This window comes from Kitasatospora sp. NPDC034023, from assembly GCF_055575795.1.
This window is the reverse complement of record NZ_JBVIRY010000040.1, coordinates 26,349-74,182: the sequence shown is the minus strand read 5'-3', so window position 1 is coordinate 74,182 and position 47,834 is coordinate 26,349. Positions and strand designations below refer to the sequence as shown.

The 47,834-nt window shown below is 73.0% G+C and carries 41 protein-coding genes; 25 read left to right on the top strand and 16 right to left on the bottom strand.

What is annotated here, in order from left to right; all coding sequences use genetic code 11:
- The first annotated feature begins 180 nt into the window (after window positions 1-180).
- A complete protein-coding gene (locus ACZ52R_RS36750) occupies window positions 181-1,362 on the top strand; it encodes an alpha/beta hydrolase family protein (RefSeq protein ID WP_465754984.1) in 1,182 nt (393 codons plus the stop codon).
- 76 nt (window positions 1,363-1,438) lie between these two features.
- On the opposite strand, the gene ACZ52R_RS36745 is transcribed toward ACZ52R_RS36750, so the two are convergent.
- Window positions 1,439-1,981: a winged helix-turn-helix transcriptional regulator gene (locus tag ACZ52R_RS36745; RefSeq protein ID WP_465662024.1), complete on the bottom strand. Its 543-nt coding sequence runs from the start codon at window positions 1,979-1,981 to the stop codon at window positions 1,439-1,441.
- A 140-nt stretch (window positions 1,982-2,121) separates the two neighbouring features.
- On the opposite strand from ACZ52R_RS36745, the gene ACZ52R_RS36740 reads away from it, so the two are divergent.
- Together ACZ52R_RS36740 and ACZ52R_RS36735 are read left to right on the top strand one after the other, a co-directional pair.
- Window positions 2,122-3,618 (top strand): MFS transporter, encoded by a 1,497-nt coding sequence (locus tag ACZ52R_RS36740; RefSeq protein WP_465662022.1) that lies wholly within the window; start codon window positions 2,122-2,124, stop codon window positions 3,616-3,618.
- A 422-nt stretch (window positions 3,619-4,040) separates the two neighbouring features.
- Window positions 4,041-7,766, top strand: coding sequence for a SpoIIE family protein phosphatase (locus ACZ52R_RS36735; RefSeq protein ID WP_465624874.1), 3,726 nt, complete (start codon window positions 4,041-4,043; stop codon window positions 7,764-7,766).
- Window positions 7,767-7,861: 95 nt separating this feature from the next.
- Here ACZ52R_RS36735 and ACZ52R_RS36730 read toward each other — a convergent pair whose 3' ends face one another.
- From ACZ52R_RS36730 to ACZ52R_RS36720, 3 genes are all read right to left on the bottom strand, one after another.
- Entirely contained in the window at window positions 7,862-8,953 is a 1,092-nt protein-coding gene (locus ACZ52R_RS36730; protein WP_465662020.1) for an S-adenosylmethionine:tRNA ribosyltransferase-isomerase, read from the bottom strand.
- Window positions 8,950-9,735: an SDR family NAD(P)-dependent oxidoreductase gene (locus tag ACZ52R_RS36725; protein WP_465624870.1), complete on the bottom strand. Its 786-nt coding sequence runs from the start codon at window positions 9,733-9,735 to the stop codon at window positions 8,950-8,952. Before ACZ52R_RS36725 ends, ACZ52R_RS36730 begins: the two co-directional genes overlap by 4 nt.
- 71 nt (window positions 9,736-9,806) lie before the next feature.
- The gene (locus ACZ52R_RS36720) at window positions 9,807-10,829 is read right to left on the bottom strand and encodes a pseudouridine synthase (protein WP_465624868.1); all 1,023 of its coding nucleotides are present in this window, start codon (window positions 10,827-10,829) and stop codon (window positions 9,807-9,809) included.
- A gap of 206 nt (window positions 10,830-11,035) precedes the next feature.
- Between ACZ52R_RS36720 and ACZ52R_RS36715 the strand changes: the two genes are divergently transcribed.
- The 3 genes from ACZ52R_RS36715 (at window position 11,036) to ACZ52R_RS36705 (ending at window position 13,763) form a co-directional block, all read left to right on the top strand.
- Complete coding sequence (locus ACZ52R_RS36715; RefSeq protein WP_465624867.1) at window positions 11,036-12,124, top strand: PP2C family protein-serine/threonine phosphatase; 1,089 nt, start codon at window positions 11,036-11,038, stop codon at window positions 12,122-12,124.
- A 156-nt stretch (window positions 12,125-12,280) separates the two neighbouring features.
- The gene (locus tag ACZ52R_RS36710; RefSeq protein ID WP_465624865.1) at window positions 12,281-12,685 is read left to right on the top strand and encodes a DUF3224 domain-containing protein; all 405 of its coding nucleotides are present in this window, start codon (window positions 12,281-12,283) and stop codon (window positions 12,683-12,685) included.
- Between the two features lie 148 nt (window positions 12,686-12,833).
- Complete coding sequence (locus ACZ52R_RS36705; protein WP_465754983.1) at window positions 12,834-13,763, top strand: DUF5995 family protein; 930 nt, start codon at window positions 12,834-12,836, stop codon at window positions 13,761-13,763.
- On the opposite strand, the gene ACZ52R_RS36700 is transcribed toward ACZ52R_RS36705, so the two are convergent.
- Window positions 13,724-15,163: a GuaB1 family IMP dehydrogenase-related protein gene (locus ACZ52R_RS36700; RefSeq protein WP_465624861.1), complete on the bottom strand. Its 1,440-nt coding sequence runs from the start codon at window positions 15,161-15,163 to the stop codon at window positions 13,724-13,726. The two genes, ACZ52R_RS36705 and ACZ52R_RS36700, sit on opposite strands and share 40 nt — an antisense overlap.
- A gap of 297 nt (window positions 15,164-15,460) precedes the next feature.
- Between ACZ52R_RS36700 and ACZ52R_RS36695 the strand changes: the two genes are divergently transcribed.
- The 3 genes from ACZ52R_RS36695 (at window position 15,461) to ACZ52R_RS36685 (ending at window position 18,527) form a co-directional block, all read left to right on the top strand.
- Window positions 15,461-16,963, top strand: coding sequence for an SDR family NAD(P)-dependent oxidoreductase (locus tag ACZ52R_RS36695; RefSeq protein WP_360492317.1), 1,503 nt, complete (start codon window positions 15,461-15,463; stop codon window positions 16,961-16,963).
- Between the two features lie 34 nt (window positions 16,964-16,997).
- Window positions 16,998-17,450 carry a nucleotide triphosphate diphosphatase NUDT15 gene (locus ACZ52R_RS36690; protein ID WP_360491813.1) on the top strand — a complete coding sequence of 151 codons (453 nt, stop codon included), beginning with the start codon at window positions 16,998-17,000 and terminating at the stop codon, window positions 17,448-17,450.
- A 420-nt stretch (window positions 17,451-17,870) separates the two neighbouring features.
- On the top strand, window positions 17,871-18,527 hold the full coding sequence (locus ACZ52R_RS36685; protein WP_465662016.1) for an Rv1733c family protein: 657 nt from the start codon (window positions 17,871-17,873) through the stop codon (window positions 18,525-18,527).
- A 13-nt stretch (window positions 18,528-18,540) separates the two neighbouring features.
- Here ACZ52R_RS36685 and ACZ52R_RS36680 read toward each other — a convergent pair whose 3' ends face one another.
- The 3 genes from ACZ52R_RS36680 to ACZ52R_RS36670 all read right to left on the bottom strand — a co-directional run bounded on the left by ACZ52R_RS36680 (window position 18,541) and on the right by ACZ52R_RS36670 (window position 21,727).
- Window positions 18,541-19,218, bottom strand: a complete 678-nt coding sequence (locus ACZ52R_RS36680) for a YoaK family protein (protein WP_465662014.1) — start codon at window positions 19,216-19,218, stop codon at window positions 18,541-18,543.
- A 79-nt stretch (window positions 19,219-19,297) separates the two neighbouring features.
- Entirely contained in the window at window positions 19,298-20,032 is a 735-nt protein-coding gene (locus ACZ52R_RS36675) for an MgtC/SapB family protein (protein WP_465624858.1), read from the bottom strand.
- Between the two features lie 39 nt (window positions 20,033-20,071).
- The gene (locus ACZ52R_RS36670; RefSeq protein ID WP_465624856.1) at window positions 20,072-21,727 is read right to left on the bottom strand and encodes an NRAMP family divalent metal transporter; all 1,656 of its coding nucleotides are present in this window, start codon (window positions 21,725-21,727) and stop codon (window positions 20,072-20,074) included.
- 554 nt (window positions 21,728-22,281) lie between these two features.
- Here ACZ52R_RS36670 and ACZ52R_RS36665 point away from each other — a divergent pair.
- The 3 genes from ACZ52R_RS36665 (at window position 22,282) to ACZ52R_RS36655 (ending at window position 26,464) form a co-directional block, all read left to right on the top strand.
- Window positions 22,282-23,082 (top strand): ABC transporter ATP-binding protein, encoded by an 801-nt coding sequence (locus ACZ52R_RS36665; RefSeq protein ID WP_465662012.1) that lies wholly within the window; start codon window positions 22,282-22,284, stop codon window positions 23,080-23,082.
- A complete protein-coding gene (locus ACZ52R_RS36660) occupies window positions 23,079-25,820 on the top strand; it encodes an FtsX-like permease family protein (protein WP_465754982.1) in 2,742 nt (913 codons plus the stop codon). Before ACZ52R_RS36665 ends, ACZ52R_RS36660 begins: the two co-directional genes overlap by 4 nt.
- Window positions 25,821-26,092: 272 nt before the next feature.
- A complete protein-coding gene (locus ACZ52R_RS36655; protein ID WP_465754981.1) occupies window positions 26,093-26,464 on the top strand; it encodes a BlaI/MecI/CopY family transcriptional regulator in 372 nt (123 codons plus the stop codon).
- Between the two features lie 168 nt (window positions 26,465-26,632).
- Here ACZ52R_RS36655 and ACZ52R_RS36650 read toward each other — a convergent pair whose 3' ends face one another.
- Window positions 26,633-27,733, bottom strand: a complete 1,101-nt coding sequence (locus ACZ52R_RS36650) for a C40 family peptidase (protein WP_465624850.1) — start codon at window positions 27,731-27,733, stop codon at window positions 26,633-26,635.
- A 420-nt stretch (window positions 27,734-28,153) separates the two neighbouring features.
- Here ACZ52R_RS36650 and ACZ52R_RS36645 point away from each other — a divergent pair, with 420 nt between their 5' ends.
- From ACZ52R_RS36645 to meaB, 3 genes are read left to right on the top strand one after another with little or no spacing between them, the layout of a single operon-like run.
- The gene (locus ACZ52R_RS36645) at window positions 28,154-30,049 is read left to right on the top strand and encodes a methylmalonyl-CoA mutase subunit beta (RefSeq protein WP_465754980.1); all 1,896 of its coding nucleotides are present in this window, start codon (window positions 28,154-28,156) and stop codon (window positions 30,047-30,049) included.
- Window positions 30,046-32,247, top strand: coding sequence for a methylmalonyl-CoA mutase (scpA, locus tag ACZ52R_RS36640; RefSeq protein WP_465754979.1), 2,202 nt, complete (start codon window positions 30,046-30,048; stop codon window positions 32,245-32,247). The genes ACZ52R_RS36645 and scpA overlap by 4 nt, the downstream gene beginning before the upstream one ends.
- Window positions 32,248-32,259: 12 nt before the next feature.
- Window positions 32,260-33,246, top strand: coding sequence for a methylmalonyl Co-A mutase-associated GTPase MeaB (meaB, locus tag ACZ52R_RS36635; protein WP_465624844.1), 987 nt, complete (start codon window positions 32,260-32,262; stop codon window positions 33,244-33,246).
- 31 nt (window positions 33,247-33,277) lie between these two features.
- On the opposite strand, the gene ACZ52R_RS36630 is transcribed toward meaB, so the two are convergent.
- Window positions 33,278-33,682, bottom strand: a complete 405-nt coding sequence (locus ACZ52R_RS36630; protein ID WP_465624842.1) for an ATP-binding protein — start codon at window positions 33,680-33,682, stop codon at window positions 33,278-33,280.
- A gap of 335 nt (window positions 33,683-34,017) precedes the next feature.
- Here ACZ52R_RS36630 and ACZ52R_RS36625 point away from each other — a divergent pair, with 335 nt between their 5' ends.
- The 3 genes from ACZ52R_RS36625 (at window position 34,018) to ACZ52R_RS36615 (ending at window position 36,374) form a co-directional block, all read left to right on the top strand.
- Complete coding sequence (locus ACZ52R_RS36625; RefSeq protein ID WP_465624840.1) at window positions 34,018-35,223, top strand: helix-turn-helix domain-containing protein; 1,206 nt, start codon at window positions 34,018-34,020, stop codon at window positions 35,221-35,223.
- A 12-nt stretch (window positions 35,224-35,235) separates the two neighbouring features.
- On the top strand, window positions 35,236-35,709 hold the full coding sequence (locus ACZ52R_RS36620; protein WP_465754978.1) for a hypothetical protein: 474 nt from the start codon (window positions 35,236-35,238) through the stop codon (window positions 35,707-35,709).
- A gap of 167 nt (window positions 35,710-35,876) precedes the next feature.
- Window positions 35,877-36,374, top strand: a complete 498-nt coding sequence (locus tag ACZ52R_RS36615; RefSeq protein ID WP_188305542.1) for a phosphoribosyltransferase — start codon at window positions 35,877-35,879, stop codon at window positions 36,372-36,374.
- Window positions 36,375-36,449: 75 nt separating this feature from the next.
- Here the strand turns inward: ACZ52R_RS36615 and pcp are convergent, their stop codons facing one another.
- From pcp to ACZ52R_RS36600, 3 genes are read right to left on the bottom strand one after another with little or no spacing between them, the layout of a single operon-like run.
- Window positions 36,450-37,094, bottom strand: a complete 645-nt coding sequence (gene pcp / locus ACZ52R_RS36610; RefSeq protein WP_465662005.1) for a pyroglutamyl-peptidase I — start codon at window positions 37,092-37,094, stop codon at window positions 36,450-36,452.
- 35 nt (window positions 37,095-37,129) lie between these two features.
- Window positions 37,130-38,098, bottom strand: a complete 969-nt coding sequence (locus ACZ52R_RS36605; protein WP_465754977.1) for a DUF979 domain-containing protein — start codon at window positions 38,096-38,098, stop codon at window positions 37,130-37,132.
- The gene (locus ACZ52R_RS36600) at window positions 38,095-38,814 is read right to left on the bottom strand and encodes a DUF969 domain-containing protein (protein ID WP_465754976.1); all 720 of its coding nucleotides are present in this window, start codon (window positions 38,812-38,814) and stop codon (window positions 38,095-38,097) included. Before ACZ52R_RS36600 ends, ACZ52R_RS36605 begins: the two co-directional genes overlap by 4 nt.
- 159 nt (window positions 38,815-38,973) lie before the next feature.
- Between ACZ52R_RS36600 and ACZ52R_RS36595 the strand changes: the two genes are divergently transcribed.
- The 4 genes from ACZ52R_RS36595 to ACZ52R_RS36580 all read left to right on the top strand — a co-directional run bounded on the left by ACZ52R_RS36595 (window position 38,974) and on the right by ACZ52R_RS36580 (window position 42,164).
- Window positions 38,974-39,723 carry a GntR family transcriptional regulator gene (locus tag ACZ52R_RS36595; protein WP_465754975.1) on the top strand — a complete coding sequence of 250 codons (750 nt, stop codon included), beginning with the start codon at window positions 38,974-38,976 and terminating at the stop codon, window positions 39,721-39,723.
- Window positions 39,720-40,514 (top strand): LamB/YcsF family protein, encoded by a 795-nt coding sequence (locus tag ACZ52R_RS36590; RefSeq protein ID WP_360491858.1) that lies wholly within the window; start codon window positions 39,720-39,722, stop codon window positions 40,512-40,514. The genes ACZ52R_RS36595 and ACZ52R_RS36590 overlap by 4 nt, the downstream gene beginning before the upstream one ends.
- A 71-nt stretch (window positions 40,515-40,585) precedes the next feature.
- Entirely contained in the window at window positions 40,586-41,209 is a 624-nt protein-coding gene (locus tag ACZ52R_RS36585; protein ID WP_465754985.1) for a 5-oxoprolinase subunit B family protein, read from the top strand.
- Between the two features lie 94 nt (window positions 41,210-41,303).
- Complete coding sequence (locus tag ACZ52R_RS36580; protein ID WP_465662000.1) at window positions 41,304-42,164, top strand: 5-oxoprolinase subunit C family protein; 861 nt, start codon at window positions 41,304-41,306, stop codon at window positions 42,162-42,164.
- Window positions 42,165-42,169: 5 nt separating this feature from the next.
- On the opposite strand, the gene ACZ52R_RS36575 is transcribed toward ACZ52R_RS36580, so the two are convergent.
- Window positions 42,170-42,427, bottom strand: coding sequence for a hypothetical protein (locus ACZ52R_RS36575; RefSeq protein ID WP_465626111.1), 258 nt, complete (start codon window positions 42,425-42,427; stop codon window positions 42,170-42,172).
- 122 nt (window positions 42,428-42,549) lie between these two features.
- On the opposite strand from ACZ52R_RS36575, the gene ACZ52R_RS36570 reads away from it, so the two are divergent.
- Window positions 42,550-43,146 (top strand): TetR/AcrR family transcriptional regulator, encoded by a 597-nt coding sequence (locus tag ACZ52R_RS36570; RefSeq protein WP_465754974.1) that lies wholly within the window; start codon window positions 42,550-42,552, stop codon window positions 43,144-43,146.
- 194 nt (window positions 43,147-43,340) lie between these two features.
- On the opposite strand, the gene ACZ52R_RS36565 is transcribed toward ACZ52R_RS36570, so the two are convergent.
- Window positions 43,341-43,943: a superoxide dismutase gene (locus ACZ52R_RS36565; protein WP_465626107.1), complete on the bottom strand. Its 603-nt coding sequence runs from the start codon at window positions 43,941-43,943 to the stop codon at window positions 43,341-43,343.
- Between the two features lie 208 nt (window positions 43,944-44,151).
- On the opposite strand from ACZ52R_RS36565, the gene ACZ52R_RS36560 reads away from it, so the two are divergent.
- Together ACZ52R_RS36560 and ACZ52R_RS36555 are read left to right on the top strand one after the other, a co-directional pair.
- Window positions 44,152-44,301: a hypothetical protein gene (locus ACZ52R_RS36560; protein ID WP_465754973.1), complete on the top strand. Its 150-nt coding sequence runs from the start codon at window positions 44,152-44,154 to the stop codon at window positions 44,299-44,301.
- Between the two features lie 189 nt (window positions 44,302-44,490).
- A complete protein-coding gene (locus ACZ52R_RS36555; RefSeq protein WP_465754972.1) occupies window positions 44,491-46,752 on the top strand; it encodes a M9 family metallopeptidase in 2,262 nt (753 codons plus the stop codon).
- Window positions 46,753-46,906: 154 nt separating this feature from the next.
- Here the strand turns inward: ACZ52R_RS36555 and ACZ52R_RS36550 are convergent, their stop codons facing one another.
- On the bottom strand, window positions 46,907-47,353 hold the full coding sequence (locus ACZ52R_RS36550; protein ID WP_465754971.1) for a DUF5990 family protein: 447 nt from the start codon (window positions 47,351-47,353) through the stop codon (window positions 46,907-46,909).
- Window positions 47,354-47,834: the final 481 nt, after the last annotated feature.

Genomic DNA, 47,834 nt, shown 5'->3' with positions numbered 1-47,834 from the left:
ACCAGCTACGAAGCCGGCCTGCACCTGTGCGGTGCCGTCATCTGGCTCCGCAGCCTGAGACCCGCATCATGATCCAAACTCAGAACACTCCCTAGGGGTCGCGACAGGCTCATCCCGGAAGGGACCAGTACATCTCTGAGTGGACGTCAGTTTCACTGCCTGCGGCCTACCGTCGCTGACATGAGCCGACTTCGCACCACCGCCGTCGCCGCCGCCCTGCTGCTCGCGCTGCCGTTGTCCGTCGCCGCCGCCTCGCCGGCCCTCGCCGCGCCCTCGCCCACCGGGGCCGCCGCACCCGCCGCCCAGACCGCCGTCCGCATCGAACTCCCGCGCCCGACGGGCCGGTACGCGGTCGGGCAGGAAGTCCTGCAGCTGGTGGACCAGAACCGTCCGGACCCGTGGGTGCCGTCCGCCGGACCGCGCCGGCTGATGGTCTCGATGTACTACCCCGCGCACGCCGGGACGGGCAGCCCGGCGCCGTACATGACCGAGGGGGCGGCCCGTGCACTGCTGGACGCGAAGCTGCCGGGCACCACCATCCCGACCGAGGCGTTGACCGGCACCCGGACCTGGGCGGAGTCCGGCGCGCGCCCGCAGGGCGGCCACTACCCGCTCGTGGTGCTGTCGCCCGGCTTCACCATGCAGCGGACCTCACTGACCAGCCTCGCCGTGGACCTGACCAGCCGGGGGTACGTGGTCGCCCTGGTCGATCACACCTACGAGAACTTCGGGACCACCTTCCCGGACGGGCAGACACTGCCCTGCGTGATGTGCGGGCGGCTCAGGACCCCCGAGGCCTGGGCGAGCCTGGACGAGAACCGGGCGAAGGACGTGTCCTTCGTCATCGACCAGCTGACCGACCGCCCCCACCCTGCCTGGCGCTACGCCCGCATGATCGACCGCGACCGGATCGGCATGGCCGGGCACTCGGCCGGGGGCGCGGCCACCGTCCCGGCACTGCTCGCCGACGACCGGATCCAGGCCGGGGTGGACCTCGACGGCACCATGGACGTCCCGGTCCCGGCCTCGGGGATCGGCGGCAAGCCGTTCCTGATGATGGGCCACCCGCTGGGCAACGGCGACGAGGACGGCAGCTGGGTCACGAGCTGGTCCAACCTGGACGGCTGGAAGCGGTGGCTGACCGTCGACGGCACCATCCACCCCAGCTTCACCGACTTCCCGGTGCTCATCGACGGGCTCAGCCTCCCGCAGGGGCCCGGGGCCACCATCGCGCCCCGCCGCGCCGTCGAGCTCACCCGCCAGTACGTCGGCGCCTTCTTCGACCTGCAGCTGAAGGGCATCGAGCAGCCGCTGCTCGACGGGCCGACCGCCGCCAACCCGGAGGTGCGGTTCCACTCCTGACCATCGGCCCGTGGGCGAGGCCGCCGGCACCCCGCCGACGGCCTCGTCGGCGTACGCGGGCGGACGCGCGGACAGGTCAGGCGGGCACGGCCGCCGAGGCAATCGGTTCGAGCAGCGGGTGCGGGCCGACCAAAGCGCGGGAGACCGGGTCCTCGCGGCGACTGCCCGAGCGGGCGGGGTTGGGGCGCATGGTGATCTCGGCCGGCGGGACGGGTGAACCGCCGCAGGTCGGGCAGGCGCCGACGAGGTCGAGGTCGGTGCCGCAGGCGGCGTGCGCGAAGAGGTGGTGCGGGCCGCCCTCGGTGGCGTGCCGGCCGCCCCAGCGGCTCAACTGGTAGAGCGGGCCCCAGAGTTCGAGGCCGGTCTCGGTGAGCAGATAGCCATGGCGCAGCGGCGCCTGCTGGTACGGCTCCTTGCTCAGCACCCCGGCCGCGACCAGGGCGTTGAGGCGCGTGGTGAGGACGGCGCGCGGGATGCCGAGGTGGGTGAGGAAGTCGTTGAAGCGCTGCACCCCGTAGAACGCGTCGCGCAAGATCAGCAGGCTCCAGCGCTCGCCGACCACCTCCAGGGCGCGGGCCAGTGCGCAGTCCTGCAGTTCGTAGTCGGTTCCCAGGGCCATGGGCGCCAGCCTAGTCCACGGCCCTAGCGGGTTCAATGAACAGACCAACAGTGGTAGCGTGCCACCCGAAACGAAGGTTCATTCACCAGACCTTCGGGGCGGAACGGCCGGTCCCGGGGTCCAGTCCGGAGGGAACACCCATGCCCCCCGCAGCACCCGGCTCCTCCCCGGCACCACCCACCTCCTCCCCCGCCACCCCGCCTCCGCGCGTCCGGCCCGGCGCCACGCTCGCGACCACCTCGGCGGCGACCGCGCTGACCACCGTGGCCTACACCGCCCCCACCGCCTCGCTCGCCGCCACCGCCCAAGCCGCCCACCTGGGCGCCTCCGGCCGCACCTGGATCCTCACCGGCACCCTGGTCGGCATCTCGGCGCTGCTGCTCACCGCCGGAAGCGCCGCCGACGACCACGGGCGCAAACGGGTCTTCACCTTCGGCGTGCTGCTGTTCGCGGCTGCCGAGACGCTGTCCACCCTGGCCCCCGGCGGCGCCGTCTACCTGGCCGCCCGAGTACTCCTCGGCCTCGCCTCGGCGGCCGTCCTGGCACCGGCACTCGCCCTGATCAGCCACGCCCACCCGACCGGGCCCGAACGGATCCGGGCACTGGGCGTCTGGGGTGCGGCCGTCGGCCTCGGGATCGCGATCGGCCCGGTGTACGGCGCACTGGTCCAGCAGTGGGCCGGGTGGCGCGCGGTCAGCGGCGGCATCGCGGTGGCCTCGGCCGTCGTGGCCGCCTGCGCCGTCGCCGTCCTCACCGAGTCACGGGCCGAGCGGCCGCGCGCATTCGACCCGTACGGGGTGCTCACGCTCGCCACCGGAACGTCCTGCCTGATCGCGGGGCTGGCCGAGGGGCGCAGCGGGTGGGGGCGGCCCTCGGTGGTGGCGCTGCTGGTGGGCGGGGTGCTGCTGCTGGCGGCGTTCGCCGTGGTCGAGGCGAGGGTGCGGGAGCCGATGCTGGACCTCGCGCTGTTCCGCAGCCCCGGCTTCATCGCGGCCACCGGCGGGGCGCTGTTCACCGGGCTGTCGCTGGTCGGGTTCATGAGCTACCTGCCCACCCTGCTCCAGGGCGTACTCGGCCTGTCCGGGCCGGCGGCGGGCGGCGTGCTGGCGCTGTGGTCGGGCCTGTCGGTGGTGTCCGCGCTGCAGGCCCGACGGCTGGCGGCGCACCTGTCGGCCACCGCGCAGGTCGCCCTCGGGCTGCTGGTCTGCGGGGCGGGCGAGCTGGGCCTGTACGGGCTCACGCCCGGCTCGTCCTGGCTGCGACTGGCCCCGGGGCTCGCCGTCGCGGGCATCGGCAGCGGGGTGCTCAACGCGGCCCTCGCCCGGCTGGCGGTCGGCAGCGTCCCGGCACACCGGGCGGCGATGGGCTCCGGCGCCAACAACACCTCCCGCTACCTGGGTTCGGCCCTCGGCGTGGCGGTCACGGTCGCCGTCGCCGGCTCCGCCCGCCCGGGCGCGCCCGGCCCCGAGGCGGCGGCCCGCGCCCTCGCGGCGGGCTGCGATCGGGCCGTCCTGGTCGCCGCCGCCCTCTGCCTGCTCGGCGCGCTGCTCGCCCTCGCCGCCCGCACCGCCGAAGCCCGCACGGACGCGGAGACGGACACAGCGCAGCCAGCCCGAGAACCCGCCGCCACCCGGTGACGGTCAAGAAGTCGACCCGGCCGACGTCCCACGCAGCCGCCCACACGGATACGCAGACAGATGCCACGCAACCGGCCCGAAAGCCCTCGGCCGTACGGTGGCGCACAAGAACGCACAAGAAGTCGACCCCGCCGACTTCCCGCGCACCGCACCGCACCGCGCGGCGCGGCGCGGCTGGGACGGGACCGGCTCGGGGCTGTTCGTGCTGTGCCCGGAGGCGGCCGTCGGGGGGGGGGGGGGTGGACGGCCGGGGAGGCGCTGCCTGCACCCGCCGAGGAGTATGCGGCCGCGTTCCCGGTGCCCGGGCACGGTGACGCGCCGGTACTGGGCGGGGAGCCGCTGCTCGTCGGGTGGCCGGCCCAGGAGCGCCTGCTGCCACGGTGAGCGGCCGCCCGGGGCCGCGTGCGAAGATGGCAGGGCTGGTGGGAACGATCTCCGGACGCTTCTGGGACGGTTCTCTGGCCATGGTGGACCACAACACGCAGCGCGAGGAGGAGCCGCAGCAGGACGCCCTGCTGATGGTGCCGATCGCGACGGCGCTGATCGCGGCGGACGGGCGGATCCTGCACTGGAGCAGCGACGCGGAGGCACTGCTCGGTCACCGTGCGGAGGACGCGGTCGGGGCGAAGGCGGCGAAGCTGCTGACCTCCGACGTGGAGCGGCCCGAGGTGCTCCAGTTGTTCCAGCGGATCCTCGAGGGCCGGCCCTGGACCGGCGTGTTCCCGGTGCGCCACCGTGACGGGCACCTGGTGAACCTGGAGTTCCGCACCCATCCGATCCGCGGGCCCGGCGGTGAACCGCTGGTGCTGGCGGTGGCCTCCGAGGTGACGACGCTGCGCCGGATCCAGGCGGACCTGGCGGTCCTGGACGGGTTCTTCACCCAGTCCCCGGTCGGCATGGGAGTCTTCGACACCGAGCTGCGTTTCGTCCGGTTGAACGAGGCGCTGGCCCGGGCCAACGGCCTGGCCCCCGGACAGCACCTGGGCCACCGGCTCACCGAGGTACTGCCCGGGATCAACGGCGCCGAGGCCGAAGCGGTGATGCGCCAGGTGCTGGAGAGCGGCGAGCCGGTGGTGGACACCCGCTCGCACGGCCGGACCCCGGGTGACCCGCAGCACGACCACGCCTGGTCGGCCTCCTACTTCCGGCTGGAGGACCGCAGCGGTCGGGTGCTCGGGGTGAGTTCGACCGTCATCGACATCACCGAGCGGTTCCGGGCCGATGCCCGTGCGGCCCGCGCGCAGGAGCGGCTGGCCCTGCTGGTCGATGCGACCGCCTCCATCGGCACCACGCTCGACCTGCGGCAGACCGCCCGGGAGCTGGCCGACGCGATGGTGCCCCGGGTCGCGGACATCAGCGGGGTGTTCGCGCTGGAGGCACTGGTGGCCGGCCGGAACGTCGAGCCGCCCGCCCCGGACACGCCCCAGTTGGTGCGTCGCCTGGCGCTGGCGACTGCCGACCCGCTCTACCCGTCCGAGGCGCTGCCGGTGGACGCCGTGTACGAGCTGCCGCCGGACTCCCCGTACGCCCGCGCGATGAGCACCGGGCGCACGGTGGTCACCCCGTCGTGGGAGCTGCCGGTGCTGAGCGAGGGCATCAACGAGAGCCGCCGGCAGGCCTACCTCGGCGACCGGCCGCGCTCGGTGCGGATCACCCCGCTGGTGGCGCGCGGCACCACGCTCGGCATGGTGGTGTACTCGCGGCGCGGTGAGCGCGAGTCCTTCGCGGAGGCCGACATCACGCTCGGTGACGAGCTGGCCTCGCGGGCCGCCGTCGCGATCGACAACGCCCGGCTGTACCTGCGCCAGCACCAGACCGTGCTGGCCCGCCAGCAGGCGCTGCGCGAGGCCAAGGCCGCGCAGGAGCGCCTGGCGCTGGTCAACGTGGCCTCGACCCGGATCGGCACCACGCTCGATCTCGCCCAGACCGCACAGGAGTTGGCCGAGGTGGCGACGCCCAGGCTGGCCGACACGGTGGTGGTGGAGGTGCTGGAGGAGCTGGTCCGCGGCGAGCGTGAGGCCCGCGCGCCGGCGGACGGCTCGGCGCTGCTGCGGCGGATGGCCTTCCATTCGGTGCACGGCTCGACCCTGAAGCCGATCGCCCGCACCGGCAACGTGCACCGTTTCCAACCCGGTTCGCCGTACGCGTGGAGCTTGGCGCACCGCAAGCCGGTGCTGGTGCCGCGGATGGACGAACAGGGCATGGCCTGGTTCGCCGACGACCCGGTGCGCACCGCCGCCATACGGGAGCAGAACGTGCGCTCGTTCATGGTGGTCCCGCTGATCGCGCGCGGCACCCCGGTCGGCGTGGCGGGCTTCTACCGGACCCTGGTCGAGCGCCCGTACGAGGACGACGACGTGGCGCTGGCCGGGGAGTTGGCGGTGCGGGCGGCCGTCTCCATCGACAACGCGCTGCTGTTCACCCGCGAACGCGACGCGGCGGCCGCCCGGCAGCGGGCGTTGGACGAGGCCTGGGCCGCCCAGCAGCGGCTGTCGCTGTTGAACGAGGCCAGCAACCGGATCGGCACCACGCTCGATCTGCACCGCACCGCCCAGGAGTTGGTGGAGGTGGTGCTCCCGCGCTTCGCCGACTTCGTCACCGTGGACCTGCGGGAGGCGGTGCTCAGCGGCGAGGAGCCGGGGACCGTCCCGGCGGAGGGTCGGGTGCTGATGCGGGCGGTGGCGGTCGGCGAAGTGACCTCGGACGGCACCATGACGGGGGCCGCCGACCAGGTGGGCGAGACCTCGCAGTCCGCCCAGCTGTACGCGCAGAGCCTGCGCACCCGGCGCTCGATCCTGGTGTCCGAGGTGACCGAGGAGGAGCTGCGCCGGATCGTCGCCTCCCCCGACCGGGTGCAGCCGGGGCTGGACGCCGGGGTGCACTCGTACCTGATGGTGCCGCTGATGGCGCGCGGACACGTGCTGGGCGGCGCGGAGTTCGTCCGCACCCGCAACCCGGTGCCGTTCGGCCCGGCTGACCGCTCGCTGGCCGAGGAGCTGGCCGCCCGCACCGCGCTCGCGATCGACAACGGCCGGCTCTACCGCCGGGAGCGGGACACCGCGCTCATGCTGCAGCGCAGTCTGCTGCCGCAGGAGGTGCACCGCACCCTCGGCCTGGAGATCGCCTACCGCTACCTGCCCAGCAGCGTGGTCAGCGAGGTCGGCGGCGACTGGTTCGACGTGGTGCCGCTCTCCTCCGGGCGGGTCGCGCTGATCGTCGGCGACGTCATGGGCCACGGCATCCGGGCCGCCGCCACGATGGGCCAACTCCGTACGGCGGCACGAACGTTGATCACCCTTGACCTGGACCCGGCGCGGGTCCTGTACCGGCTGGACGAGGCCACCACGGCCGTCGGCGAGGGCCAGTTCGCCACCTGCGTCTGCGTGGTGTACGACCCGGTGGACCGCCGCTGCACCGCGGCCAGCGCCGGGCACCTGCCGCCCGTGGTCTGCGACGCCGAGGGACGGGCCCACCTGGTCGAGCTGCCGACCGGCACACCCCTCGGCGTCGGCGGAGTCCCGTTCGAGAGCGCCGAGTTCACCCTCCCCGAGGAGGGCATCCTGACGCTCTACACGGACGGCCTGGTCGAGCGCCGGGGCCGCGACCTGGACGAGGGCCTGCAGTTGCTCTGCCGCACCGTCGCCGACCGGCGCCGCTCGCTGGAGCAGACCTGCGACGCCGTCCTGACCCGGCTCACCGGCCGCACCAGCGAGGACGACATCGCCGTCATCATGGCGCAGGTCCGCCCGCACGGCGCGGACCGGATCGCCACCCTGCCGCTCACCGGCGACCGCGCGATGGTCGCGCACTCGCGCCGCTTCACCCGCGAGACGCTGGCGGGCTGGGGTCTCGGCGCCCTGGCCGACTGGGCCGAACTGCTCACCAGCGAACTGATCACCAACGCCCTGGTGCACGCCGGATCCCCCACCCAGCTGAGGCTGTTCTGCAACCGGGTGCTCACCGTCGAGGTCGCCGACCAGGAGGCCGAGGCGCCCCGGATCCGCCGCGCCCGCACCGAGGACGAGGGCGGCCGGGGCATCCACCTGGTCAACGAGCTCGCGCACCGCTGGGGCAGCCGCCGCACCGCCGACGGCAAGGTGGTCTGGTTCGAGCTGGAGCTGCCCCCGGGGGTCTCGTCCACCACCTGAACAACGGACGCTGTCGGGCCGCCGCCACGGCTGTCGGCCCGGGCGGCCACCTCACCGACACCCGACCGGCCCGCCCGGCCGGGACCGGGCCGCGCTCAGTCCGGCAGGAGGAGGTTGACGTCGCCGAACTCGTGCCAGAGGTAGCGGTGTTGGACGGCGGCGCGGTAGCAGGTGGCGAGGAGGGGGCGGCCGGCGACAGCGGCGAGCATCAGGAGGTGGGAGGCGCGGGGTTCGTGCCAGCCGGTGAGGAGGCCGTCGACGGCGCGGACGCCGCGTTCGGGGGTGATGACCAACTCGGTCCAGCCGTCGGCTTCCTGGAGGGTGCCGTCCGGTGTGGCCGCGGACTCCAGGGCGCGGACCACGGTGGTGCCGACGGCGATCACCCGGCCGCCGTCGGCCCGGACGTGACCGGCCAGTCGGGCGGTGGCGGCCGGGACGCGGAAGCGCTCGGCGTACGGGGCCTCGTGCGCCTCGGGCGAAGCCACCCCGGTGTGCAGGGTGACCGGCGCGACGAGCACGCCCCGGCCGGCCAGCCGGGCCACCACCTCGGCGCTGAACGGGCGGGCCGCGCTGGGCATTTCGCTGCTACCGGGGACGGTCGCGAAGACCGTCTGGTAGGCCTCGATCGGCCACTCGCGGTCCACGTAGCCGTACCGGATCGCCCGGCCGTGCACCGCCAGGTACGGCAACAGCTCGCAGGGCAGGGCGAGTTCGGCGTACCAGAGGCGGGCGGTGAAAGCCCGGGTCAGCACCGCCGTACCGCCTGCGGGCAGGGCGACCCGCAGGCCCGCGCGGGCCGGGGACTCCGCCGGCGAGTAGTACGCCGCCGCTTGCCCGGGCACGACACGACGCAACTCGACCAGGTGGGCGCCGTACCGGTCCGGCTGGGCGGAGGAGACGTGCAGCGCGACGGGCGTGCCGTCGGGCAGCCGGCCGGGCAGCGCGGCCGGGAGGGTGGCCGAGTTGTTGACCACCACGAGGTCTCCCGGGCGCAGCACCTCGGGCAGGTCGGCGAACCGGCGGTGCTCGACGGCGCCGGTGTCGCGGCGGCCGACCAGCATCCGGACGCCGTCCCGGGCCGTGCCACGCGCCTCCGCCGGTGCACGGGCGGAGAGTTCGGGCGGGACGGCGAGGTCGAGGCCGAGGTCGAGGCCGAAGCCGAGGCCAAGGCCGGTGAATGCGGTCATCGCCCGCCCCGGTCCCCGGCCGGGACGGCCAGGTCGTCGGCCGGGGCGGCGAGGTCCTCGGCACGGTAGCGGCCGGACGGGGTGCGGTCGCGGAGCAGGCCGAGCAGGACCGGCGCCACCTGCTCGGGCAGCGGCTCGCCGGAGATGTCCTCGCCGGGGCTGGCCTCCTGGAGCATTCGGGTGCGCATGCTGCCCGGGTCGACCGCCCAGACCCTCAGCTCCGGTTCCTCCCGGGCGAGGACGGCGGTGGCCAGGTCGAGCGCGGCCTTGCTGGCGCCGTAGCCGCCCCAGCCGAGGTAGGGCACCACGGCGGCGTCGGAGCTGATGTTGAGGACGGCGCCGGCGTGACCGCGCAGTTGGGGCAGGACGAGCTGGGTGAGGGCGATCGGGGCGAGCGCGTTGACCTCGAAGGTCTCCAGCAGGTCCGGCAGCGGGTAGTCGGCCAGCCGGGGCAGCGGCTCGGATCCGGGGGCGGGGGCGCCGTTGAGCGTGCCGGCGTTGTTGACCAGCAGGCTCGCGCCGCCGAGGCGCTCGGCGGCCTCGGCGAGGTGGGCGCGGTGGTCGTCGTCGACGACGCTGCCGGGCAGCGCGACGACCTTGGTGACGGCGGACAGGTCCGCCTCGGCGGCGGCGAGTCCGGCCGCGCCCCGGGCGGTGATCACCAGCTGCCAGCCGTCGGCGGCGAGGGCGTGCGCGAGGGCCAGCCCGAGGCCCCGGGAGGCGCCGGTGACCAGGGCGACGGGGGCGGTGTGCGGTGCGGCGGTGCGCTGTGCTGCGTTCATGCCGTAACGATCCGCCGCCGGGGCGGGCGGCGGATCGGCCCTCGGAACCGGGACCGGGTCGGACCTTGGGACTAGACCGGCGGACGGACCCGGGACTCCGAGCCCGCGCCCGAGCCCTCCGAGCCCGAGCCTTCCGCCCCGCCCTCCGACCAGCCCTCGGACCAGCCCTGCGGGTCGGTCCAGGCGGCCAGGGTGCGGCGGCTCTCGAAGCGGCGTTCCCGGCCGGTCAGCGGGTCGGTGAACTCGATCGCCGAGGCGAGCAGCTGCAGCGGACGGCGGAAGTCGTCCGGGGCCGGTTCGGGCAGCACCACCGGGTACACCGGGTCGCCGAGGATCGGCAGTCCGAGGCCGCTCATGTGCAGCCGCAGCTGGTGGGTGCGTCCGCTGAGCGGGCGCAGCCGGTAGCGGGCGAGGCCGTCGCGGCGCTCCAGCAGGTCGATCCGGCTCTCGCTGTTCGGCGGCGCGTCGACCTCCTGCGCGGCGATCACCCCGCGCTCCTTGACGATGTGGCTGCGCACGGTGCGCGGCAGGCTCAGCTCCGGGTCGTACGGAGCGATCGCCCGGTACTCCTTGCGCACCAGGCGGTCGCGGAACAGCGTCTGGTAGGCACCGCGCTCCTCGGGGCGCACGACGAACATGGCGAGGCCGGCGGTGAGCCGGTCCAGGCGGTGCGCGGGGCTGAGCACGGGCAGGTCGAGGGTGTGCCGCAGCCGGGAGAGCGCAGTCTCGGTGACGTGCCTGCCGCGCGGGGTGGTGGCCAGGAAGTGCGGCTTGTCGACGACCACCAGGTGCTCGTCGCGGTACAGCACGACCAGCTCGAACGGGACCCGCGCCTCCTCCGGGAGGTCCCGGTGGAACCAGACGTGCGCGCCGGGGCGGAACGGTTCGTCCGGGGCGACCGGACCGAGCGCGCCGACGATCTCGCCGTCGCGCAGCGCCGCCTCGATCCGCTCGGCCGGGACGGTGGGCAGCCGGTCGACCAGGTGGTCCCGCAGGGTGGGCCAGGGGCCTTCGAGCGGCAGCCGGAGGTGCACCGGGTCCACGCCGTGGCGTTGCGGGAGGGGGGAGGTCGGGCGGCGGCTCTTGCGTCTCATCTCCCGGCCCAGCGTAGTGCGCGCCCCGCCCGTGCCCGCGGCCGAGGTGCTGCCGCGGCCCGCGGCCGAGGTGCCGGGCCGGGGTGGGGCGGGGAGAGTGGACCGGTGGCCCTCGCTCGGCCGGCGGCCACCGACGCTCGGTCGATCAGCTACCGGACCCCTGTCGGGCCTTCCGACGGACCACTGGACGGACCCCTGGAGGACGCGTGACCGCCGACGGCCCGGACGGGGTGCCGCCGCTGCACCTGCCCCGACGGACCCGGATGCTGCTGTACGGCTCGCTCCTGCTGCTGGTCGCCGCCGTGGTGGCCGCCCTGGCCCTCGGCCCGGGGACCACCCTGGCGCCGCTGCTCGCGGTGGCCCCCGTCCTCGCCGGGGCGACCACCCGACGGGCCCGGGTGCCGCTGCTGGTCGGCGCGGCGGCGCTGCTCGCGGTCGGGCTGCTGGAGTCGGCCAACACGCAGCTGCCGCTCTCCGTCCGGATCAGCGTGCCGGTCACGGTACTGGCCTCGACGCTGGCCAGCGCCGCCAGCGTCGTCCTGGTGGCGGCCCGCGAACGGGAGCTGTTCCAGGTCCGGACGGTGGCCGAGGCGGCGCAGCGGGCCCTGCTGCGGCCGCCGGCCGAGCGGATCGGGCCGCTGCGGGTGGCGGTGCGCTATGTCGCGGCGGCGGCCGAGGCGCGGATCGGCGGGGACCTGTACGCCGTGGTGGAGACCCGGTTCGGGGTGCGGATCCTGCTGGGCGACGTCCAGGGGCACGGGCTCCCGGCGGTGGAGACGGCGGCGGACGTCCTCGGGGTGTTCCGGGAGGCGGCGCGGACCGAGCCCGACCCCGGGCGGCTCGCGGAGCGGCTGGACGCGGCGCTCACGGCCCGCCCGGACGAGGACCGGTTCGCCACCGCGCTGCTGCTCGACGTGGCGCCGGACCGGGGGCCGGTGCAGGTCGTGAACTGCGGCCACCCGGCCCCGCTGCTGCGCCGGGCGGGCCGGGTGTGCGAGCTGGAGCCCCCGTTCCCGGCGCCGCCGCTGGGGCTGCTCGGGCTGACCGGCGACGAGTACCCGGCGCGGCGGTTCGACCCGGAGCCGGGCGACCTGCTGGTCCTGCACACCGACGGCGTGTCGGAGGCCCGGGACGCCGACGGGCATTTCTACCCGCTGGCGCAGCGACTGCCCGGCCTGCACGGCGGCAGCCCGGCGGACCTGCTGGACGCGCTGCTGGCGGACGTCGGCGGCTGGGTCGGGGACTCGGGGCTGGCCGACGACGCGGCGGTGCTGGCAGTGCGCTGGGAGCCGTGACAGGCCGGCGGGGCGGGGACGGCGGGGACGGCGGGGCTCAGGGGAGCAGGCAACGATTGTCAGTGGTGGGTGCAAGGCTCGGTGCGCGGTCGGCGGGGAGCCTGCTCGGTGCCCTGCCGCCGGACCACGACCGACGATCGACGAGGGGACGCTGCCGTGGGGTTCAAGGCTGAGGGGTTCAGGGCCGAGGGATCGTTCGAGCTGACGGCGTTCGAGCCGGTGGAGACGGAGGAGCGGGAGGGCGCGTCCTTCGGGCGGATCCGGATCGCCAAGACCTTCGCGGGCGCGCTGAGCGGGACGAGCGAGGTGCGGATGCTCTCCGTCGGGGGCCCGTCCGGCGGCCCGGCGTCGTACGTCGCGGTGGAGCACGTGACGGGTGAACTGGACGGGCGCAAGGGCTCGTTCGTGCTCCAGCACACGGCCTGGGACGCCACCGGGACGACGATCCGCGTGGTGCCGGGCACGGGGGCGGGCGAGCTGGCCGGGATCACCGGGGAGTTCCACTTGGCCGTCGACGAGTCCGGCGCCCACACCTTCGTCCTGGAGTACGAGCTGGGCTGAGCATATGAGCCGGGCTGACGTCCCGGGCTGACGAGCCGTACTGACGTCCCGCACCGCCGCGCCGCCGCCGCGCGCCGCACCCGCCGAAGGCTCGGCGGCACTGTCACGATGATGCGATCAGTGCACGATCGACATCGGAGGGTGGCACATGCCCGGCACGGCGGTGGATCGTACGACGGCAGCGGTCAGGACAGCGGTCACGACAGCGGTCACGACAGCAGCCGCAGCAACGGTCACGGAGGCGGCCACGGTCGAGGAGGTGGTCGGCCGGCTGCGGGAGATCGGGGCGGGGCTGCCCCAAGCCGACGGGGTGGCGGTCTTCAACCGGCTCTACCTCGACGTCACGGAGGCGGTCCGCGAGCGGCTCGCCGACGGGTACTTCGCCGACCCCGCGGCGATGGCCGAGCTGGACGTGGTGTTCGCCGGGCGGTACCTGCGGGCCGTGGCCGCCGACGCGGCCGGGCAGGAGCCGCCCGCCTGCTGGCGGGCCCTGTTCGCGCTGCGCGCCCACCCGGGCGTGCACCCGCTGCAGTTCGCGTTGGCCGGGATGAACGCCCACATCCAGCACGACCTGCCGCTGGCCGTCGTGGACACCTGCCGCCGCCGGGGCTGCGAACCGGCCGCCGTCGAGAAGGACTACCACCGGATCAACGGGGTGCTGGCCGAGGTGGAGGCGGCCGTCCGGGAGCGGCTGATGCCCGGGCCCGACCTGCTGGAGCACGCCGAGCCGCTCACCCACCGGCTCGGCGCGTGGTCGGTCGCCTCGGCCCGCGAGGGGGCGTGGACCGCCGTCGCGGCGCTCTGGGAGCTGCGGCACCTGCCGGGCGCGGCCCGGGCTTTCGCCGCCGCGCTGGACGGCTCGGTCGGGCTGCTCGGCCACGCCCTGCTGCTCCCGCTCGGGCGGGGAGACGGACACACCCCGACCGACACGGCACCGACCGACATCGCCCCGACCGACATCGCCCCGACCGACACGGCGCCGCTCGGCCGGCTCCCCGAGGCGAGGAACCGGCCGGCCGGCGCCGGGGATGCGGGCGATCAGGCCCAGCTGGAGTGCAGCGGCTTGCCCTCGGCGTAGCCGGCCGCGCTCTGGATGCCCACGATCGCCTTCTCCTGGAACTCCTCCAGGCTGTTGGCGCCCGCGTAGGTGCAGGAGCTGCGCACGCCGGCGATGATCGAGTCGATCAGGTCCTCGACTCCCGGGCGGGTCGGGTCGAGGAACATCCGGGAGTGCGAGATGCCCTCCTCGAACAGGGCCTTGCGGGCCCGGTCGTACGAGGAGTCCTGGGCGGTGCGGTTGCTCACCGCGCGGGCCGAGGCCATGCCGAAGCTCTCCTTGTACTGGCGGCCGTCGGCGGCGGTCTGCAGGTCGCCCGGGGACTCGTAGGTACCGGCGAACCAGGAGCCGATCATCACGTTGGAGGCGCCGGCGGCCAACGCCATCGCGACGTCGCGCGGGTGCCGCACGCCGCCGTCGGCCCACACGTGCTTGCCGAGTCGGCGCGCCTCGGCGGCGCACTCCAGGACGGCGGAGAACTGCGGGCGGCCGACGCCGGTCATCATCCGGGTGGTGCACATGGCGCCCGGGCCGACACCGACCTTGAGGATGTCGGCGCCCGCCTCGACGAGGTCGCGGACACCGGCGGCGGAGACCACGTTGCCGGCCACGATCGGGATCTGCGGGTCCAGGCCGCGCACCGCGCGCAGCGCGCTGATCATGGATTCCTGGTGGCCGTGCGCGGTGTCCACCACCAGCACGTCGGCGCCGGCCTCGATGAGGGCCTTGGCCTTGCCCGCGACGTCGCCGTTGATGCCGACCGTGGCGGCGATCCGCAGCTTGCCGGCCGCGTCCACGGCCGGGGTGTAGAGGGTGGCGCGCAGCGCACCCTTGCGGGTGAGGATGCCGACCAGACGGCCCTCGCCGTCGACCACCGGGGCGAGCTTGCGGTGCCCCTCGGTGAGCTTCTCGAAGGCGGCGCGCGGCTCGATGTGCTCGTCCAGCAGCAGCAGGTCGCGGGACATGATGTCGGCGAGGCTGGTGAAGCGGTCGACGCCCTGGCAGTCGGAGTCGGCGACCACGCCGACCGGCTTGCCGTCCTCGACGACCACGAGGGCGCCGTGCGCGCGCTTGTGCAGCAGCGAGAGCGCCTCGGCGACGGTGGCGCCCGGGGCGAGGGTGATCGGGGTGTCGAACACCAGGTGGCGCTGCTTGACCCAGGAGATGACGTCGGCGATGACCTCGGTGGGGATGTCCTGCGGGATGGCGACCAGGCCGCCGCGGCGGGCGACGGTCTCGGCCATCCGGCGGCCGGCGATCGCGGTCATGTTGGCCACGACCAGCGGGATGGTGGTGCCGGTGCCGTCGTTCGAGGAGAGGTCCACACCCTGCCGGGAGCCCACGGCGGAACGGCTGGGGACCATGAAGACGTCGTCGTACGTGAGGTCGTACGAGGGCTTGAGGTCGTTCAGGAAGCGCATGAAGGGGGCTCTCTGGCTGGGAGAAATTACACCTCGGGTGCGGTTGCGGCGATGCCGTCGGGGCGCACTCGGGCGCCCTGCACCCAGCATTCGATTCTCCGTGAGGGCGGAGGCAAAAGCCAGTTCGAGGAGCATTGCTGGGGCTGTGCACAAACAGTGATCAATGCTCCGCGCGTAGACATGGACGATCATACAAAGACCCCCTCCCACGTCCGCTTTTCGCCTCGGCGTGGACCGCTCCCGTAGCATTCACGCGGTAAACGGCGAGGCGAACGGGAAACGGCAGCAGGCGTGGGCATCGGGCAGACGGACATCCGGCAGGGTCAGGACGAGGACACCGAGGAGGAGATCGACTACGGTCCCGGCCTCGACCCGGAGCGGCTGAAGCTCTGTCTGGAGGTGATCGCCGAGCTCGACGAACTGCACGTCGACCACCCGGACGCGATCACCGTCCGCCAGGCCGTCGGCGGCATATTCCGGACCCTCAAGCAGCGTCGCCGCCAGGAGACCCGGGCCCGCAAGACCGCCAACGACCGCGAGGTCACCGCCCGCACCGCCACCGGCGCGCCCACCCGGATCGACGACGAGACGGCCGGCGCCTTCGGCCTGACCACCGTCACCACCACCGAGATCGCCGGCATCCTGGAGCGCCCGCGCTCCTGCTACACGTGCAAGCAGCGCTACGTCGAGGTCGACGCGTTCTACCACAACCTCTGCCAGGACTGCGCCGTCAAGAACCGCGCCCACCGGGACGCCCGCGCCGACCTCACCGGCAAGCGCGCGCTGCTCACCGGCGGCCGGGCCAAGATCGGGATGTACATCGCGCTGATGCTGCTGCGCGACGGCGCCCACACCACCATCACCACCCGCTTCCCCAACGACGCGATCCGCCGCTTCAAGGCGATGCCGGACAGCGCCCAGTGGATCCACCGCCTCAAGGTCATCGGCATCGACCTGCGCGACCCGGCCCAGGTCATGGCACTCGCCGACGAAGTCGCCGCCGACGGCCCGCTGGACATCCTGATCAACAACGCCGCGCAGACCGTGCGCCGCCCGCCGGAGTCCTACCGCGAGCTGCTCAACGCCGAGTCCGCCCCGCTGCCCGCCGGCGAGCTGCCGCAGGCCACCACCATCGGCCGCTTCGGCAGCGGCAGCGTCGACCTGCCCGCGCTCCCCCACCAGGCGGGCGGCGACAAGCAGCGGCTGGCCGCCGAGGACGTCACCTCGCTCGCCCTGGTCACCGGCTCCGCCACCCCCGCCCGGATCGCGGCCGGCACCGCGATCGACGCCGGCGGCCTGGTGCCCGACCTCGCGGACACCAACAGCTGGGTGCAGACGGTCAGCGAGGTGGGCCCGATCGAGCTGCTGGAGGTGCAGCTCTGCAACTCCACCGCGCCGTTCATCCTGATCAGCCGGCTGCGCCCGGCGATGGCCGCCTCCCCGTCCCGCCGCAAGTACGTGGTCAACGTCTCCGCCATGGAGGGCGTGTTCCAGCGCGGCTACAAGGGCGCCGGCCACCCGCACACCAACATGGCCAAGGCCGCGCTCAACATGCTCACCCGCACCAGCGCGCAGGAGATGTTCGAGTCCGACGGCATCCTGATGACCGCCGTCGACACCGGCTGGATCACCGACGAGCGGCCGCACCCGGACAAGATGCGCCTCGCCGACGAGGGCTTCCACGCCCCGCTCGACCTGGTCGACGGCGCCGCCCGGGTGTACGACCCGATCGTGCGCGGCGAGCAGGGCGAGGACCTGTACGGCTGCTTCATGAAGGACTACGAGCGCGGCAACTGGTAACCATTCCCGGTAACCACCCGAAGGAGACCTCGACGTGACCACCGCACCGCTGCTCGGCGCCGGGATCATCGTGCCCACCGGGGACGGCCGGGTGCTGATCGGCCGGCGCACCACCGCCGGTGAGCCGCCCACCTGGAGCCTGCCGGGCGGCAAGGTCGACCCGGGCGAGTCCTTCGAGCGGACCGCGGCCCGCGAACTCGCCGAGGAGACCGGCATCGTGCTGCCCGCCGAGGGGATGCGGGTGCTCGCCGTGCACCTCGACCACGAGCTCGGCCGGCCGCGGCTGACCGCCGCCGTCCTCGCGCCGCCCAGCCTGGCGGAGGCGGTGGTCACCGAGCCGCACGCCTGCGCCGGCTGGGAGCGCTTCGCGGTCGACGAGCTGCCGGAGCCGATGTTCTACCCGTCCGCGCTGGTCCTGGGCAGTTGGCTGCCGGGGCTGGACGACGTACGGCGGGCCGGGACGCACGGCTACCCCGTCGCCCGCTGAGGGCAGGCGACGGGGCGGCGGGCCGTCGCGGGCCGGTCGGCCGACGGAAATCAGGGCCGGTCGGCCGACGGAAAGCAGGGGGTGGCCCCCACGGCCACCCCCTGCCACCACTGCCTGCCTTCCCCGCAGCTCGGCCCGGCACCCCCACGGTCGACCGGGCCACGGCCGCGCCCAGGCACGGGGGGCGCCGCCGGCACCCAGCCTGCCCGGTCGGGACCTCCACTGCCGAGGGCCGAACGTCCCCGGCCCCAGGGCCGAACGTCCCGGCGACAGGGCCTCACGAGGCCGAACGACACGGGCGGGACACCCACCCGCGATGGCACTCCTACGAGCGCGCACGACTCTTGTGCCCGAGGGCCCGTCGGGTGGAAATTGGTGGCGAACCGCCGTACGCCCCCACTCCCCTGAGGAGCCATCAACGTGTCCAGCACACCCCGCCCGGCCAGGCCCGCGTCGCTCCCGCGGCGAACCGGCCGTCAGCTGCGGCGGGCTCTCGGTGCCCGGCACGAACCGCTCGCCCGCCCCCTCGACCGCTCCCGCGCCCGGGCCTGGCTGCTCGCCGCGCTCGGCACGGTGCTCGCCGTCGCCCTCTCCGCGGGCGGCGCACTGCTCCTCTACCGGGACACCGCACCCCAGGCCGCCGCCGAGCACGCACGGCTGCACCGGATCGACGCCCTGGTCCGCACCGCCCCGGAGCGCGCCGCCGTCACCGGCAGCCGCTTCGCCGGGGGCTACAGCAATCAGATCGACGTCGAGGCGACCTGGACCGCCCCCGACGGCACGCCGCGCTCCGGCACCGTCCAGGCCCCGCGCTCGACCGTCACCGGCAGCAGCATCCCGATCTGGGTCGACCGGGCCGGCCGCGCCTCCACTCCCCCGGTCGACCGCACCGCCCTCGCCCTCTCCGCCGCCTGCACCGGCAGTGGCGCCCTCCTCACCCTGCTCGCCCTCGCCGTCCTCGCGCTGCGCCTGCGCCTCCACGCCCTGGACCGCCGCGCCGAAACCGCCTGGACCGACGGCTGGGCCCGCCTCGAACCCCGCTGGAGCGGGCGTGCGGGACACCGCCACGAGGACTGAGCCGGGTGGTGGCTCAGCGGGGCTCGGTCCAGGCCGGGGCGGGGACGCGCCTGGCGGCGCGGTGCGTGCGGGCGGCGACGGCGAGGAGGAGGGCGAGGGCCAGGGCGAGGGCGGTGGGGACGTTGGCATGGAGGACGAGGACGGCTCCGAGGAGGGCGCCGGCGAACATCCAGACGGCGGAGGCGAGGCGGCGGAGGCCGGTGCGGTCGGCGGCGAGGGCAGTGATGGTCATGGTGAGCACGGTGGTCGTGAGGTCGGGCACCTTCAGCGCGCGGACCACCGCGTTCTGACCGCCCATGGCGAAGCCGAGCAGCCCGATCAGGGTGTAGCGGACCGGTTCGGTGGTGTGGCCGACGACGGCCGCCAGGACGGTGCTCGCCGCGACGAACGCCGACTGGACGCCGACGGCGGCGGTCAGCAGGTGGCCCCGGTGGCCGGGCAGGCGGCGGGCGAGGTGACCACCGGCCAGGGCGCCGAGCAGGAAGGCGGCGAGCGCGGCGAGCGAAGCGGTGGCGGAGAGGTTGGCCGCGCCGGCCAGGGCGAAGCCGAGGAACACCACGTTGCCGGTCATGTTGGCGACGAAGACGTGGCCGAGTTCGAGGTAGCTGACCGCGTCCACCACGCCGGTGACCACGGTCAGCATCAGCAGCATCGGCACCAGCGGCCCGTGCTCGGGGTCGGGGGTCGGCATCGGTCTCCCAGGCGGTTCGTGTGACGGTCCTTCCGTTCTACTCCCTCTCCCCCTCCGTTTCCTCCGTTCCTCTGCCCTGTCAGGCGAGCGCGGGGCTGTCGGGGTCCTCGGGTTCGTCGTCCAGGTGCCAGTGCAGGTCGCGGACGCCCGGTTCCAACGACAGCCGGGTGACGACCTGTTCGAGCGCCGGGGCGACCTGCCCGGTGATCGAGACGGTGGCCCGTAGGCTGGTGGCGTCGCCCTGCTCGGTGCGGCGGGCGCGCAGGCCGGTCGGGGCGAGGCCGGAGGCGGCGAGGGCCTGGAGCAGCAGGGCCCGGATGTGGCTCTCGGACTTGCGGTCGCACTCCAGGTGGACGGTGGCGCGGCTGGTGGAGTCCGGGTCGCTGCCGGACTGCGGGGCCCGGTCGAGCAGCCGGCCGGCCGGGCGCAGCACCAGGTGGACGACGAGCACGGCGAGTGTGCCGAGGACGGCGAGCTCCAGTTTGCCGGAGGCCGCGAGCACCCCGACGGCGGCCGAACACCACAGCGTGGCGGCGGTGTTGAGGCCGCGGACGCCGGCGCCGTCCCGGAGGATGACGCCACCGCCGAGGAAGCCGATGCCGGAGACGACGTAGGAGGCGACCCGGGTGGGGCTCCCGGTGTCGCCGACGGCCTCGCTGTAGAGGACGAACAGGGTGGCGCCGGCAGCGACCAGGGCGTTGGTGCGCAGGCCGGCCATCCGGGCCCGCCACTGGCGCTCGACGCCGATCAGCGCGCCGCAGGCGACACCGGTGGCGAGCCGGACCAGGAAGTCGGCGGTGGTCAGGGTGTGCACGACGGCACCTCCTTCACGGGGGTGAGGTCACGGGGGTGGTCAGTGGCCCAGCGCGGTCTGGGCGACCTTGATGATGACCATCACCATCGCCACGAGCAGGTAGGCGCGCAGGGCTCCCATGCCGAGCTTGCGGGCGGTGGACATGGCCGGCTTGTCGAGGGTCTCCAGCGGGGGCATCCGCCAGTTCGCGCGGCCGGTGCGGTCGACGGGGTCCTCCTTGGTGGCGGTGCGGCCGGAGGTGAAGGAGTACCCGGCGACGAGGACGCCCGCGACGCCGCAGCCGGCCATGATCCACAGGATCGCCTCGGAGCTGATGTCCGGCCAGACCACGGCCGCGGTCAGGATCATCGAGAGCGTCACCAGGACGCCGACCACCGCCGAGGTGAAGGCGTTGGTCCTGGGTCCGTTGACCCAGGGGCCGAGCACCGCGCGGTCGTTGCAGAGGAGCAGCAGGAAGACGGTCGCGGAGGGCAGCAGTACGCCGGCCAGCACCTGCACGAACTGCGTCATCAGGCCCTGCATGGCGTCCGTCGACAGCAGGGTGATCGCGGCGGCCAGCGTCACCAGGCCGGCGTAGACGGCGTAGAAGCCCTTGGCGCCCTTCACTCCCCGGTGCAGCGAGTGCTTGATGCCGAACACGTCGCCGATCGCGTACGCCGTGGACAGCGAGACGGCGAACGCGCCGATGATCGAGGCGTCCAGCAGCGCGATCGCGAACAGCACACCGGCGACCCGCCCGGCCTTGGCCTCGATGCCCCGGGCCACCGCTCCCGCGTCGGAGAACTGCCCGAAGCCGTCGGTGCCGGCGAAGGCCGCCGCCGTGAGGCCGATCAGCGCGGCCGCGCCGACGATGACCACGACGATCCCGATCCACAGGTCGACCTTCTCGTACGTCATGAAGCGCGGGGTGATCCGCTTGTCGATGACGTACGACTGCTGGAAGAACAGCTGCCAGGGGGCGACGGTGGTGCCGACGATCGAGATGATCACCAGCATCACGGCGGCGAGCTGCCCCGACCCGCCGGGCATGGTGGGCGTCACGAAGTCGTGCGCCATCTGCGAGGTCTTCGGGTGGACCAGGAAGTAGATCGGCACCAGCAGCAGCGAGCCGACGCACAGGGTCACCGCGACCCGCTCGAAGCGCCGGAACGACCCGGTGAACGCCGAGGCGATGATGACCGCCGCCGCCAGGACCACGGCGGCCGCCTTGGGCAGACCCAGGTAGCCGGCGGCGAGCGTCACGCCGATGAACTCCGTCACCAGCGTCAGCGCGTTCAGCAGGAACAGGTCGATCACGCTGAACGCGCCCCAGAACCTGCCGAACCGCTCCAGGATCAGCCGGGCGTGCCCGACCCCGGTGACGGCGCCGAGCCGCAGCACCATCTCCTGGTTCACGTACAGCACCGGGACCAGCATCAGCAGCGTCCACAGCAGTTGGGTGCCGTAGTTCTGCCCCGCCTGGCCGTAGGTGGAGAAGGCGCCGGCGTCGTTGTCGCCGACCATCACGATCAGGCCGGGGCCGACGATCGCGAGCAGCGTCTTCAGCCGGGCCGACAGGCCGTGGCGGGGGGTGGTGTCGTCGAGGCGGATGGTGCCGAACGCGCCCTTGATGTCGCCGACGTGGGCGTCGTCCAGAACGGCGTTGCGGGCGCTCGGAGTTGTGGGGACCTTCGGGTCCAGCATCAGGTTGGTCATGGCAGGGCCTCCCTGCCCCCTTCTTGAGGGGGCGTCAGGGGGCACGCGGCGGCGACCCCTGCGGGCGCACGGCGCCGGACCGCACAGCACCGGACCGCACAGCACCGGACCGCACGGCGGCGGGTTGCACGACGGCGGACCGCATGTCAGCGGACCACATGCGCCGGACCGCACGGCGACGCCGGGCGGCGGCGGCCGTACGGACATGACGATGCGCCAGATCGCTTGTGTCCGAGCATGGTTGAGCCAGGCGGAGCGCCGGGTGGACGCGCAGGGGAGGTTGTTACCGCGTGCCGGAGGTGATCGAGAGCATGCGGGGGCAGGGGCGACTGTGGCCCGGACTACTGCAGTCCATGTCTCTCGCCTCCTCCCGGCCGGGGCGCACCGAACGGGCGCCTTTCGCGCAGCCCAAGGCTGCGAACCGCCCTCAGCATAGACCGGCCCCGAGCGCCCGGGGACCGCTTTCCGACTCATCTTCGACACCTTTGTAGAAGTTTGACCGAACCCCGATTCGCCTTGAGCATCTTCTTCCGGCATATATAGTTCATCGACATATGCAGTTGAGAAGCCCACGAGGGGGAAGTGTGTCCCACACCGATCCGGCCCGACCCGCGCCCGTCCTGCGCCTGGCCAACGTCACCCGGGTACACGGGCGCGGCGCCGCCGAGGTGCACGCCCTGCGCGGCATCGACCTGGCCGTCCACCCGGGCGAGTTCGTCGCCGTCATGGGGCCGTCCGGCTCCGGGAAGTCCACCCTGCTGACCCTGGCCGGCGGGCTGGACCGGCCCAGCGACGGCGAGGTCCTGGTGGAAGGGGTCTCGCTCGGCGGCCTCGGCCGGGGCAAGCTCGCCGACCTGCGGCGGCGCTCCATCGGGTACGTCTTCCAGGACTACAACCTGATCCCGGCGCTCACCGCCGCCGAGAACATCGCCCTGCCGCGCGAGCTCGACGGCGTCCCCGGCCGCCGGGCCCGCCGGGAGGCCCTGGCCGCGCTGGAGGAGCTGGGCATCGGCGAACTCGCCGACCGCTTCCCCGACGACATGTCCGGCGGCCAGCAGCAGCGCGTGGCGATCGCCCGCGCGCTGATCGGCGAACGGCGGCTGGTGCTCGCCGACGAGCCGACCGGGGCGCTCGACTCCGCCACCGGCGACGCCGTGCTCGCCGTGCTGCGCGCCCGCTGCGACGCCGGGGCGGCCGCGATGATGGTCACCCACGAGGCCTCGCATGCCGGCTGGGCGGACCGGGTGGTCCACCTGCGGGACGGCGCGGTCGACGCGGAGAGCCGCGGCTACCGCTCCGCCACCCGCCCTGCGGCGCACCACCGGCCCAACGCCATGGGCGAGGTGACGCAGTGAGGCTCGGAGCCTGGCGGGTCGCCCTGCGCATCGCCCGCCGTGACGCCCTGCGCGCCAAGGGGCGCAGCGCCCTGATCGTCGCCATGGTCGCCCTGCCCGTCCTCGGCGTCACCGGCGCCGACGTGGTCCACCGCAGCGGACAACTCTCCCCGGCCGAACGGGTCGAGCGGGTGGTCGGCGGAGCCGACGCCCTGGTCACCGCGCTCAAGCCGGGCCTGACCGTCGAGCAGGCCCCGGTCGCCGAGGACGGCGCCTTCGCCGTCGACTCCCGCCCGGGCCAGCAGCCGACGGCCGAACAGCAGAAGGGCGCGAGCACCGACCCGACGACGCTGGCCGGTTCGCTGCTGCCGCCCGGCAGTGCGCTCACCCCGGCCCGGCCCGGGCCGGAGACCGGCGCGAACTCGCCCGAGGGACTGGTCCGCACCCTCACCACCGAGGCCAACCTCGGCGACCCGATCTGGCGCGGGCGCATCGACCTGGTCGAGGGCCGCGCCCCGAACGCCCCGCACGAGATCGCCGCCACCCGGGCCTTCCTGGACCACGCCGGACTCAAGGTCGGCGGCACCACCACCGTCCAGGGCCTGGAGCAGACCACCTTCACCGTCACCGGCGTGGTGGAGCACCCGGACGAGCTCGGCCGAGTCGAACTCGTCGCCCGGCCAGGCGAGTTGCTCGACCCGCTGGCCGCCGCCGCGGCGCCCGGCCAGTCCGCCGCCGAGCGGGCCTCGGGCCAGCGCGCCGCCTGGCTGGTCCGCCTCCCGGCGGGCGCCGCGCTCGACTGGGCCAAGGTCCAGGAGTTCAACGCCCACGGCTTCACGCTCACCGCGCGCTCCGTCGCACTCGCCCCGCCGCCCCGCGCGGCCGTCCCGTACTACCGCGACGCGTACCGCTACCGCGACCCGGCGGCCGACAACACCACCAAGCTGGTCATCGCCACCGTCACCGGCATGGCCCTGCTGGAAGTCGCCCTGCTCGCCGGGCCCGCCTTCGCGGTCGGCGCCCGCCGCTCCCGGCGCCAGCTCGCCCTGCTCGGCGCGGCCGGCGGCAGCCGCACCCACGTCGGCGCGGTCGTGCTCGGCGGCGGCCTGGTCCTCGGCACGGCCGGGGCGCTGGCCGGCGTCGCACTCGGCACCGCCGTGGTCGCCATGCTCCGACCGCAGATCGAACAGGTCGGTGGCACGCGCTTCGGCCACTTCGCGCTGCCCCCGCTGGACCTGCTCGCGATCGCCGGCATCGGCCTGGTCACCGCCCTGCTGGCGGCGGCGCTGCCCGCCCTGCAGGCCGCCCGCCGCAGCGTCACCGCCGGGCTGACCGGCCGGGACACCGTCCGCGGGCCCAACCGCTGGGTCACCGTGACCGGCCTGCTGCTGGTCGCCTTCGGCGCCGGGGTCACCATGTACGGCGCGAGCGCGGTCCAGCACGGCCAACCGGCCGTCAGCAGCTTCGACACCCGCACCCTCACCGTGCTCGGCGGCTCGATGACCGCCGAGATCGGACTGCTCCTGTGCACCCCGATGCTGGTCGCCGCGATCGGCCGGGCCGCCCGGAGACTACCGCTCGGCCCCCGGCTCGCCCTGCGCGACTCCGCCCGGCACCGCTCGCGCACCGCCCCGGCCGTCGCCGCGGTGATGGCCGCCGTCGCCGGCGCCGTCGCCATCGGCGTGTACAGCACCAGCACCGACGCCGAGAACCGGCGCGACTACCGGCCGCAGGCCCCGTACGGCGCCGTCCGGCTCGTCAGCTACAGCGACGGGCCCCGACTCGACCAGGTGCGCGGCGAGGTGGAGAAGCAGCTGACCGGACTCGGCCAGCGCGGCGACCTCGCCGAAGCGGTGTACCGGTTCTGCCCCAACTGCTCCAGCACCGTCCAGCTCAAGGGCCAGGTGAACTGGCGCACCCTCACCGACCGCCCGCACCTGGCCGCCGCGGACGCCACCGTGCTGCACAACCTCTTCGGCATCCACGACCCGGCCGTCGACCAGGCGCTGGCCGACGGAAAGCTCCTCGTCTTCGACCCGGCCTTCGTCGGCGCCGACGGGAAGACCGTACTCCAGCTGCGCGGCGGCAGCGGCGCGCCACTGCAGCCGGGCGAGATCCCCAAGCCCGACCTGCAGGAGATCCCCGTCGACGCGGTGGTGGTCGCCAACCCGACCGCCGCCCGCTTCGCCCAGGGCATGCTGCTGCCCTCCGCACTCCAGACGCTCGGGCTCTCCGCGCAGCCCACCGGCTCGGTCTGGCTGCCCGCCACCCCGCCCGACCGCAAGGCGCAGCAGCGCGCCGAAGCGGCCGCGGTCCGGCTCGACCGCGTCGCCCAGCTGGACGTCGAACGCGGCTACCAGCCGAAGAGCGACGCGCTCACCCTGGCCCTCACCGGCTTCGCCGGACTGGTCGTCCTCGGCGCGGCCGGGATCGCCACCGGCCTCGCGGCCGCCGACTCCCGGCAGGACCAGGCCACCCTCGCCGCCGTCGGCGCGCCGCCGCGGATCCGGCGGACCATGGCGGGCCTGCAATGCGCGCTGATCGCCCTGCTCGGAGCGCTGCTCGGAGCGGCCAACGGATTCGTGCCGGCGGTGGGGCTGCTGAAGTCCCGGGCGAGCGGATTCGGGGCCCAGCCGGCGCTGATCACCGCCCCGTGGGGCGAGCTGCTGCTGGTCGTGCTGGCCCTGCCGGTGGTCGCGGGGCTGCTCGCGGCGCTGTTCACCAAGTCCCGGATCCCGCTCGGGCGGCGGCTGTCCTGAGGGCCGGGCGGTCGGGTTCGGACGCCATCCGAGCACCGGCCAGGCACCGCCCGAGCACTGGCCGACCGCTGGTCGGACACCGACCGAACACCGACCGAGCACCGGCTGAGCACGGATTGACACCTCTCGGACACCACCCGGGCACCGCTCGGCACACGCCGGGCGCCCGCCCCCCGCCACCCGGGGGCGGGCGTCCGGCGCTCGCCGTACCATGGGCCGCGTTCCGGCGGGCGAAGGGCGCCGGCGATGGGCTCGGCGAGGGAGACAAGGCGGTGCTACGGGGTTTCGGAGACCTGGAGGCCGAGATCATGGACCGGCTCTGGACCTGGAACCGGCCGGCCACGGTGCGCGAGGTCGTGGACGACCTGCAGCGGCAACGGGCGGTCGCGTACACCACCGTCACCACGGTCGCCGACATCCTGCACACCAAGGGCTGGCTGCGCCGCGACAAGCTCGGCCGCGCCTGGGTGTACGAACCGACCTGCACCCGCGAGGAGTACACCGCCCGGCTGATGCACCAGGCGCTGGAGACCACCCCCGACCGCACCGGCGCGCTGCTCCGCTTCGCCGACCGGATCAGCGGGGACGAGGCCTCCGCCCTGCTCGCGGCCCTCGGACGGGTGAAGTCCTGCGGCCCGGAGTGACCCTCGCCCGCTGATCCACCCGCCGGGGTCGTGGCGTGAGCCCGAAAAACGGCGGAGGCCCGGAACTCCGAACGCCCGGAACTCCGCAAGCCCGAGCTCGGGGGTCGGGGCCCCGAAACGCCGGAGGCCCGCCACCGCCGAAGCGGGAGCGGGCCGTCGCGTACGCGGTCAGGCCGGGCGGACGGCGCCCATGTACTTCATCGCCGAGATCGGGAGCACCTCGATGTTCTTGCCGGTGCGCGGCGCGTGGATCATCTTGCCGTCGCCGATGTACAGGCCGACGTGGTGCAGGTCGTCGTAGAAGAAGACCAGGTCGCCGGGCTGGAGGTTGGCGCGGTCGACGTGCGGGCCGGAGTTCCACTGGTCCTGGGACATCCGGGGGATCGTGACGCTCGCCGCGCGGTAGGCCATGCTGGTGAGGCCGGAGCAGTCGAAGCTGTCCGGGCCGGTCCTGCTCCAGCCGTACGGCTTGCCGAGCTGGGCCTGGGCGAACGCGAGGACGGCGGCGGCCCGACCACTGGCGGCCGGCAGCGGGGCGCTCAGGTCGGGGCGGTCGGCGGAGCGGGAGGAACGGTCGGCCGCGGCGGCGCCGGCTGCGCCTGCGGCGGCGGCCTGCTTGGCCTCGGCCTTGGCCTTCTCCGCGGACTGCTGGGCGTTGATCCTGGCGCGGTCCTCGGCGCTGAGCTTGTTCAGCATCTCCTGCGCCTTGGCCAGCTTGGTCTGGATGTCGTTCTTCTGCCCCGCCAGCTGCTTGCCGACCGAGTCGAGCTGGGCGAGGGTCGCGGTGGCCTCGGCGCGGTCCTGGTCGAGCTTGCGCTGCTCGTCCTGGGCCTGCTTCAGCAGGTTCGCCTGGGAGTCGGCCACCTGGTTCTGCACCGCGGCGCGCTCCAGGTAGGCGGACGGGTCGGAGTCGAGCATCAGCTGGACCGACGCGTCGATGCCGTTGGTCCGGTACTGGTCGGCGGCGACCGCGCCGAGCCGGGTCCGCAGCTCGTTCATGGCGTCCTGGCCGCGGACGACCTTGTCCTGGATCTGGCTGGCCTCGCCCTGGAGCTTCTGCTGCTTGGCCTGGAAGCCGTTGTACTGCTCGACGGACTGCTCGGCCTCCTCGTTGAGCTTGTCCACCTGCTCCTTGACGGAGGCGAGCGTCGGCGCGGGCTCGGCATGGGCGGTGCCCGAGGCGAGGACCGCGCTGCCGGCCGCCATGGCCGTGGTGAGGACCGCCATGCGGGCCCGGCTGGGGGGGCTGGTCTTGCGGCGCTTTCCCATGGGCGGTCGGCTCTCTTTCGGGGGAATCCGGCGACGGCACGAACAGGCCGGGGGACGGCGAAGGCGGGCAGGACGCGCAACGGGGGGATGCTGCCCCACCCACCTTCTTCGAAGTAACTTAATAGATGAGGGCCGGAGTTCCGCAATCCCCCTGATCATGACGTTTCGGTGCCATGACGGGACGTCGATCGCGGTGCGTGCCATCGCTGTTGACTACGGACGGCACCCGGGCGCGGGTTCAATCGCCGCCGCCTTCGCCGTCACGTCCCGCCTCCTTCGCCGCGGCACCCCCCGCCGGACCCGCGAGCCGCGGCCCATGGCACCACCCGCCCCACGGTGTGACAAGAACCGCCAAATCGAGGGAAAGGTCACACACGCCTCCCCTCCTGCAGCCCTGCGAACGGGCGCTAACCTGCGGACATGAAGGTCCCGCCCGAAGGGCTCCCCCTCGCCGCCGAGTTCCCGGCTGCGCACCGTGAGCAGTGGCAGCAGCTCGTGCAGGGCGTGCTGCGCAAGTCCGGTGCCCAGCCCGAGGACGGCGCCGCCGCCGAGCAGACACTCACCACCAAGCTCCAGGACGGGCTCAGCGCACGCCCGCTGTACACCTCCGACGACACCGCGGTCGACCCCGGGTACCCGGGCTTCCCGCCGTTCGTCCGCGGCGGCCGGCCGCAGGGCTCCGCCGTCGCCGGCTGGGACGTCCGGCAGCGGCACGCCGACCCGGACCGTCGGCGCGCCAACGAGGCCGTGCTGGCCGACCTGGAGAACGGCGTCGGCTCGCTCTGGCTGGAACTGGGCGGCGAGGCCCTCCCGCTGGACGCCCTGCCCGAGGCACTGAGCGGCGTGTACCTGGACCTGGCCGCCGTCGCACTCGACGCCGGACCCGAATTCACCGACGCCGCCGAGCAGTTGTTCAAGCTCTACGAGCAGCGCGAGGTCTCCCCCGGCGCCGCCTCCGGCAACCTCGGCGCCGACCCGCTGGGCCTGCAGGCCCGCACCGGCGACACCACCCGCACCGACGCGCTGCTCGCCGAGGCCACCGTGCTGGCCGCCCGCTGCGCCGCCGACTACCCGAACGTCCGGGCGCTGACCGTCGACGCCCTGCCGTACCACGAGGCCGGCGCCTCCCCAGCCCAGGAACTGGGCTGCTCGCTCGCCACCGGCGTCGCCTACCTGCGCGCCCTGACCGCGGCCGGGCTGCCGGTGGACGCCGCGCTCGGCCAGCTGGAGTTCCGCTACGCGGCGGACGCCGACCAGTTCCTGACGATCGCCAAGTTCCGTGCCGCGCGCCGCCTTTGGGCCCGCGTCGCCGAGGTGTCCGGGGCGTCCCCGGAGGCCTCGGCGCAGCGTCAGCACGCCGTCACCTCCCGAGTGATGATGACCGCCCGCGACCCGTGGGTGAACATGCTGCGCACCACCGTCGCCTGCCTGGCCGCCGGAGTCGGCGGCGCCGACGCCGTCACCGTCCTGCCCTTCGACAGCGCGCTCGGCCAGCCGGACGCCTTCGCCCGCCGGATCGCCCGCAACACCCAGTCGATCCTGCTGGAGGAGTCCCACCTGGCCCGGGTGATCGACCCGGCCGGCGGCTCCTGGTACGTCGAGCAGCTCGGCGAGGAGCTGGCCCGGGCCGCCTGGGCCTGGTTCCAGGAGATCGAGCGGGCCGGCGGCCAGCAGGCCGCACTCGGCTCCGGCCTGGTCGAGGAGCGGATCGCCGCCACCTGGGCGGAGCGGTCGGTCAAGCTCGCCAAGCGGCGCGAACCGGTCACCGGCGTCAGCGAGTTCCCGCACCTGGACGAGCAGCCGCTGGTCCGCGAGCCGGCCCCGGCCGCGCTCTCCGGCGGCCTGCCGCGGGTGCGCCGCGCCGAGGCGTACGAGGCGCTGCGCGACCGCTCGGACGCCCACGCCGCCGTACACGGTGCCCGCCCGGCCCTGTTCCTCGCCTCGATCGGCACCGCCGCCGCGCACACCGCGCGCACCACCTTCGCCGCCAACCTGTTCCAGGCGGGCGGCATCGCGACGACCTCCCTCGAGTCCGTCGACCCGGCCGCGTTCGCCGAGGCGTTCACCGCCTCCGGCGCCACCGTCGCCTGCCTCTGCTCCAACGACGCCCTGTACGGCGAGCACGCCGCGGCCGTCGCCGGCGCGCTGAAGGCGGCCGGCGCCACGAAGGTCCTGCTCGCCGGGCGGCCCGGTGAAGTACCCGACGGAGTGGACGAGTTCATCTACGCGGGCGGGGACGCGGTCGCCGTCCTGACCTCCCTGCTGGACCAGATCACCGGCGCGAGCGACGCCGACGAGAGCAAGGTGGCTCGATGATCCCCGACTTCACCGGAATCGGGCTGGACGGCGACGCCTCCGGCGTCACCGACACCCAGTGGCAGGCCGCCTGGCGCCGGTCCACCGGCAAGAACGTCGACGAGCTCGTCTGGGACACCCCCGAGGGCATCGGCGTCAAGCCGCTGTACACCGCCGAGGACCTCGCCGGGCTGGACTTCCTGGAGACCTACCCGGGCGTCGCCCCGTACCTGCGCGGGCCGTACCCGACCATGTACGTCAACCAGCCGTGGACCGTCCGCCAGTACGCGGGCTTCTCCACCGCCGAGGAGTCCAACGCCTTCTACCGCCGCAACCTCGCGGCCGGCCAGAAGGGCCTCTCGGTCGCCTTCGACCTGCCGACCCACCGCGGCTACGACAGCGACCACCCCCGCGTGACCGGCGACGTCGGCATGGCGGGCGTCGCCATCGACTCGATCTACGACATGCGCCAGCTGTTCGACGGCATCCCGCTCGACAAGATGTCGGTGTCGATGACCATGAACGGCGCCGTGCTGCCCGTCCTGGCGCTGTACATCGTCGCCGCCGAGGAGCAGGGCGTACCGCCCGAGAAGCTGGCCGGGACCATCCAGAACGACATCCTCAAGGAGTTCATGGTCCGCAACACCTACATCTACCCGCCGCAGCCGTCGATGCGGATCATCTCGGACATCTTCGCGTACACCTCGCAGAAGATGCCCCGGTACAACTCGATCTCCATCTCCGGCTACCACATCCAGGAAGCCGGCGCGACCGCCGACCTGGAACTGGCCTACACCCTCGCCGACGGCGTCGAGTACCTGCGCGCGGGCCTGGAGGTGGGACTGGACGTGGACGCCTTCGCGCCCCGCCTGTCGTTCTTCTGGGCGATCGGCATGAACTTCTTCATGGAGGTCGCCAAGCTGCGCGCGGCCCGGCTGCTCTGGGCCAAGCTGGTCAAGCAGTTCGACCCGAAGAACCCCAAGTCGCTGTCGCTGCGCACCCATTCGCAGACCTCCGGCTGGTCGCTCACCGCGCAGGACGTGTTCAACAACGTCACCCGCACCTGCGTCGAGGCGATGGCCGCCACCCAGGGCCACACCCAGTCGCTGCACACCAACGCCCTCGACGAGGCGCTCGCCCTGCCCACCGACTTCTCCGCGCGCATCGCCCGCAACACCCAGCTGCTGCTGCAGCAGGAATCCGGCACCTGCCGGGTCATCGACCCGTGGGGCGGCTCGGCGTACATCGAGAAGCTCACCAACGACCTCGCCACCCGGGCCTGGCAGCACATCCAGGAAGTCGAGGCGGCCGGCGGCATGGCCAAGGCCATCGACGCCGGCATCCCCAAGATGCGCGTCGAGGAAGCCGCCGCCCGGACCCAGGCGCGCATCGACTCCGGCCGCCAGCCGGTGATCGGCGTCAACAAGTACCGGGTGGAGAGCGACGAGCAGATCGACGTCCTCAAGGTCGACAACTCCTCGGTGCGGGCCCGGCAGATCGAGAAGCTGCGCCGGCTGCGCGAGGAGCGCGACGAGGCCGCTTGCCGCGACGCGCTGACCGCGCTCACCCGGGCCGCCGAGGCCGGACCGCAGCGCGACGGCTCGCTGGACGGCAACCTGCTGCACCTGGCCGTCAACGCGGCCCGGGCCAAGGCCACCGTCGGCGAGATCTCCGACGCCCTCGAGACGGTGTACGGCCGCCACTCCGGCCAGATCCGTACCATCTCCGGTGTGTACCGAGACGAAGCGGGCCCGTCGGCCTCCCTCCAGCGCAGCCGCGACCTGGTCGAGCGGTTCGAGCAGGCCGAAGGCCGCCGCCCGCGCATCCTGGTCGCCAAGATGGGCCAGGACGGCCACGACCGCGGCCAGAAGGTCATCGCCACCGCCTTCGCCGACCTCGGCTTCACCGTCGACGTCGGCCCGCTGTTCCAGACCCCGGCCGAGGTCGCCCGCCAGGCCGTCGAAGCGGACGTCCACATCGTCGGCGTCTCCTCGCTGGCCGCCGGCCACCTCACCCTGGTGCCCGCCCTGCGCGCCGAACTCGCCGCGGCCGGCCGCGAGGACATCACCATCGTCGTCGGCGGGGTCATCCCCCCGCAGGACTTCGAGGCGCTCTACGAGGCGGGCGCGGCAGCGGTGTTCGGCCCCGGCACGGTCATCCCGGACGCCGCAAGCGACCTGCTGACGGCCCTGGCCGCCGAACTCGGCCACGAGCTGTGAGCCTTTGATCGTATGCCTCCGCGGACGATCGACCTCGACAGCTATGTGACCGGCGTCCTGGACGGCTCGCGCGCCTGGATCGCGAGAGCCGTCACCCTCGTCGAATCCTCCCGGCCCGACCACCGCGCGCTCGCGCAGCAACTGCTCCAACGGCTGCTGCCGCACGCGGGCGGCGCGGTCCGGGTCGGCATCACCGGGGTGCCCGGCGTCGGCAAGTCGACCTTCATCGACTCCTTCGGCACCATGCTGACGGCGCTCGGCCACCGGGTCGCGGTCCTCGCCGTCGACCCCACGTCCAGCCGGACCGGCGGCTCCATCCTGGGCGACAAGACCCGGATGGAGCGCCTGGCCGTCGACCCGCACGCCTTCGTCCGCCCGTCGCCGACCTCCGGGACCCTCGGCGGGGTCGCCAAGGCGACCCGCGAGTCGATGGTGGTGATGGAGGCGGCGGGGTACGACGTCGTCCTCATCGAGACGGTGGGCGTCGGCCAGTCCGAGACGGCCGTGGCCGGCATGGTCGACACCTTCCTGCTCCTCAGCCTGGCACGGACGGGAGACCAGCTGCAGGGCATCAAGAAGGGCGTCCTGGAGCTGGCGGACGTCATCGCCATCAACAAGGCCGACGGCCCACACGAACGCGACGCCGGCGCCGCCGCCCGCGAACTCGCAGGCGCCCTACGGCTGTTGCAGTCACCCGATGCCGCGTGGACCCCACCCGTCCTGACCTGCAGCGGCCGCGAGAACGTCGGCCTCGATGTCTTGTGGGAACGCCTCCAGCAGCACCGCAAGGTCCTCGACGCCACCGGCGCCCTGGCGGCCAAGCGCCGCGACCAGCAGGTGGAATGGACCTGGGCCATGGTCCACGACCAGCTCTACGCCCGGCTGCACGAACACCCCGAAGTGCGGCGACTGGCCCCCGAGTTGGAGGCCCAGGTGCGAGCCGGCACCCTCCCCGCCGGCCTCGCCGCCCAACAGCTCCTGGACGCCTTCTTCGGCTGACGGTCACATCGCACTGCGAACGCGGCCGGCATTACACCACCTCGCACACCGAGCGGAGACCCTGCGCCGTGCCCCATCCATGCGTGGGGCACGGCGCTTCTGCGATCTCCAGACACTCGAACCAGACCACCTTGCCCGATCCGGCCGGGTACCAGCCCCACGCGTACGCCAGCGCCTCGATCAGCAACAGCCCACGCCCACCGGTCGATTCCTCGTCGCGCTCAGGTCGCGGAAGCTCCGGACACCGGTCCGCGACCTCCACCCGCACCCGGCCCGCAAGACGCCGGACGGTCACGGCACAGCGATCCTTGGCGTGGACCATGGCGTTGGCAATCACCTCACTCGCGCACAGCTCCAGCTCCTTGGACGCGGTGACCGTGAGCGGCACGCCCCACTCCCGCACGATCGCCATCACCAACCGTCGCGCCGCCGGCACGGCGTCAGCCCCCGGGGGCTGACCCCACTCCAACGGAACCGGGAATCGAGCGTTGCTCAATGGACTGACCACCACGTAAACCTCCAAGCCAGCCGGGCACGCAACTGCCCTGCGCTGCCCGTCGGCGTCTCGGCAAGTTGCCGAGACGCCGACGCACAAACCGATTTCTTACTGTCAGTCAACAAGTGGTCACCCTCATGAGACGATCAATCATGCGCCGCCTGCATACGAATATGCATCGGATGCATCGGACCGCGTGACTCGGCCGGGCAAGGCTCGTAGCGTTAGGTGAGCTGTTGAACTGGAACTCGGCAGTGCTCCGGGATGCGTCCCGGATGAGGAACTACGGCAAGGTCATCGAGCTGGCCCGGTCCTACCGGCGCATGACGCAGCTGCAATTGGGCGAGGCATGCGGGCTGTCACAGTCAGCCATCTCACGACTGGAGAAGCGAGGAACCAGCCCATATCCCATGGATGTTCTGCTCAGGGTGTCGCAGCACTTGGGTATCCCGCCCACCCTGCTCGGCCTCGCCGAACCTACGGGTCAGACGCGAATCGGAACTGAGAACGTGGAAAGACGCCAATTCCTGGGAGCGGCAACAGCACTCGCCGCGAGTCCCGTGCTCGCGGCCGTCGCAGGGCCCGCCGATGAGGCCGAGCAACAGGCTGGAGCACTCCGAGCCGCCACGACGTCCTACCGCCGACTCGACGGTTCAACGCCCTCACGAGAACTCGCGGATGTTGTCCACTCCCACCTGCGGCTGATTCAGGGGCTGGCTGGCACGGCACCCTCCGACGCCCATCGAGTCAGGCTCGCCGCCGTCGCAAGCGAGGCGGCGAGCCTGGCCGCGTGGCTGGCGTGGGACATGGGGGACCACGGGTCTGCTCGGTCGTTCTACGGAGCCGCGATCAGAGCCGCCCGTTCCGGAGCAAACCCGCTCCTTGCTGCGTACCAGGCCGGAAGCCTCGCGCAGTTCGAGGCGCACACCGGAAACGCGGCCCAGGCGCTCAGCCTGGCGCAACGGGCCCGGATTCTCCTGGAACCCGGGTGTCCACCGGTCGCCGACGCATGGCTGTCGTCGGTGGAAGCCCTCGGACATGCGGCCGCAGGCGACCGGCGGAGCACCGACCTCGCGTTGAAGCACAGCAGTGCGGCGGTCCGTGTCGGAAGGAACGAGGAACCGCCGCCCTGGCCCTGGGTGTTCACCTTCGATGAATCCAAGGTCTCTTCCTTCAGGGTTACTTGTGGCGTCAAACTCGGGCTTTCCGATTGGATCTCGGACAGTTCAGGCCCCGTTCTCGGCACCAGTCACACGAAACAGCGCGCGCTGCTGTTGCTGGATATCGCGACCGGCCATCTCGCCGCAGGGCGCATCGAAGCAGCGTTCGCGCTGGCCACGCAAGCACTGAAGATCGGCCTTCAGTACCGTTCAGGGCGAGTTGTCGAGCGGTGCCGCGCCCTTCGACGGTCGCTCAGCACCTCCTCACCACCCAAGGTCGTGCGGGAGTTCGATGAACGCCTGCACGGCGTCTACCTCTAGGAAAGGGTTGCGATGCGCATCGGAATCACGGGACACCGAGGGCTGTCGGCCGAGGTGGAGGGCCAGGTTCGGGGCCTGCTCGAAGACGCGCTCCCGGGCGAGGACGCGGCCGAGGTCACCGTCGTGTCCTGCATCGCGGACGGGCCGGATTCGTGGCTGGCGGACATCGCGCTTCAGCGGGGCGGACAACTGGAGGTCGTGGTCCCGGCGGACCAGTACCGGGACGGTCTGCCGGAGTGGCATCACCCCGTCTACGACCGGCTGTTCGGTAGAGCCATCACTGTTCACCGCACCGGGCACGTGAAGTCCGACGAAGCCGCCCACCTCGCGGGGGGCGAGCTGCTCGTGGAGCACGTCGACAAGCTCCTCGCCGTCTGGGACGGCCTACCGGCCCGAGGCCACGGCGGCACGGCGGACGTGGTCGCCCATGCACGTCAGCGCGATGTGCCGGTCTTGGTGCTGTGGCCGCAGGGGGCTCGCCGCTGACCGGCATCCCGTTCACCGCCGAGCAGGTGGGTCGCCTCACCACCACCGCGCCGATGACCCGCCGGAGCGGCGCTCCTGGCGGGGCGCCGGACAGCACCGGGGGCTGCTGCCGGCCCTCCGCGTGCCGGTGTTCGCCACACGGCCGCCTCTCGAGGAGACTGAACGGCGTGACTGATGTGCGAGAGATCCTGGACTACCAGACCTTCGGCCGAGCGGTACGCGAACTGGCGCAGACCATCGCCGACGACGGCTTCGAACCCGACCTCGTCCTGAGCATCGCCCGCGGCGGCGTGTTCGTGGCGGGCGGTCTGGCGTATGCGCTGGACTGCAAGAACATCCACCTGGTGAACGTCGAGTTCTACACGGGTGTGGGCACCACCCTCGACATGCCCGTCATGCTGGCGCCCGTCCCCGCGGCGATCGACTTCACCGACAAGAAGGTCCTGATCGCCGACGACGTCGCCGACACGGGCAAGACGCTGAAGCTGGTGCACGACTTCTGCCTCAGCCACGTCGCCGAGGTCCGGTCCGCCGTCATCTACGAGAAGTCGCACTCCCTGGTGAAGTGCGAGTACGTGTGGAAGCGGACCGACGACTGGATCGAGTTCCCGTGGTCGGCGCAGGATCCGGTCGTCAAACGTCCCGGCCAGGTGCTCGACGCCTGATCCGAGAAGGACAGCGCTGCCTTTCGTCGCCGCTGAGGCCGGAACGCGGCTCAGCGGCGACGGAGCGGTTCTGCGTCAGTGGGTTGCCCCCTCCGGGACGCGGAGGTCGGCGGTGCGGGTCGCAGCGGCGGTGAGGAGGGCGCGCAGGCCGTGGGCGACGGAGGCGGCCGGCAGCGAGGGCGTGGAGCCGTCGAGGACCTGTTCGGGCAGGGCGGGTATGTGGACGAACCCGCCGCGGGCGGTGGGGTGCTCGGTGGCGAGCAGGTGCATCAGGGCGTAGAAGACGTGGTTGCAGACGAACGTCCCGGCGGTGTGCGACAGGGAGGCGGGCACCCCGGCTTCCCGGACGGCGGCCACGCAGGCCTTGACGGGCAGGGTGGCGAAGTAGGCCGCGGGGCCGCCGGGGGCGACGGGCCGGTCGACCGGTCGCCGGCCCGCGTTGTCGGGGATGCGTGCGTCGTCGACGTTGATGGCGACGCGCTCGACGGTGACATCCGGCCGGCCGGCTGCCTGGCCGAGGCAGACGACCAGGTCCGGGACGCACCGCTCCATCGCGGTGCGCAGTTCCTCGGCGGCCTGGCCGAAGACGCAGCTCAGCCGGGTGGCGGTGACCAGGAGTCCCTCGGGAGGGTTGTCGGCCACGAGACGGGCGACCTCCCAGGACGGGTTGACGTCGGCGCCGTCGAACGGTTCGAAGCCGGTGAGCAGGACCCTGGTCATGGGACGGCCTTTCTGGCGGAAGGGAAGAACGCGGGTCAGAACGCGAAGAGCGACATGATGGCGATGTTGCAGACCAGCAGCGCGCCGGCGGTGGGGAGTTGGGCCTTGATCGGCCCGTACTGGTCCTCGAGCTCGAGCAGCGCCGCCGGGACGAGGTTGAAGTTGGCCGCCATCGGCGTGACCAGCGTGCCGCAGAAGCCGGCCAGCATGCCCACGGCCAGGACCACGCCCGGGCTGCCGTGCAGTTGGGTGATCAGGATCGGCCAGCCGATCGCGGCGGTCATCACCGGGAAGGCGGCGAAGGCGTTGCCCATGATGATCGTGAACAGGGCCATGCCCACGCAGTAGAGCGCCACCGCCGCGTACTTGCTGCCGTCCGGCAGGAAGTGGATGGTGATCTTGCCGACTTGGGCGCCGACCCCGGCGCTCTGGAAGATCGAGCCCAGTACGGCGAGGAGTTGGGGCAGCAGCAGTGCCCAGCCCATGGACTCCAGCAGTCCGCGGCCGGAGTGGAGGGCGACTGCGGGGTTGCGCTCGCGGGTGAGCAGCAGCGCCAGGCCCAGAGCGACGAGTGAGCCGATGCCGAGCCCGAGGAGCGTCTCGCTGCCGGTCTGCAGCAGCAGGCCGCCGCCCAGGTGCACACCCTTGAGGAGCGTTCCGCAGGCCAGCGCGACCAGCGGGAGCGCCAACGCCGGGATGAACAGCCGGGTGCCGAGGCGCGCGGCGGAGGCGGCCCGGCGCTCGGGGGCGGCGGCAGTCGAGGTGCCGCGGCTGGTGAAGCCGAAGCCGGCCAGACAGATCATCGCCAGGACGGCGACGCCCAGCGGCGCGGCGGGCGCGCTCTTGTCGGCGACCCACGTGCCGTAGACGAAGCTCGCACCGAGCAGGCCCCAGAAGGCGGCGCTGCCGTAGCGCTTGGGATTGCCGCGGTCCACGGCCATCTGCGCGGCCATCGCGAGGAAGACGGCTCCGGCCAGCCAGTACAGCCACTCGACCTTGATCACTTGCTGGTCTCCTCGATGCGGTCGGCAGTGGTCGCCTGGTCAGCTGTCGCGGGCAGGTCGCGGGCGAGGGCGCGGTCCAGGCGCAGCAGGCGCGCGCCGTGGATGAGGGTGGCGCAGACGGCGGTGGGGATGGCCCACAGGGCGAGCTGCACCGGCTCCAGGTCGGTGTGGTAGGTCGCGTCGACGAAGCCGGTGATCAGGAGGATCGAGCCGACGGCGAGGAAGCAGTCCTCGCCGAAGAACAGACCGACGTTGTCGGCGCTCGCGGCGAAGGACCGCACGCGTTCGCGGGCCTTGTCGGTCAGGGTGCCGTGGTGGCTTTCGGCGGCGGCCTCGGCCATCGGCGCGACCATCGGGCGCACCGCCTGGGCCGGTCCGCCGAGGCCGGTGAGGCCGAAGGCGGCGGTGAGCTGGCGGACCACCAGGTAGACCGCGAGTACGCGTCCGGCGCTGGCCTTGGCGAGCTTGTTCATCAGGGTGCGGGCCTGTTCCTGCAGGCCGTGGCGCTCCAGCAGGCCGATCACCGGCAGGGTGATCGCGAAGAGGGTCACCGAGCGGCTGGAGGCGAAGCCCGTGCCGAAGGCCTCCAGGACCCTCAGCGGGCTCATCCCGCCCAGAAGTCCGGTGAGGACGCCGGCGGCGCCGACGACGAGGAGCGGATTTCGCCGGGTGGCGAACCCGGCCACCACGACGAGGATGCCGACAAGAACGATCATGTTCCTGGCCGCCTTTCAGACGGGCCTCCGCCGTACGGGTGACCGTCTGGGGCGCCACGGGCGGAGGAGGTCGCGGCCTGGGTGGGCCGCGACCGTACGGGGGTTGCCGCGAGGCTAGGGGATTGTGGAACAATCCGACAAGAGTTCAGGAGGTGGAACGTGACCGGAGTTTTCGACGCGCTCGCGGCCGACCGGGGCCGGCTCGACCGCGCCAGCGCCGCCCAACGCGTGGCCGAGGTGCTGCGCGACCACATCACCGAAGGCCTGCTAGCCCCCGGCACCCGGCTGTCGGAGGAGGCGCTCGGAGAAGCGCTCACCGTCTCGCGCAACACACTCCGCGAGGCGTTCCGGCTGCTGGCCGACCAGCGGCTGGTCGTGCACGAGCTGAACCGGGGCGTGTTCGTCCGGATCCTCGAACCGGACGACGTCGCCGACATCTACACGCTGCGCCTCGCCCTGGAGACCGCCGGCGTACGTGCCCTGCACAGCGCCGCACCCGAGCGCCTGGCCGCGGTGCGCACCGCCCTGAGCTGCGCGGAGGCCGCCGAGGCGGTCGGCGACTGGGTCACCGTCGGCACTGCCGACCTGCACTTCCACCAGGCCGTCGCAGGGATCGCCGGCAGCCGGCGGATCGACGAGTGCATGGCCCGCCTGATGGCCGAACTGCGCCTGGCTTTCGCCGCCGTCCCCTCGGCGCGCGGGCTCCACGCACCGTTCCTGCGCCGCAACCAGACGCTCACCGGGCTGCTGGAGACGGGCGAGATCGACGACGCCGTGGTGGAGCTGACCAGGTACCTGGACGACGCGCGCGCGGTGATCGTCCGTGCGATGACGGACGGCCCCATGGCGGGCGGCCCCATGGCGGGCGGTGCCATGCCGGACGGCCCGGTGACGGGCAGCGCGAGATGACCCCGCCCGGGGGCGCTCCCGTTCCGGTCGTCGACCTCAACGCCGACCTCGGCGAGGGATTCGGCCGCTGGACGCTCACCGACGACGACGCCCTGCTGTCTGTGGTCACCAGCGCCAACGTCGCCTGCGGCTTCCACGCCGGGGACCCGACCACCATGCGACGGGTGTGCGAGCTGGCCGCGGAGCGGGGCGTGCGGATCGGCGCGCAGGTCTCCTACCGGGACCTCGCCGGGTTCGGGCGGCGGGCGATGGACGTCCCGCCGGACGAGCTGGCGAACGAAGTCGCCTACCAGATAGGGGCGTTGCAGGTGTTCGCGCGGGCAGCCGGAGCACACGTGGCGTACGTCAAACCGCACGGCGCGCTGTACAACCGGGCGGTGCACGACGAGGAGCAGGCGGAGGCGGTGGTCCGCGGCGTCCGCCTGGCCACGGGGGCACAGGAGCGGGCCCTGCCCGTACTCGGGCTTCCCGGTTCACGGCTGCACGAGGCGGCCGGGCGGGCCGGGCTGCCGGTGGTCGCCGAGGCCTTCGCCGACCGCGCGTACACCCCGCACGGCACGCTCGTCCCACGCCGCGAACCCGACGCCGTCGTCGAGGACCCGGACGCGGTCGTCCACCGCTCGGTCGCCATCGCCCGGGACGGCGAGGTCACCGCGCGCACCGGCGACCGGATCCGGCTGCGGGCCCGTTCCCTGTGCGTGCACGGCGACACCCCTGGGGCCGCGGATCTGGCCCGACGGGTGCGAACGGCCCTGTGGACGGCCGGAGTCCGCGTCGAGGCGTTCGCGTGAGCGCCGAACCGACGGCGCAGACCGCGCAGATCGTGCAGGGCGCGCAGGCCGGGGCGAACAGGACCGACGGGATGAAGATGCGCGTCCTGCGGGTCGGTCTGGACGCGCTCCTGGTCGAGTTGGACGGCGCCGACGAGACGACCGCCTTCCACGCCGAACTCCGGCGCCGACGCGCGGCGTCCGAACTCCCGGCCGTCACCGAGGTGGTACCCGCCGAACGGAGCGTGCTGCTCGACGGCGTGGCCGATCCCGACGCCCTGGCCGCCGAACTGGCCGGCTGGCGCGTCCCACCGCTGCGGGCGAGCGCCGACCAGACCGTGACCATCCCGGTGCGCTACGACGGTGCCGACGTCGCGGAGGTCGCCGCACTGTGGGGTGTCGCCGAGGACGAGGTCGCGCACATCCACTCCGCGACCGAGTTCCGCGTCGCCTTCAGCGGCTTCGCCCCCGGCTTCGGCTATCTGACCGGCCTGCCCGAGCGCTACCGGGTGCCCCGGCGGGCCGTCCCCCGCCCCGCCGTCCCGGCCGGGGCGATCGCCCTCGCCGGCCCGTACACCGGCGCCTACCCGCGCTCGTCCCCGGGCGGGTGGCAGCTGATCGGGCGCACCGACGCCGTGCTGTGGGACCCGTCCCGGGAACCCGCGGCCCTGTTCAGTCCTGGGACCCGGGTCCGGTTCGTGATCGAGGAAGCCTGACCACGAAAGCCCGGACGAGGAAGCCCGACCAAGGAAACCCGAACGAGGAAACCCGAACGAGGAAACCCGGACGAGGAAGCGTGATCGAGGGAGCATGACCGTCACCATCACCAGTTCCGGCCTGCTGACGACCGTCCAGGACCTCGGCCGGCCCGGGCACGCGCACCTGGGCGTGCCGCGCTCCGGCGCGCTCGACCAGCCCGCCCACCGACTCGCCAACCACCTGGTCGGCAACCCCGCGACGGCGGCCACCCTGGAGACCACCGTGCTGGGCTGCGCGGTGCGCGTGGACCGCGCCGTGACGGTGGCCGTGGCCGGCGCGCCGTGCGCCGTACGGGTCGACGGGCGGCCCGCCGCCTGGGCCGCCCCGGTGCGGCTGCCCGCCCGGGCGCTGTTGGAGGTGGGCCCCGCGACGCGGGGTGTGCGCAGCTACGTCGCCTTCGCGGGTGGGATCGCCGCCGCGCCGGTCCTCGGCAGCCGCTCGACCGATCTGCTCTCGGGGCTGGGCCCCGCTCCCGTGGCCCCCGGGGACGCGCTGCCGCTCGGCGATCCGGTCGGCCCGCCCGCCGGGGCGGACGTGGTGCCGACGCCCGCGCCGCCGGACCCGCTGCTCCTGCCGGTGCTGTTCGGCCCGCGCGACGACTGGTTCACCACCCGCTCGCTCGCCGTCCTCACCGGCTCCGGCTACCGCGTCTCCCCCACCAGCAACCGGATCGGCCTGCGCCTGGACGGGCCGCCCCTGGAGCGCGCCCGCGTGGGCGAACTCCCCAGCGAGGGCATGGTCCTGGGCGCGGTCCAGGTCCCGCCCGACGGCCGCCCGGTGGTCTTCCTCGCCGACCACCCCACCACCGGCGGCTACCCCGTCATCGGCGTCGTCCCCGCCACCGCCCTCCCCGCCGTCGCCCAGGCCGCCCCGGGCACCCCGGTCCGCTTCACCCCGATGCGACGGCGCTGAGTCCGCTACTTCCGGCGGGCGAGCCTGGTCTCCGCCTTGAGGAGCAGCGGCATCAGGGCGTAGACGACGACGGGGACGACGAGGGCGGTCATGACCAGGGTGCGCAGGGGCAGGGGCAGGTTGCCGAGGTAGGGGCTGAGGAGGAGGAAGGCGGTGGTGATGGTCGGGTAGACGGCGAGCCAGGTAAGCAGGGCGCGGCGGTGGACCGACGGGGCGGCGGGGGTCGTCGCGGGTGCGGCCGGGGTGATGGTGTCGGTGGTCATGGCGCGGGTCCTCCCCTTGGTGAGCGGCTGGAGGCCAAATCTCCAACCCTTCGGTTGGAGTTTGGCACGGGCCGGCGCGAATGTCCAACCAAAGGGTTGGACATTTGGGATATCGTGGGGTCATGGCCTGGGACACCGCACGCACGCAGCAGCTCCTCCTCGACGCCGCGGTCGAGGAGTTCGCCGAGTTCGGCCCGGACGGGGCCCGGATCGCCCGGGTGGCGACCCGGGCGGGGGTGAACAAGGAGCGGATCTACCAGTACTTCGGCAACAAGGAGCAGCTGTTCTCCGCCGTGCTGACATCCGAACTCGGCAAGCTGGCGAAGGCGGTGCCGCTCGCGCCGACGGCGCGCCTGGACCTCGGCGACTACGCCGGGCGGGTCTTCGACTACCACTCGGCCAACCCGCACTTCTCCCGCCTGCTGGCCTGGGAGGGCCTGCAACGCGGCACGGAGGCCGAGGGGTTGGCGGCCGGCCCGGAACGCACCGCGCACTACGGCGAGAAGATCGCGGCCGTCGCCGCTGCCCAGCGCAGCGGCGAGGTGGCCGGTGAGGTGGATCCGGCACGGCTGATGTTCGCGGTGATCGGGCTGGTGAACTCCTGGTTCACGCTGCCGCAGATGGTCCGCCTACTGCTCTCCGGCCAGGCGGACCACGCGACGGACCGGGCGGCCGTGGTCACCTTCGTCCGTCGCCTGACGAGGCCCGCGAGCGACTGAGCAGCCGCGAACGGCCCGCCGACGCGGCCGGGTTCAGCGGCGGCGGGCGGCCTGGGCGGCCCGGCGGGTGGCAGGTGTGCCCGGTGCACCCGGTGCAAAGGGTGTCAACGGCCGTGACGGGCAAGCACGGTGGGAACGCAGGGCGAACGGCCCCGGACCGGTCGACCGGTCCGGGGCCGTTCGCTTGACGGGCGTCAGGCGCTCTGGACGGCCGCGAAGCGGGCCGAGACGTCCTGCCAGTTGACGACGTCCCACAGGCGGGTGACGTAGTCCGGGCGGACGTTGCGGTACTGCAGGTAGTAGGCGTGCTCCCAGGCGTCGAAGGCGAGCAGCGGGGTGGTGTTCTGGCCCACGTTGCCGTGGTGGTCGTAGACCTGCTCGACGATCAGGCGCTGCCCGAGCGGCTCCCAGGAGAGGATGCCCCAGCCGGAACCCTGGACGCCGGTGGTGGCGGTGGTGAGCTGCTTCTTGAAGGCGTCGAAGCTGCCGAAGTGCTCGGTGATGGCGTCGGCCAGCTCGCCCTCGGGGCGGTCGCCGCCCTCCGGGGAGAGGTTCTGCCAGAACAGCGAGTGCAGGACGTGGCCGGACAGGTGGAACGCGAAGGTCTTCTGCAGGCCGACGAGGCCGCCGAACTGCTCCTTGTCGCGGGCCTCGGCGAGCTGGTCCAGGGTGTCGTTCGCGCCCTTGACGTAGGCGGCGTGGTGCTTGGAGTGGTGCAGCTCCAGGATCTCGGCCGACATGGCCCGCTCGAGCGCGGAGTAGTCGTACGGCAGGTCGGGAAGCGTGTAGGCGCCCATGGTGGGACACAGCCCTTTCGACGGATGGTGATGATCGTGCCGGGACAACACTATTGCGTATGAGTTGCAAGAACATAGTATGAGCTCCTGCTTATTCCTCACGCCGCCTCAGGCAGAACGGTCGCCAACGGACGTGACGGGCGACGAGGGTGAGTGACCGTGACGGTCGGCCGCCGCCCGCCGGATGGAGGCGCGGCGGGAGCCGCACGTGCCGGACGCGGCGGCCGCGTTGCAGGAGGCGATCGCGGACGTGCTGCCCCGGAAGGCGACCAGGGCCTGCATCGATCACGGGATCGGCACGCTGGCGGCGGCCGGCGGGGTCGCGGTTCTCACGCCGAGTGCGGGTTCCGTCGCCTGACAGCATGTCCGGTTGACTGTGCGTCCAGTTGACAGCGTGTCCGGTCGGGCAACGGTTCGGTCAAGCCGGTCGAAATTCCGCCCCCGGGACTTCCCTCCGCGTTGAACCATGTGCCATTTTACATGTCACACATCAGGACCGTGCGCCCCCACACCGCACAACCCTCACTGGCCCGGAGGCCCCCACCCCATGCGTCCCTTCCGGATAGCGAAGGCGAACGCGCGCAGACTCCCTGCGCTCGGCGCCGCCTTCTTCCTCGCCCTCGGACTCTTCGCGCCGCAGGCCCACGCCGCCGACAAGCCGTCGGCCCCCGCCCCCACGGGCAAGGCGGCCGCGCCCCGTGCGATCCCCGTGCCCAAGTCGCCCGACACCCCCAAGGACGCCCGCCCGCTGGCCTCCGACGCACAGGCCAAGCCGAACGCTCCGACGGGGGGCAGCACCGTCGGCGCCGCGAAGGCGGCGAAGCAGTTCTCCGCCGCCGTCAACGCCTGTGACGTCTCCGCCTTCACCGGCAACTCCGGTGCCGCGCTGGTCCAGCAGGTCAAGTCGGCCGGGCTCGACTGCGTCAACTCGCTGTTCACGCTCACCGGCAACGACGCGAAGGGCGCCTTCAACGAGGCCCAGATGGCCACCGTCGCCAACGCCCTGCGCGACGTCTCCGCCGCCTACCCCGGGGACGACTCCACCGCGGCCGGCCAGCTGGTGCTCTTCCTGCGCGCCGGCTACTACGTGCAGTGGAACCACGCCGACGTCGTCGGCACCTACGGCACCAGCCTGCAGACCGCGATCCGCGGCGCGCTGGACGCCTTCTTCGCGGCCCCGCACAGCAAGGACGTCACCGAGGCCAACGGCCAGACCCTCGCCGAGGCCGTCACCCTGATCGACAGTGCCCAGGAGAACGCCCGCTACACCGGCGTCATCAAGCGCCTGCTCGACAGCTACTCCAGCGCCTGGACCGGCTCGATGGCCACCGCCGTCGCCAACACCGAGACCCTCATCTCCCGTGGCTTCGACCGGACGGACTTCGTCGCCGCGCTCCAGGCCGACCCCTCCTTCGCCACCAGCATGTCGTCCTTCGTCACCCGCAACAGCTCGCAGCTCACCGGCGGCGACACGGTGACGAGCGTCGGCATCCAGATCGGCAACCTGCTCGCCCATGACGCCACCAAGGCCCAGGGCCGGCCGATCGTCAGGGACCTGATCAACCGCTACCCGCTGGTCGGCGCCACCGGTCCGCTCACCATGAACCTGGTCTGGTTCGAGGAGAACAAGGACGCGGGCAACTGCGCCTACTACGGCACCTGCGACCTGCCCACCCGGCTCGTCCCGCTCGTGCTCACCATCGACCACACCTGCAACGCCAACCTGCGCATCCGCGCCCAGGACATGACCGCGCAGCAGCTCACCGACACCTGCACCAGCCTGATCAACCAGGACGCCTACTTCCACTCCGTGGTCAAGGACAACGGCCCGGTCGCGAACGACAACAACAACAGCCTCGAGGTCGTCGTCTTCGACGACTACTACAACTACAGCCTCTACGCCTGGCTGATGTACCACATCGCCGTGGACAACGGCGGCATGTACGAGGAGGGCGACCCGGCCAAGGCCGGCAACCAGGCCCGCTTCATCGCCCACGAGGCCTCCTGGCTGCGGCCCCAGTTCCAGATCTGGAACCTCAACCACGAGTACACCCACTACCTCGACGGCCGCTACGACTTCTACGGCAACTTCGACGCCGGCATGACCACCCCGACCGTCTGGTGGGTCGAGGGCCTGGCCGAGTACATCTCCTACAGCTACCGGGGCGTCCACTACGACGACGCGGTCACCCAGGCCGGCAAGGGCACCTACGCGCTGAGCACCCTGTTCGACAGCACCTACGACAACGCGGACTCCACCCGGATCTACAACTGGGGCTACCTGGCCGTCCGTTACATGCTCCAGTCGCACCCGCAGGACGTGACCGCGCTGCTCGCCAAGTACCGCGTGGGTGACTGGAACAGTGCCCGCACCCTGCTCAAGAGCACCATCGGCACCTCGTACGACGCCGACTTCGCCGCCTGGCTCAAGGCCTGCGCCGCCGACAACTGCGGCTCCCTGCCCACCAACCAGGCTCCGCTGTGCACCGCCGCCGACGCCCGGCAGTTCGACAAGAACTGCCGCCGCGACGGCGTGGCCGCCACCACCGGGAACTACAGCTACAGCTTCCTGAACCTGCCCGCCGGCGTGAAGCAGCTGACCATCACCACCAGCGGCGGCACCGGCAACGCCGACCTCTACTACAACGGCGGCGCCTGGGCCACCACCGGCTCCTACCAGGCCAAGTCCACCAACAGCGGCAACGGCGAGACCCTCACCATCACCAACCCGCCGGCCGGCTGGGTGTACTTCAGCCTCTACGGTCAGCAGGGCTTCGGCGGCGTCACCGTCACCACGACCTACAACTGACCACCTGGGCAGCTGAGAACGAGCACCGAGCACCGAGCACGTCCGTACGTACCGGAGGGCCCCGCGGCGACGCGGGGCCCTCCCCCGTTTCCGCTCGGGCCCCCGTTCCCACTCACCCCGCCCCGCCCACGCCGCCTCGCCTACGCCGCCTCGCCTACGCCGCCGACCAGGTGACCGTCGGCGGGCGGACGGCGGCGCACAGCGGGTGGCCCTTCGCGTCCGTCAGTCCGAGGCGGGCGACCAGCAGGCCGGTCCGGGCGGCCTCCTCGGCGGTTTCCCGGTCGATCGCCTCCAGCAGCAGCTTCGCCCGGCGGAACGGCTCCCGGCCGTCCCCGGCCAACCAGTTCAGGTAGACGAACCGTCCGCCCGGGCCGCCCTGGACGTACCGGCCGGTGATGTCCACCCGGCCGTCCGGCAGCGGCCTCACCGCGCACTCCAGCGACCACCTCGCCCGCCCCGCGTCCCCGGGCTGCGGGTCCAGCAACTCGGCGGGCCTGCCCCGGCGTTGGACGGCGACGTGGATGTCCCGGTACGCCGGGAAGTCCGGGCCGTCACCGCACTCGCGGCCGGGCAGGTCGGTGGCCTCGATCCTCAGCTCCATACCGCTATCGTCCCCCACCCGTGGCCCTTCCGAAGCAGGGTTATAACAATTTCCCCAAAGAATGGGCCGTTAACGTTGCACAGAGGTCCGATCATCATCAACCGAAGGGGTGTCAAAAACCCGCACCTTCGGTTAGGGTCCAGAGACAGATGAAGCCGTTCCGATTCCACACGGGAATTCGAATGGACTCACGGCCAGGGCGTGGCTGTTTTGCCACGCCCGCAATCACAGAATGGAGACAGCCATGAAGATGATCAAGGCGATCGCCAAGAAGTTCAAGAAGAACGAGGACCTCGCTGCCCACGCGTGGATCCTGCACGTCATCTGATGCACCACCGTCGGCGGGGGCGGGGGGTCGGTTGAGCCGGCGCCACCGCCGACAACGGGGATTGAACGCATTTGCTTGCCGTTTCGACGGAAGGGGGATTCTCGTTGAAGAAAGTTTGGCGACACCCGTTCGCGACCACTCCCTCGTGTTTTC

What these genes read in the sequence shown, in the direction of transcription:
- ACZ52R_RS36700 (WP_465624861.1), bottom strand. Translation starts at nt 15,163, where the DNA reads ATGCGCTTCCTGAACGACCTCAAGCCCTCGTACGACCTCACGTACGAC.
- ACZ52R_RS36565 (WP_465626107.1), bottom strand. Translation starts at nt 43,943, where the DNA reads ATGGGCGCCTACACGCTTCCCGACCTGCCGTACGACTACTCCGCGCTC.
- ACZ52R_RS36680 (WP_465662014.1), bottom strand. Translation starts at nt 19,218, where the DNA reads ATGCCGACCCCCGACCCCGAGCACGGGCCGCTGGTGCCGATGCTGCTG.
- ACZ52R_RS36725 (WP_465624870.1), bottom strand. Translation starts at nt 9,735, where the DNA reads ATGAACGCAGCACAGCGCACCGCCGCACCGCACACCGCCCCCGTCGCC.
- ACZ52R_RS36645 (WP_465754980.1), top strand. Translation starts at nt 28,154, where the DNA reads ATGAAGGTCCCGCCCGAAGGGCTCCCCCTCGCCGCCGAGTTCCCGGCT.
- ACZ52R_RS36670 (WP_465624856.1), bottom strand. Translation starts at nt 21,727, where the DNA reads ATGACCAACCTGATGCTGGACCCGAAGGTCCCCACAACTCCGAGCGCC.
- pcp (WP_465662005.1), bottom strand. Translation starts at nt 37,094, where the DNA reads ATGACCAGGGTCCTGCTCACCGGCTTCGAACCGTTCGACGGCGCCGAC.
- scpA (WP_465754979.1), top strand. Translation starts at nt 30,046, where the DNA reads ATGATCCCCGACTTCACCGGAATCGGGCTGGACGGCGACGCCTCCGGC.
- ACZ52R_RS36620 (WP_465754978.1), top strand. Translation starts at nt 35,236, where the DNA reads ATGCGCATCGGAATCACGGGACACCGAGGGCTGTCGGCCGAGGTGGAG.
- ACZ52R_RS36590 (WP_360491858.1), top strand. Translation starts at nt 39,720, where the DNA reads ATGACCCCGCCCGGGGGCGCTCCCGTTCCGGTCGTCGACCTCAACGCC.
- ACZ52R_RS36730 (WP_465662020.1), bottom strand. Translation starts at nt 8,953, where the DNA reads ATGACCGCATTCACCGGCCTTGGCCTCGGCTTCGGCCTCGACCTCGGC.
- ACZ52R_RS36720 (WP_465624868.1), bottom strand. Translation starts at nt 10,829, where the DNA reads ATGAGACGCAAGAGCCGCCGCCCGACCTCCCCCCTCCCGCAACGCCAC.
- ACZ52R_RS36575 (WP_465626111.1), bottom strand. Translation starts at nt 42,427, where the DNA reads ATGACCACCGACACCATCACCCCGGCCGCACCCGCGACGACCCCCGCC.
- ACZ52R_RS36740 (WP_465662022.1), top strand. Translation starts at nt 2,122, where the DNA reads ATGCCCCCCGCAGCACCCGGCTCCTCCCCGGCACCACCCACCTCCTCC.
- ACZ52R_RS36555 (WP_465754972.1), top strand. Translation starts at nt 44,491, where the DNA reads ATGCGTCCCTTCCGGATAGCGAAGGCGAACGCGCGCAGACTCCCTGCG.
- ACZ52R_RS36625 (WP_465624840.1), top strand. Translation starts at nt 34,018, where the DNA reads ATGAGGAACTACGGCAAGGTCATCGAGCTGGCCCGGTCCTACCGGCGC.
- ACZ52R_RS36705 (WP_465754983.1), top strand. Translation starts at nt 12,834, where the DNA reads ATGCCCGGCACGGCGGTGGATCGTACGACGGCAGCGGTCAGGACAGCG.
- ACZ52R_RS36550 (WP_465754971.1), bottom strand. Translation starts at nt 47,353, where the DNA reads ATGGAGCTGAGGATCGAGGCCACCGACCTGCCCGGCCGCGAGTGCGGT.
- ACZ52R_RS36580 (WP_465662000.1), top strand. Translation starts at nt 41,304, where the DNA reads ATGACCGTCACCATCACCAGTTCCGGCCTGCTGACGACCGTCCAGGAC.
- ACZ52R_RS36650 (WP_465624850.1), bottom strand. Translation starts at nt 27,733, where the DNA reads ATGGGAAAGCGCCGCAAGACCAGCCCCCCCAGCCGGGCCCGCATGGCG.
- ACZ52R_RS36750 (WP_465754984.1), top strand. Translation starts at nt 181, where the DNA reads ATGAGCCGACTTCGCACCACCGCCGTCGCCGCCGCCCTGCTGCTCGCG.
- ACZ52R_RS36665 (WP_465662012.1), top strand. Translation starts at nt 22,282, where the DNA reads ATGCAGTTGAGAAGCCCACGAGGGGGAAGTGTGTCCCACACCGATCCG.
- ACZ52R_RS36570 (WP_465754974.1), top strand. Translation starts at nt 42,550, where the DNA reads ATGGCCTGGGACACCGCACGCACGCAGCAGCTCCTCCTCGACGCCGCG.
- ACZ52R_RS36745 (WP_465662024.1), bottom strand. Translation starts at nt 1,981, where the DNA reads ATGGCCCTGGGAACCGACTACGAACTGCAGGACTGCGCACTGGCCCGC.
- meaB (WP_465624844.1), top strand. Translation starts at nt 32,260, where the DNA reads ATGCCTCCGCGGACGATCGACCTCGACAGCTATGTGACCGGCGTCCTG.
- ACZ52R_RS36585 (WP_465754985.1), top strand. Translation starts at nt 40,586, where the DNA reads ATGAAGATGCGCGTCCTGCGGGTCGGTCTGGACGCGCTCCTGGTCGAG.
- ACZ52R_RS36600 (WP_465754976.1), bottom strand. Translation starts at nt 38,814, where the DNA reads ATGATCGTTCTTGTCGGCATCCTCGTCGTGGTGGCCGGGTTCGCCACC.